We start from the raw sequence: 51798 nt of genomic DNA on the forward strand, positions 1-51798 counted from the left end.
AGCCGGCCCGCGAGCCCCTCGAATGCTTCAAGCCACCCGTCGGGGTCTACGCTGGGGCACACGGCCACCGGCTGATCTTCACGTGTCGTCACAAACCGCGAGGATCTCCGGTGGTCCTTTTCGTTCCTGGGCCAGGGTCCCTGCTCAGCCCCGCCGCCCAACCATGACGCACCAGACCTAAACGATCACAAAAGTCGGGCTGGAGTACTAGCCAACCGGCAGCTCTCAGGACCCCGGCGGCCAGGCCGACTCGTGAAATGTCTCGGTATGGATGCTCTCCGGGTGTAGGCGAAGGAACTTGAGGACGCTCCGCGCCTGGGTGTCGTAGCGCCCCAGCGCGCGGAGCTTGTCCACAGCGACGTCGGCCACATCGTGCGTGCGGTTCGGGCGCACCCGGAGGCGGTTCACATCGTCCGGCAGCAGGTACCCGGGCCGGGGATCGTCCAGGAAGACATCGGGGTCGGCGAACGTGAGTAGCATGCGCGGCATCCACCTGCTCATCGTCAGCGCCGTTCGGGTGATGTGGTGGGATGCCACATGGTCGGGATGCCCGTTCAGCCCGTTGGCCGGAAAAGTGGCCACCACCACCGGCCGTGTTCGCTCGACAAGAGCTCGTAGATCTTCCGCCGCCTCGTCCGAGCGGGATGCAAGACTGCCGTCAGGATACGAAAAAAGCAACGCATTCACAACACCGAGTAGAGACATCGCCGCAGTGAACTCCTGGCTGCGAACATCCGCAAGCTGCTCCTGCGAACAAATCCCCAGCGTGCGGCCCCTCTCTCCACGTGTCAGGGTAACGACGGAGACCGAGTCCCCTCGCCTGACGGCCTGCCGGATGGTTCCCCCGGCGGACAACGTTTCATCATCGGGGTGCGGTACGACAACAAGCATGTCGGTCATGGCGCTATATTTTCGCACGTGAGTTCGAAGCCGGCGGGACGTTCTCAGCTTCTGGACACGAGGATGCGGGGTCTGCGATGGTGCGCATGAGGTCCCTTGACTTCTTGGACGGCCGGCGGCGCATCGTCCGGGCGGACACCTGCCGCGGCTGTTACATGAACGAACACGAAGCGGACCTTCCCTCGGCGATTCGGCCCGTCTACGACGACGGCGAGCTGACAGTACGGCAGGACGCGGAATGGGCCGTTCCCGGTTTTATGATTCTTGGGGTCCGCGCGCATCTGGCGACCGTGGCCGACCTGCCCTTGCCGCTTGCTCTACGAGCGATCACGATTGTGCGGGCTGTGCGGGCGGTGATGCGGGAAGAACTCGGGCTCGCCGCCGTCCAGATGTATCAGGAGGATAAGCACGTCCGGCCCCACTTCCACATCTGGATGCTTCCGCTCTGGCCCGATGTGATGCGCGAGCACGGTATAAATCCACGCATCTACGAATCCAGTATCCCCAGCTACTTGAAGCTCTTCCGATTCGAGGCCGCCCAGGCGGAGATCATTCGATGCGCGGATGTGATCCGTACAGCTCTTCCCCGACGGCTTCAAGAAGATCTTTGAGGTCGCCCTCGCAAAGCCCTGACCCCCTCGCGTCCCAGGAGAACAAGGTTGCGTATAGCCCAGATCGCCCCGCTGTGGGAGTCGGTCCCGCCCGCGAAATACGGCGCAATCGAAGCTCTCGTCGCCGACCTGTCACGGCACCTCGTTGCCGCCGGCCATGAAGTCACCGTCTTCGCTTCCGGAGACTCCCTGGTGAGCGGCCGCCTCGCAGCAGGCCATCCCAGGTCGCTCAATGCGGACGACTCCGTCATCGAGCCGGAGGCCATCCGTCTTGGTCAGCTTGCCGACGTCTTGGAACAAGCGGCACAGTTCGATGTCTTACACTCTCATCTGCACTCGAACTCTGGCCTTGCTGCCGCCTTGGTACTCCATCCGCTCCGGAATCGGACCGTTCACACACTGCATTGCTATGCCAACGCCGACAACTCGCGGCTTCTCAACACACTCGCTGACAATTCCTACATTGCGATCAGCGATCACCAGCGGACGAGTCTCCCCCGGTTGAACTGGCGAGCTCGGATCTATCATGGCCTAGATGCCGGCTTCTTCCCGTTCCGGGCCGAACCGGACGAGCCTCCGTATGTAGCCTTCTTGGGCCGTCTGCGGCCCGAGAAGAGGCCAGATTTTGCGATAGCTGCGGCACGAGCCGCAGGAATCCCGATCAGGATCGCCGGCAGGGTGAAGCCCGCCGACCGGTCATTCTTTCAGACCAAGATCGCGCCGCACGTCGATGGCGAGACGGTCAGGTATCTCGGCGAGTTGGCCTTTTCCGATAAGGTCCGCTTTCTCGGGGGCGCATGCGCGACTCTCGTCACCAGCGGCCTGCCTGAGCCCTTCGGGCTGGTGACCGCCGAGTCACAGCTCTGCGGCACACCCGTCGTTGCCACTCGGTCGGGAGCAATCGATGAGGTTGTCGAACAGCGAGAAACCGGCTTGATTGCCGACGGTGACTCCGAATTTCCCGAGCATATACATGCGGCATTGAAGCTGGACCGAATGGCCTGCCGAAGTTTTTCGGCAGAGCGATTCTCTCTACCGCGAATGGCTGCCGAGTACCTCGCAGTTTACGAAGAGATCGTCAACGGGGGTTGACGGCCTGCTTGTCGCTGCATCCGACAGACCGTTCGTGGGATATCGAGGAGATCGCCCAATGCGACGAAGTGTCATCCTCACCGCTGGCAATAGCTGCTTTGTTGCCTGCCCTGGATGCTATAACCACTTCGCACGGACCTTGGTCACCACTCCGAAAGTGCACCGATTCGCGGAATTGCTGTATCAAGAACTTGGAGTCAAGAAGATCACCATAGGTGGTGGCGACCCACTCACTCGTCCAGACATAACAGATCTCGTTTCTGGCCTTCGCGAGATCGGGCTCACCCTCCACCTGGATACGGTCGGCACTGCTTTCCTTCGAGATGCCAAGATCCGGTTCATGGGTCAGGGAATAACCCGTCGGGTGGACGTCGAAGCTCTTGCACGCGATGTCGATCAGATCGGAATTCCGCTCGACGGATCCACGGATGATGTCATCAGGAAATTCAGGAGATTCGGGTCCGTTGCCGACCAGCTTGCGATCCTTACCCTGATGGATAGTGTTGACGCGACGGTATGCGTCAATACCGTCGTCCACCAGGGAAACGTTGACGACCTCGAATCGATCGCCGAACACCTCGTGCACCATCCGGCCGTTCGCCGGTGGCAGTTATTTCAATTTATGCCGAGCGGACCGCTTGGGAGCCGTAATGCCGCCAGCTTGAGCGTAAGCCTCGCAGATTTCGAGCGCGCTGTGTCGATGCTTGGTGGGGTCCTTCCCGAGATCGCCGTCTCGATAAAATCGAACAGTGACCGTAAGAACTCCTATCTGCTCATAGATGGAGGAGGCAAGATATGGAGTCCCCATCAGCAATCCACGCCATACTGGAGTATGGGCGACGAGAGCCCTGATCGTATTATTCATGGGTGCATCGAAGAAGCGGGTATTGTCGAACTTCTGCGGAAACTTGGTTGACGAGAAAGGTGGGAGTCGGCAGTCGCAGGCCGTGACACGGTGGCGCGCGGCAGTCGCGCTCGCCGAAAGCTCTCGCCATTGCGACACCGCACAGCCTAGTACTACAGGCCCAACTCGCCCGTGTAGCCATGTGGAAGGCGCTGGAGCCGCTGCTGACGGACCGGGCGGCCCGCACCACGATGGCGAAGCGAGCACGGGCGTTCGGCCGACCGGACGCGGCCGAACGCCTCGCGGACGTGGTCCTCGACGCCGCCGGTTGGCGTTAGGCGGCGGGGCTGGGAGGTCCTGAAGCGTCCGGCGCGGAGGCGCCGTGCCGGGTGTGGTTCCGTCAGGTAGGAGGACAGCGTGGCGGCGAGCGACTTCGTGCCTGATCAGTGCAGAGTGATCGGCTGTTCGGGTGGGCCCTCGGCCAGTACACCGGTGACGAGTTTGCTGAGGCCGCGGGGGTAGACCGTCTCCTGGGTGCTCCGCAGGTCTTCCTGCGTCCACCAGCGGAGGGATCGGATGTTGTCCGGCTGGGTGGCACGGTCCAGGTCGATGTCGGCAGGCGTGACACGTGCGAGGAAGTACTTCTCGATCTGGCGGACCTGGAGGCCACCGACAGGGTGGTCGTTGCTGCGTTCGGCGATCTGGGCGCCGAGGTCGACCTCCTCGACGCCGAGCTCCTCGCGTAGTTCCCGGATCACGGCGGTGGCGTAGTCCTCGCCTGGTTCGAGGCTGCCGCCCGGTGTGGCCCAGAAGCCGTTGTTCTCGTCGTAGTGGAGTAGCAGGACGCGCTGGTCTGCGTCGAGTACGACGGCTCGGGCTGCCTTCCGGAGAGGGGGAGTACTCATGGTGTCAGTCTGGCAGGCGGTTCAGGTCCGCTCGATGAGGTAGTCGCCGATGCACAGGGCGTCCAGGTCGCATGCCTGGAACGTGGCTAGGGCGTGCGCCGGGGTTTCGACGATGGGCTCTCGGTCGTTGAGGCTCGTGTTGAGCACGAGCGGGATTCCGGTCAGGTGTAGGACGTGCTGGATCAGGGCCGCGAATGTCGGGGCGGTGCCCGGGTCGACGGTCTGGACGCGGGCGGTCTGGTCGACGTGCACGACTCCTGCGATCTTGGCTGCGCGGTCCGGCTTGACGGGCGGGGCGAGCAGCATGAAGGGGCTGGGGACATCTAGGTCGAACCAGTCCTGTGCGTGGCTAGCGAGGACGGCGGGAGCGAAGGGCCGGAACGGTTCGCGGTGTTTGATGCGGTTGTTCAGGGCGTCGGAGCTGGTGGTCTTGCGGGGGTCGGCGAGGATGCTGCGGGCGCCGAGGGCGCGGGGGCCGAGTTCGCTGCCGCCCTGGAACCAGCCGATGATTTTGCCTGCGGCGATCATCTGGGCGGCGGTGCCGGCGATGTCGCTCTCGCGCCGCCACTGGTACGGGGCACGGCGGCGTTCAACCAGTCCGGACCGCGGGTCGCGGGTGAGGGCCTGCTCGATCTCGGCGTCGGTGTAGGTGCGGCCAAAGTAGTCGTGGGCGAGCGGTCTTCGCGGGACGGCGCCGGTCACCTGGTGCCAGGCGTAGAGAGCGCAGCCGAGGGCTTGGCCTCGGTCCGAGGATGCTGGGGGCGCGAAGTATCCGGTGACCGGGTCCAGTCGCCGGAGTTTGTCGGCGGCCACGCAGTTGAGGGCGACGCCGCCGGCGAAGCACAGGTTTCTCAGCCCGGTAGCGGCGATGGTCTGCTCGGCAAGAGCGCACAGGGCCTGTTCTGTCTGGGTCTGGACGTACGCTGCGGCGTCGGTGCCGCGTGGATGGTCGCCCCGGCTGTCGGGCGGCCCGAAGTCGGCGCCCGTCTCCTGCGCGAGTGCGGCGACGCCGGGAGCGTGGCTGCGGGTGAGGCGGCCGTGGACAATGGCGTCGGTGACGTCGAACAGCGGGGCGTGGTGGGCGTTCGGGTCTCCGTAGGAGGCGAGGGCCATCGTCTTGCCGGCCTCCTGCTCGTGCCACCCGAGCCAGTTCGTGAACGCCTCGTACGTGGCACCGATGCCGGCGGCTCGGGGCCGGGTGGGCGGGTTGCCGCCGAGTCGGTGGATGCCGTCGCGGGTGGCGGCGTAGAAGGTCTCGGTGTCGTGGTGGTTGCCGCCGCCGTCGACGACGAGGACGGTCGCCTCGTCGTGGGGGCTGAGGCAGTACGCCGTGTACGCGTGGCTGAGGTGGTGGTCGACGGGGACGATCCGCGCCGGGCTGACGCCGAGGTGAGCGAGGCCGGTCTCGGCGGCGGTGGGCGGGTGGTGACCGATGCCGCTGACCGCGATCAGGTCGACGTCCTGCAGCCGTACGTCGGCGGCGCGCAGGCAGTACAGGAGGGCGGCCTGCCAGCCGGGGCTGTAGCGGGTGCGGTTGAGGCGTTCCTCGCTGATCGCGACCATCGTGGTGTCGGTGATGAGGGCGGCGCCGCCGTCGTGGCCGAGGTTGATGCCGACCACAATCGGGGCGGCGGCGGTCATCAGGCGGCCCCGCGTGCAGGTTCGGCCAGCAGGTCCCACAGCTTGGTATGACCTGTCGCATCGCGGTGCAGGGCGCCGAGCTGGCACAGCTGAACCGTGCCGCCGCGGTGGTCGAGCGGCTCGGTGAAGGGATGACCGAAGCTCTCCAGGCCGCCGAGAGCGTGATAGACGGGCAGGAAACGTGGGTCCAGCGCCGGGCGGATATCCGGGGCGGTAGCGGTGGCGAGCGTCGCCGCGGTGTCTCCGAGCCCGGCGTCGGCAAGGAGTCCGCTGATCTTGGCGAGGACGGTGTTCGGGGTCGCTTCGTCGGTCTCGACGATGAGGGGCGGAGTGGGGCACAGAGCCGGCGCGATGTCGGTGTAGAAGGTGTGCAGTCGCTCCAGTAGACCTTGGTCAAACCACTGCTTCCAGCGGGGCCGCTCGGCCACGTTCCCGCGGCGCGTCAGGCTCTCGCGGGGGCTGACCAGCATGATCACGGTCAGGACCTGCTCGGGCAGGGCGGGGGCGATGTGGCGGGCGTAGAAGTCGCGGGCGGCGCGGTACGGCAGGCTGTCTTCCGCGCGGGTCGCCCAGCAGTAGGCCAGGGCGCCGAGGTGGTTGCGGTCGCAGACCAGCAGCCGGGTGGCGGGGTCGGCGGCGAGTCCGGCGCAGGCGCGGGCCTTGTCCAGCTCGTGCCGCAGGAACCACAGGCTGTGTCCCGCGTTGGATGGATGCACGGGCGATCGCAGGCCGGCGCTCAGCCGTGCGTTGGGCTCGGTGAACCACAGGCACTCGTCGCCCAAAACGGGCACCATCCGCGCGAGCAAGGAGGTCTTGCCGGCTCCAGGAGGCCCGTCGAGGACGAGGACAGGTGCATCGGTGGGCATGTCAATCCTTCCGCAGATGCGGTCCGGGACGGCAGAGGCCGGCCAACCCCAACGCGAGGTCTTCCACTCGCACCGCAAGGGCGGTGCTGGTCGGCAGATCGGCCGGATACTGTCCCGCCAGCCGGTCGCTGACGGCCTGCCACATGGCGGCGAACGGGTCGGGGAAGTCGCTCTGCTCGCCGGTGGCGGTGGTGACGCGGGTCGCGGTGGACGGCTCGTAAGGGCGGGCGAAGTCGACCGTGGCCGTGTCCGAGGCGCCGCCGAAGTGGATCTGCTCCAAGAAGCGGCCCGGCGCCGTTGCGCTGATGACCAGAGTGAACGGCTGGCCGGCAGGTCCGAATAGCAGCGCGTGGAGCGACTGGCCGTCGGCATCCAGGGTGCATGCGGCCGGGGTGACGCCGGGGACGGCCAGAGTCAGAGCGGTCAGTAGGTGGTAGCCCTGCCACAGCAGGATCTTCAGCGCAGTCACCTGGTGCGCGTCGGCGAGCTGCCTGGGAATCGTCTGCGGCGGGTCGTCCACAAAGGTGTAGGGGCTGAAGCCGGGCGGCAGCAGACGGCGTCGGGCGGCCTCGTCGAAACCGTCAGCCTTGATCAGCCAGCCGCCCGTGGGTTCGGGCACCGCAGCGAGAGCGGCATGTAGCGCTGGATCGTGGGCGCGCATTGCCCCCACCTCCAGCAGCAGCCCCGCCCCCTGCGCGCGGTCGGCCAGCTTCCGGGTTTCCGTGACATCCAGGCCGACTGGCTTCTCGGTGAACACGTGTAACTGTGCGTCGAGGGCCGCTTCGATCAGGTCCTGGTGGACGCCGGTGAGGACCACCAGCATGTCCACACCGTCCACCAGGTCCTCGATCTTCCCCGCGACGCGGGGTACCGCGAAGCGGGCAGCGGCTGCGCGGGCCCGCGCGGTGTCACGGTCGGCCAGTGCGGTCACGTCGAAGTCGGGGCTGGAGGTGAGCACGGGCAGGTGGAGGCCGAACGCGGCAGCGCCGCATCCGGCCACGGCCAGCCGCCATGGCCTGGTCCGCAGACTCATCGGCCTGCCTCCTGGGGTATCCAGCAGCCGGTGGCCGCCTGATGGGAACGGGCGGCGATTTCGCCCTCGGGCAGAGCCCGTAGGACCGGGTTGAACAACTCCACCGACGCGGGACCGTGGTAGCCGACCTGATGCAAGGCATTGGCGAAGGCGGACCAGTTCAGGGCACCGTCGCCCGGGAAGAGCCGCAGCCTGTCCGTCCACCCATGCGCGGCGCCGACGTGCGGCACGTCAGCGATCTGCACGTGCGCGACCCCGCCCGTGCCGAGTGCCGTGATGTGTCCTGGGTCGGCTCCCGCGACCGCCCAGTGGAAGGAGTCGACGAGCACGGCGGCATTCCTACTTCCGCTGTCGTGCAGCAGTTCGGCGACGGCGGGCAGGGTGGCGGCCACCGGATGCGGTCCATTCAGCTCGGATGGCAGTCCCTCTCTGACGCTCACGGCCTCCACCGCGAGGCACACGCCGTACTCGGCGGCGGTGTCCGCGAGGTGGGCGATCCTCGTCCGTGCGAGGGCCAGGGCCTCACTCTGGCCGAGTGAGGAGTACGGATTTAACACGGACGTCGCGACTGGGCAGCCCAGCGCGGCGAACGTCTTCAGCCGGGCGGGAAGGCTCATCAGGTGCTCGTCGTACGCCGCCGTGTCGACCAGCAGCGGCGCGGGCAGCACAGGCCCAGCGGGCAGGATGCCGCTGGCAGCCGCCACGGTCAGGCCGTGCTCGGACAGCAGATCACGCACCCGGCCAGCACCCATGGCCTGGGCCTGCTGGATGGACAACTCGACCGCCGTGAATCCGCCTGCCGCCGCCAAGGTGAGGAAATCGGGCAGGTCGACACCGGAGAGGGCGGCGGGGTTCAGACACGGCCGAAACGGGGCGGCGGCCCCAACGCCGCGGCTCATGCCGTGGCCAACTTCCCAGCCAACAGCCGCTCCCGCAGGCCCTCCAGGTCCCCCATCACGCTCGTGAGGACCCGGCGGGCGTCGGAGACGAACACTGGCTTCGGCCCGGACGTCTGGACGATGGCCTGCCAGGGGTCGGCGAGGTCGCGGCCCGACTGCGAGACGAGAGCGACCGCGCACTCCAACCCGGTCTCCTCGTACATCCGGCGGGCGGCCTCCGTGGCGGCCAGGTTGTAGAGCTTGCCCACGTGGTAGACCGGGTTCTTGCCCGAGACGCCTTCGGCCGACCAGGGGCGGAACATCGAGATCAGCCCGTTGGAACGGTTACCTCGTCCGACCACACCCTCGTCGCCGGACTCAACCGACGACCCGGTGGCCGTGAGGTAGAGCTCAGGCCGCTGGTCCTGGTCACGCGTGTTCAGGAAGACCTCGACGTCCGCGCCCGGCGCGATCCGCGCGGCCGTCTGCGCGATCAGCTGACGGGCCAGGGCCCGGCGTTCGACATAGGTTTCCAGGTTCGGGGTGTGGCGGGCGATCTGCGGCACACACGCCGTCAGGCGGACGCTGGCACCGGTGCGCACGACCATCAACTTGATGTCCGTGCCGAAGTAGGGGTGCTCGGCGCGGAACAGTTCGCTGCTCAGGTGCGTCTCGATGCCGCTGGCCAGCTGTTCCCCGATGCCCAGTGGGAAGTACCCCACGCCGGCCGAGGTGTCGTTGGAGAACAGCCTGTGCCGCTCGGCGAGGTCGTCCAGGCTCCGCGGGGCGAACCAGCGCTGCCGGGACGCTTCCCGATCGGCGTTCGCGCCGTCGGTCACCGCTCCGGGGCTCGACGCCTGAGTCAGCCGGGGCCTCACCTGCACCCACCGCTTGGTGTCCAGCAGGGGCAGCGCGGCGCCCAGGAAGTCGTGGGCCGCCGTGGTGACAATGTCCTCGACGGGGATGGAATCCGCGCCCAGCGCCGCGGTGATCCGTCCATTGACCAGTACCTGGATCGGGGCGGTCATCTCACCATGCCCGAACGTCACATCGGCGCTGCCGCCGAGCAGGGCGAGCTTGTCGGTGTTGTGGTGCAGTATCGCACCGAAGTGGTCCAGGCAGTACGCACTGTAGGCGCGGGAGATCGCCTCTGCCATGCCGTCAGCGAGGGTGTCGGGGTGGCCGGAACCCTTCCGCTCGATCACCTCGACAGCGTTCTCGCTGGCGGCGGGGTACAGCCCCGCGGTCGTGATGACGTCCATCAGCAGGTCTCCAAGGTCTTATGGACGGGCATGGCGGCGAGCGTGATCGCACGGCGACCGAGCAGCCGCAGACGTCCGCGTTCCAGGTGATAAGCCCCGATGCGGGCCAGGTCGCGGGCCGACTCCACAGCACGCGAGCCGTCCAAAAATCCCCATCCGGCGGCCAGTCCGTTCACGGCCTGGTGCACGGCCTCTCGTCCGGCCTGGATCGCGGCGGGCTCGACACGAACGCTGAGGTGCATCCGTGCGACGCACACCCCATGGCCGGCGCCTTGGCGGACGAAGTAGCGCAGCGTCGTTTCCGGCCGAGAGACGGGATGAGAGACGACGGCGGACGGCTCGATCAGGGTGTCGTGACCGGCCTGGCGGGCACGGTCGACGAACTCCAGGTCCTCGCAGTCTCCGAGCCACCGACCCCGTCGCCCCAGGTCGGTGCGGAACAGGCCGACGTCGAGCGCGGTCTGACGCTCGAACAGCAGATTGCAACCGGTGACCCAGTACGGCCACACAGCCGGCTCCCGATGATCGGGCCAGTCCACCGCACCGTGACACTCTCGTAGGGCCTTCGTCAGCGCGGTCGCCGCGCCGCCGGGATACTCCACGACGGTGCGGCCACCGACGGCGAACACCTTCTCCTCCTCGATCGCGGTCAGGAGGATTCGCAGCCACTCCGGCTCGGGTGTGATGTCCGGATCGGTGATGGCGACATAGCGGCCCCGGGCTGCGCAGATCCCGCGGTTGCGTCCCGCGCTCAGCCCCGGCGTCGGCTCGTACAGCACCCGCACCGCGAACGGCCAGTCGCTCTTCCTCACCGCGTCGGCAACCGGGCGGATCGGTCCGGGCAGATCGTTGTCCACGATCACCGCCTCGAACCGGTCAGCGGGCAGGCTCTGGTGGGCGAGGGCATCAAGCAGGTTCCGCAGCCGCGAGGTGTTCCCACGGGCACTCACCACGACCGAGACCAGCGGCGCGTCCAGCTCTCCCATCGGCGCTCCCTCCTACACACGGCGTGTACGGCTGCCTCCATGGCACTGCCGACCACCCTGATTGAGGAAGGCGAAACCTGTTGCTGCGCTGTTGCCGAGCCTGAACCGAACCGCTCCCCGACGGCGGGGTGAGTGACTACCGTGCGAATCACCAAAGGTGGCGTTGCGTGAGAGGGGCTGAGATGTCCGCCCAATCGCTCTTACAACACCCGCTGACCGCGCTGCGCTCCGCGCTGGACCTGACCGCCGTGAAGTACCTGGACCGGCTCGACGACGCACACCACGCGCTCGGCTACGGCCGGATGGCCAAACGTCGGGAGAAGGTCTCCCGCTGGGAGACTGGCGTCAACGATCCCGACGAACCCACCCGCTACGCGATGGCCCGCCTCCACGGCATCCCACCGGCGGCCGTCACGGAACTCGGCTGGCCCGACTTTCTCCTGCTCGCCTTCCCCGACGACCGCCCGGTGCTCGACACCCCCTGGACCCCCGCGGGTACGGTGGCATCGGTAGCGGCCACCGCTCGGGGAGGCTCCATGGACCGACGGGCATTCCTGATCTCCAGTGGTGCCGCGCTGACTGGCATCGCGATCAGTTGGAGCGACGCGGTCGGGGCCCCGCTGATTCCCCTCAACGCCACCGGCCGCCGTCTCGACCCAGACGTGATGACCCGGCTCGAAAACCGGCTGGACGACCTTCGACACCTCGACGACGTCCTCAGCGGCAGAGAACTGCTCCCAGCGGCCACCGCGGAATACCGCCTCCTCGAACGCATCGCTTGCAACGCGACCTACGACAGCGCCGTCAGCCGCCGTCTGTTCTCCGCCCTCGCCGAAGCCTCCCGGATATGCGGCTGGCTGCACTTCGACGCCGACCAGCACGCGCAGGCCCAACGCTTCTACATCACCTCCCTCCGCGCATCCGCCTCCGTGGGTGACACCGAAGTCGGCGCCAACACCATGAACTTCATGGCCATCCAGACCTACTCCATAGGCAACCCGCAGGACGCCGTGAACCTCGTACGGACCGCCCAGGACCGCGTCACAGGTTCGACCACCCCCCGCGTCCGCGCGCTGCTTCACGCCCGCGCCGGCCGGGCGCTGTCCAAAACCGGAGACCTCAAGGGCTGCGCTCACGAGTTCAACGCCGCTCGTGACGCCTACGCCCAAGGCGTCCGCGACGACGACCCGCCCTGGGCCTACTCCATCACCGAAGGCGAGATCGAGATGCTGGCCGGCTCCTCGGCCCTCGATCTCGGCGACCCCCGCCGTGCCCTGCACAGTTTCACCGCCGCACAGCAGGCCGAGCCCGGTGCCACCATGCACCTACGCGACAACCTGCTTTACCTCACCCGATCCGCCCGGGCCCACCTCGAACTCGGTGACCTCGACGCCGCCTGCGCCGCCGCGACCGATGCCTTCCACCAGAACAGCAGCGTCAACTCCTCGCGCCCCTCCGACGCACTCGACGACATCCGCGACCGGCTCACCCCGCACCGGGATGTACCCGCCGTCCGCGACTTCCTCAGCACCAGCGCATAGAGGGTCCGTCTGATGGTGGTAGAGGCACGCCCGTGCCGGCGCCGTCCGGCGACACGAGAAACCTGCTGGCGCGTGGAACCGATCTTCTCGGCGAGTTGCGTGACGTTCGTTCCTGCGCGAACGATGAGGTGTTTGAGGAGCGTGCTGAGTTCCAGGAGCGCGCCCGTGGGTTCAGGTGGCATGGCCGGTCGTGCTCCTTTCGGCGGGATGGGCTCTCGGTCCGTGCGGGATGCGGGTGATCGTGTAGATGTCGTCGCCGCGGAACTGGTTGCCGGTGGCGTGGAAGCCGAGTTTGGTCGCGACCCGGATCGATGCCGCGTTGTCAGGGTGGATCAGGGAGACGACACGGTCTGCTCCGACGTGGTCGAATGCATAGGTTAGAACGGCGTGGCCGGCTTCGGTGGCGAGGCCCTGGTTCCAGCGGTCGCGGCGGATCGTCCAGGCGGCTTCGATGCCGGGCCATCCGGGCTCCTCGTACAGGCCGGCGCGGCCGACGAACTTCCCGCTGGTCCGGTCTTCGAGGGCCCACATGCCGAAGCCGCGCAGATGCCAGTGTCCGGTGAGGGCGGCTTCCATGTCCCACACGGCGGTTTCGGTGCGGGGGCTGCCGGTGTAGCGGGACATCTCCGGGTCGGCGGCGATCGCGGTGTAGGGGGCGACGTCGCGGGCCTGCCAGCAGCGCAGGATCAGCCGCCGGGTAATCACGGTGGGGATGGTGATGGTGGTGGGCTCACCGAAGCGCAGCGCGGTCATACGACCGCCGCAGCGCCCGGAGGGGCCGGACGTGGTGGAGGCGTTCCCGCACGTCCGCGATCATGGGTAGGGCCGTGTAGGGGCTGAGCATTGATCTGGCGGAACTCAGACCGGTGTGCGCCGGTGGGCAGGTCGGGCGTGGAGAGCGGGGCGATGGCCTCGGTGCCCCAGCGGTAGGTTCGGCCATGGCGGTACAGCTGTACCAGGTGTAGGTCTTCCACCTGGATTTCGATCGGCGGTAGATCACGTAGAGCGGTGATCTGGCGGATGATCGGCATGGTGGGAACGTCGCGGTTGCAGTAGGCGATGCCGATGTGCGGGCGAAATCGCCGTGGGGAGTCGGGTAGCCCGCATGCGGCTGCTGCCTGGTCGAGGATGCCGCGGAGTTCGATCAGCTGTTCCCAGGGGGTGACGGTGAAGCGGATCGCGCCACGCGACCCGGCCAGCGGGCCGACCCGCAGCGGGAATGACGGCAGGTGTCGGCATTGGTCGGACACCTGCCGGTTGATCGCGGCGACGGTGGCGGTGTCGATCTCGTCGGTGAACGCGAGCCGGCGCAGGGTCAGGTGAAGCCCGTCGGCGGGTACGGGATCGAGGTAGTCGGCCGTGCGTAGCTGCTCCTGGCAGGTCGCGGCGAGGTCGCATAGGGCGGGGCTGTCAAAGGTCAGGAACCAGTGGAAGCTACGCCGGCCCGGGGTCCAGCCGGGCCGGTCCCAGTGATCGGTCATCCTGTCCTGGGCCCGGAAGCGTTCCCAGTCGTCGCGGACCGGATCGCTCACCGTAGCGGCCGGCGGCTGAGGGTCTGGGTGATCTCGGCGAGGTCGGCGACGGCGGGTAGGGAACGCCAGGGTGTGGTGCGGCGGGCGAGTTCCCGGCCGCGTTGGCGGATCGATTCGATGGGCTGAGTGCCAGCGCGGGTGAGCGCCTCGATGCCGAGTGCCGCGCCGTGCTCGGGGTCGGCGTCGTCGCCGGTCGCCAGGGCGGTGGCGACGTCGAGGGAGATGAGGACGTCGCTCCAGGGGGAGCGGTCGACGCCTGCCATGGCGGTGGCGGTCTGGGCGTAGCTCTGCACGAGAGCCGTGTGCCCGACGGCGAGGTGAGCGGTTGCCGCGTTCGCCGCGATCCGCGCCAGGCTGTAGACGCCGAAGGATGTGCACGGTGTCATGCCCGCGGGAAGCTCGGCGTTCCCGGCGAGTTGGAAGGCGCGGCCCACAGCCTCCCGTACTCCGTCGCGGTCGCCGAGATGGCCCAGCGCGCGGGCTTCGCCGTTGACGGCCAAGCGGATGGCCTGCGGCCCGCCCGCGGCGTAGGTCTGCCCCTCACGTGCCAGGTCCCGCGCTCGTCGGTAGTCGCCGGCGTAGTAGGCGCACAGGCTTTCCGTACCCCGCACCCAGGCTGCCAGGTTGTCGTCCTCGGCTACCCGCGCGAGGGTAAACGCCTCCGCGCAATACGCTCGCGCGAGCCGGAAATCGCCGAGGTTCACCGCCATGTATCCGGCCAGCCCTGACAGCCGGCAGGCGACACGGAGGAGGCGTTGGCGGGCTCGGGCCGGCTGCCATCCCTCGATGAGGGTCTGCACTTCGTTCCGCTGCCGCACGATCAGGGGCATCAGCGCGGCCGGGCCGCGAGCTTCGTAGGAGGCGACACAGTCCTCGACGACGTCGTCTAGGTAGTCCAGGAACGACGAAGGGACCGTCGGCGTCGCGAAATACCGCAGCCGTACACCCACCTCCACCAGTTCCGTCTGCCGGTCATACCCACGGTCATGCGGCGCACTCCCGGACGATCCACCACCCGCAGCTGCTCCCGCGGTGCCTATCGCTTCAACCATCGCTCCTCGTTGCGGTGCAGGGTTAGTCGATGCTGGCAGCTCCTGACGTTCAGGAGCTGGCTGGATCGCGCCCTCCGGCGAGAAGAGCGTCCTGATCCACGCGCCGTCTCCCGCTGTTACCCCCGCGGCGGCGGGACGTCCATCACGGGAAAGGTTCACCTCGACTGCCGTCACGGCACGCCCCAGGGCCGAGTCTGGTGGTGATGCCAGCGGCGCCTGCGGGTTGACGGCTGGCTGGGGCGCGTCGTCCGCGGGGAGGATCGCGCCGATGTTACGGGCTCTGCGCTCCCGGTCTGCCCGTTCCCGCAGAGCGAGGACTCTACCGTCGGCGTCCAACGCGGGATCAAGCTTCTCCGCGAGATCGATCGAGGGGACTTCCCGGCCGTTGACAGCGCGAGACACCTGCTGACGGGGCGAACCGATCGTCTCGGCGAGTCTGGTGATGTTCGTATTGGCCTCGACGATGAGCTGCTTGAGGAGCGTGCTGAGTTCCAGAAGCGCCCCCGTGGGCTCAGGTGCCGGCTCCGGTGGCATGGCCCGTCGTCCTCCCCTCCGGGGCGCACCCGGCTCGGTGCGCACTCAGTGCGGAACGAGTGCGGCGCCGGTGCGGTGCGAGTGCGATCCCGGTGCGGTGTCAGTGCGCACCCGGTGCGCGTGCGCGCGGAAATTTCATTCTGTGGCGATCTCGTGTCCCAGTGTGTCATGGCTCTACCAGCGCGTATGCGCACGCATCGAATCCCGGGAGGAGCGTCAGTGCTACCGGACCCGCCTACCCCGACCCCGACCGGCGAGGGAGAGTCCGCGGCCGGTTGCGAGGAGCTGCCGTCTCTGCCGATCCGGGTGCCCGGGGAAGCCCTCACACGGCGTCGGCAACGACACGGGCGGGGCGACGTCGCTGGAGCCCCGACTGTCGCGGACACCCTGGTCCCCTGGCTGCTCTCCACGGGGCGGGAACGGTCGGAGAGCTAGGCACCACCGAGCCGCCGGCTCACTGCCGGAGGCGCCATGCCCCTCCCCGCCTGCGGTGCCGACCGGCAATTCCCCAACCGCGGGCGGGGAGGTTCCACCGTCCGACTCCCTTCCCACCAACATGATCGGAACCTGTCTATGCCTCCCTACTACGAGTCCGCTCCGCACCGGGGTGGGCTGCTGGACCTGGCGCCGCGGAGCACGGCGCCAACCGATCTGATCGGCCGGCTGTTCGACGAGGCCGATCAGATCGGCCTGACCGACGAGCAGATCCGGATGCTGCTGCGGGTGCAGCGTGACTACCGGGCGGGCCTGCACGGGCTGGATGTGGAGTTGGCGTTGGCCGCCCACGAGGTGCGGCTGACCCCGGAGGCGCTGGCCGGTCGTGCGCCCCCTGACCGAAGGGCTCCTCCGCCACCCAGGACCCACGCCCGGTGTCGAAAGACGATCGACCCTAGTTTGTTGGTGCGGGAATCTCCATACTGACGCAGCGAAACCCGGTGTCGTCGTCCAGCATGCCGGTCGATGCGTCGTTGAAACGTGAGGGCTCTGCTCGGCGAAAAGGACTGGTGAAGGCACTGCCCTTCAGCCCACGGCGTCCGGGCTCGGTTTCGGTGGAGAGCCATTCCCAGGTGTTGCCGCACATGTCGTATGCCCCGTAGGGGCTCACACCACTGTGGTAGCGGTCCACCGGGGTCGTGGAGCCGATGCCGGACTCTCGGAAATTCCCTTTCGCTGTTGTCTCCGAATTTCCCCACGGATATCTCGTGCCGTACGGGCCGCGGGCGCACTTCTCCCACTGGCGATCCGTGGGAAGTGTTTTTCCGGCCCAGTCGGCGTAGGCCGCCGCGTCGTGCCAGGTGACCCAGACCACCGGGTGGCGGGCGAGATCCGGCGGGCATTCACCCGCGGGCCAGTGTCTGGGGGGTCGGTATCCCGAGGAGGCGATGAAGCGCGCGTAGTCAGAGTTCGTCACTGGATGCGCATCCATCCAATATGAGGGAATCCACAGCTTCTCGCCGGCAGCCCCCGACATGAACTCGCCCTCGCCGACGTGGATCATGAGCTTGCCGTCCACGGGGTGGCGTGTCTGGCTGGTGTCGGCCTCGTCAACAGGAGCGATGTCATGAGTGCTGGGGGTGCTGGTGGTGACCGATCCGATGAGAGAGACGAATCGGTCTCGCACCTCGGGAGGGGAGCGCCGCAGGACCGTATCCAAAGCCTCCTGGTTCACCGGGCGAGGGGTAATGGCCTCGCGACCCGCCTCCCACTTGGAGACCGTGCGTTCGGCGACCCCCAGATGATGCGCGAACGCGGTAATGCTCATGCGCCTGGCTTCGCGAAGTGCCCGGATCTCGCGTCCAGTCCAACGGATGATGGTGGTCATGGTGGCTTGGGCTACCCCAGCGAATCCAGTTGCACCGCCGCGTATGCGGCGCGTAGCACCTCGTAGATCGGGTGATCCACCTGAAACTCGACTTTGTCGATCGCGCGGATCGGCCGGATCCCGATCGAGGTATTGGTTGCAAACGCGGCCTGAAATGCATCGAGTGCGTCGACGTACACCGGTACAGTCTTGTGGGGCTGACGTTGCTGGAGGAGGGTCATAGTGACTCCCGGAAGTACCTCGCCATCCGGCCAGACGACACTCTGTCCGTCGTACAGGCCAATATTCCAGGTCGGCCCTTCGAGAACCTGTTCCTTACTGACCAGCAGTGCATCGTCGTAGCCGGCGAGTTGAGCAGCCCGGCGCTCACGCAGCGGGCCGAACAGCCCCACGTGCTTGACAGCGGGTAGATCGCGGCGGTACTGCCGGCTTCCCAGACGCAGCGGTGGAAGTGCCGCAGCCGCGGCGGGACGGAACGTGATCCCGATACGCGGCGTCAAGGCCGCACCGGGATGCCCCAGGTCGAGGCTGGGATCGAAAACGGTGACCCGAACGACGAACGCTCCCGACCGGCCCCGAACAGCATCGGCAACCAGTCTCCGCACCCGGTCTGGATCCAGGTCCGCGGCGAAGAGCGCGCGGCAGTCCCGGACGAGCCGCTCCAGGTGCAGAGACAGGCCGCGTACCCGCCCGTCCTCGACGCGCATGGAGGTGAAGTGGCCGTAGTTGGTGAGGCCCAGCGCCTGGACAACGTCGGGCGGGGCAGGCTGACCGTCAAGCTCCATGACCTTGGAGTCTGCCAGCACGTGTGACCGGACGTTGACACTCCCGGCATCAACCGGGCGCGAAGTGCAGTGAAAGGGCAGGGGAAGGTCAGTACTCGGCCCTGTACCACCTGGCAGTCCTACGTCACGATTGTGCCGCCGCCGTCACCCAACGTGAGTTTGGTGGCGCCGTCGGCCTCCCCGTCTGCCCGTCCCGCCGCCGCGTGGTGCTGGGCGGACGGGCTCCCAGGACATTCCCAACATGATCGGAACCTCATGCCGCCGTACTACGAGGTCGCCCCACATCGGGGCGGCCTGTTCGATCCGACGCCGCGCTGCACGGCGCCGGAGGATCTCCTTGGCCAGCTCCTCGACAACGCGGACGAGGTCGACCTGTCGGATCGGCAGATCCGGCAGTTGCTGGCGGTGCAGGCCCGTTACCGGCGGGTCCAGCACGGGCTGGCCGTGAAGCTCATGGTGTCGGCCGAGCAGGTCCGGTTGACGCCGGAGTCGCTGACACCGACCGCGCTGGAACACCGCCGGCAGGTGCACGAGGCGCGCGGCGCCTTGTTCGCGCAGCACGGGATCAACGGGGACATTGCGCTCGCCGCCGTGTTCAGGATCCTCACCGCCGAGCAGATCGACACGCTCATGACCGTGGTCACCGCCGAGGTGAAGGCGATGCTGCGCCAGGTGGCGCCCGTGCTCGTGACAGCGGTCGCCCCGCTCTACACCCTGGTCGCCACCACCAGAGCGGGGCTGCGTGAGGTCGACCCCGGCGAACCACGGGAGATGCGGGTCGAGGACGACGATCGGCTGGAGCTATGGCTGGTGAACGAGGCCCCGTCGGACAGAGAACCTTCGCCGACACGATCCGTGCCGGTGCTACAGGGCCAGCCATGACGGAGCAGGGATGGGCGTCGCCTGCTGCCGCGCAGGTGTCGCCGGTGGATCTGCATCTGGACCGGCCGCACGCCGCGCGGATGTACGACCTCCTCCTGGGCGGCAAGGACAACTTCCCGGCGGATCGGGTGGCGGTGGAGGCGGCGGTGGCGGCGTTTCCGCATCTGCCGGTCGCGGCCCGGCAGAACCGGGCGTTCCTGCACCGGGCGGCGCGGCTGGTCGCACAGTTTGGGGTGCGGCAGTTCTTCGACGCTGGCACGGGTATCCCGACGTCGCCGAACCTGCACGAGGTCGTCCAGGACGCGATCCCGACCGCCCGCGTCGTCTATCTGGACAACGACCCGATCGTGCTGGCCCATGCCCGCGCGCTGCTCACGAGCAGCCCGCAGGGCCGCACCGCCTACCTGGACGCTGACCTACGCGACGTCGACCGGATCCTGACCGCGCCGGAGCTGACCGACACGTTGGATCTCGCCCAGCCGGTCGCCCTCTCGCTGATCGCGATCCTGCACTTCGTGGGAGACGACGACGACCCGCAGGGCATCGTGCGACGGCTGGTCGAGCGGCTGCCCTCAGGCAGCCACCTCACGATCAGCCATGCGGCGAGCGACCTGAACCCCGACGTGGAACGGGCGGCCGAGGTGTACCGGCAGCGCGGCGTCGCCATCCACCCCCGCTCACACGCCCAGATCATGAGATTCTTCGACGGGTTGCAACTGGTCGAACCCGGGCTGGTGCCCGTGCACCGCTGGCACCCGGACGATCCCGGTCTCGCAGCCGTGCCCGACGCGCAGGTCAGCGCCTACGGCGCGGTCGCCGTCAAGCGGTGAGCGGGCGGGTGCCTCGGCTGCTGATGCTGCTGCCGGCGGGAGGCGTGCCGCTGCTGTCGGGCGTCCTCGCCTCGACAGGGCGGGCCGCGCAGGTCGTGGCGGTCGTTCCGTCGCTCGGCGACGCCGAGACAGACGGTGGCGGGGCAGGCCGGGTGGTAGGTGACCTGAAGGCGGGGTTGCCCGTGGCCGACGGCGCGATGGACATGGTCGCCGGCTACGGCATCCACCCCGCGGATCCCGTGCTGCTGGTGCACGAGGCACGTCGGGTGCTCGCCCCACACGGGCAGATCGTGTTCAACGTCGAGCTGGGGCACCTGCGTCATCACGGCTGTGACCTGCCCAGTCTCACCAGCGAGGAGGTGGGGCAGGTGGCACGGGCGCTCAGCGACGCGGTGGACGTGGAGACCCGTCACGGCTGGGAGGCCATGCACGCCGTGATGGACACCGGCCGGGCGGGCCTGCACTCCGAGGGCGTCGACGTGATTCACCTGACGGCGCACCTCGACCATCCCGCCGTCGACGCGTATCTGCACACGGCGACACCCGTGGCGCCGGCTCCGTTCGCCGCCGTGCGGTCCTCCCTCGACGAGCGTGCGGCGCGCCGCTACCGGGCCGCCTGCCACCGGGCCGTGGATCTGCACGGCGCGTTGACGTTACGTACGCCGATGGTGTGCATGCGGGCCCGGCGGCTGCCATGAACAGGGACGGTGGGTCGGTGGGGCAGCGTCGCGCGGGCTACAGGATCGAGCTGCGCGTGGCGGTGGGCGGGGCCGTGGAGCGCACGCTGGAGCTGGCCCGCGCCGTCGTCGCGGCGGCCCGCCGCCGACCGGCCGCAGCCGTCTGGGACGACCTCCACGACATCGAGGACGGGGGGTTGTTGTGGGTGTCCACGGCGGAGCAGGTCCAACCCGGTACGCGTATGCGGATCGAGAGCCACGACGGGACCGGCGCGACCGCGACCGTGATGGGGACGTTCCTGCGTGTGCGCGTGGACCCGAATACCGGTACCGGGGGCCCGGAAAAGTGATTGATCTTCATACGCATACGACGGCGTCGGACGGCAGCCTGATGCCGCAGGAGCTGGTGGCCCACGCCGCCGCGGCCGGGCTGCGGGTCCTTGCCATCACCGACCATGACACGACCGGCGGGATCGAGCCGGCGGCGGCGGCGCTGCCGGCGGGGATGACGTTGGTGCCCGGGGTGGAGATCTCCTGCCGTGCGCAGGTCGCAGGACGCGGGCGGGAGGTGCATCTGCTCGCCTACCTGTTCATCCGGGAGGACCGGGCGCTCGCGGACCTGCTCGGCCGTGTCCGGGACAGCCGGGAGCTGCGGGCACGACGTACCGTCGGCCTGCTGCGGGCCGAGGGCCATCCGATCGAGTGGCCGCAGGTAGCCGCGGTCGCGGGGGGCGCGTCGGTCGGCGGTCGGCATATCGCGGCGGCGATGGTCGCCGCGGGCATCGTGAGCTCGGTCGACGTCGCGTTCGGCCCGGACTGGCTCGGCGGCCCGTTCCACGCCCCGATGTGGCGGCCCGAGGTCACCGAGGCCCTGACCGTGGTCCGTGGCGCCGGGGGCGTCGGCGTGCTCGCGCACCCGTGCGCGCCGGACGGCGCCCCGCTGTCCGTGCAGTTCCTGGCGGACCTGGCCGCGCGGGGGCTTGTCGGCATCGAGGTCGACCATCCCGACCACGACGAGGACGCCCGGCGGCGGCTGCGCTACCTCGCCGATGAGCTGACCCTGCTGCCGATCGGGTCGAGCGGCTTCCACGGGCCCGATACCTCGCGGCTCGGGTCCGACACGACGACACCGCAGGTGTACACGCGGCTCCTCGCCCACGCCAGCGGCAGCACACCGATCCGCGGATGAAGCCGTCGTGGACGACGGCGAGCGGTGGGAGGAGATGGACCCGGAAGTACGCAGGGAGGTCGACGAAGCCGGCCAGACGGGCTGGGGGCTGGTGTGCGTCGCTGCTGGCCTGGGCGCCGTCCTCCTCCTGTCCATGATCGTGTTCCGGTAGGAGACGGGCCGCTCTGTCCGTCGCCCCTACGGGCAGAGCGGCCTCACGCCAGAGAAAGGGGGCGTGATGGCGGACATCGACACGCAGGATCGGGGGCGGCTCGTGGGCCTGGCCGGGGCGGCGCCGCTGACGTTCGCGGCGGCGCATTGCGATCTGGACCGGCGGGTGCTGACTGGTTTCTGGCGGCGCAGTCTACGGGCCGGTGATCTCTACGAGCGGTACCGCGCGGCGCTCGCGACGACCCACGGCGAGGGCCGCGTGCGGGAACGAGAGGAGGGACCGGGATGACGCTCACCGGTGCGGGAGTCGTGGTGGCGGTGTGTGTGGGGATGGGGCTGGTCTTCGCGTGGTACGCGGACCTGATCCGCCAGGCCATGCGGCAGGGCTACCACCGGGAGATCAGGATCGCCGTGATCGCGGGAACGAGAAACACCCTGACCAGAGGGATGATCGCTGTGGGCATCTGGACGCTGGTGCACCGATGAAAGTCCACGCTATCGATATCGGCGCGTCGACGATCAAACAGGCGATTGTCGACACCGGCCCGCCGTGCACGATCAGCATCCCGTTGCCGGTGCTGCGGCTGCCCCCGAAGCCGACGTTCCACGCGCTGCTGGAACGCCTCTTCCCGGCGCTGACCGGCACCGTCGACGTCGACCGGGTCGCGATCGCGACCACCGGCGCCGTCGACACCGACGGCACCGTGATCCGCGCCGAGGCGATCCAGGGATACACCCGCGTGCACTGGCCCAGCCTGCTCACCGGCGTCCACCCCGACCTACGCGGACGGGTCCACGTCGTCAACGACGGCGCCGCCGCGACCTGGGCGGAATACCAGCGACGCGGGCACACCGGAACCCACATCCACTTCACGCTCGGCTCCGGAATCGGCGGCGGCATCGCCCTAGGAGGACAGCTCGCGCAGGGCGCACCCCCCGGCCCGGCCGGCCTTGGCCACATCCTCGTCGACCCGGTCAGCACGGTGCGCTGCTCCTGCACCCGCACCGGCTGCGTAGAAACCCTCGCCGGAGCGCGGGCCGTCCGCCGCGGCTACCAGCCCCCGCAGCCCGCCGCGCCCCGGCGCACCCCCCCAACCGCGCGGACAAGGGTCCCGACCGTGGCCGAACTCGTCCACAAAACCCAACACGGCGACCCCGCAGCCCTCCGCACGTTCGAAGCCGCCGGCTACTGGCTGGGGGTCTCCGCCGCGACCGTCCTGAACATTCTGGCCCCCGACGCGATCACCATCGGTGGAGGGCTCGCGCAGGCCGCCCTCAGCGCCGCCGGTCCGGACAGCGGCTACCTCGGCGCCGCCCAGCGCACCCTACGGCAGCGCGCGGTCCCCCGCCTGGCCGACCGGGCCGTTCTCACCCCCGCCGCCTACGGACCGGACGGACCGCTCATCGGCGCCGCCCTCCTCGCCGCCTCGGACCGTGAGCTGTGATCGACGAACAACAGGCACGAGAGATCGCCGCCACACTGCTCGGCCGGCCCGCCGACGACCCGCAGCAACCCTGGAAACTCCAGGAGTTCCCCCAAGGCTGGCTGATCAACGAGACGGCTCACCTGCGTGAAGAACACGCGGGCGTCGCGGGACGGGTCATCGAACGGGATACCGGGCGGGTGATGGTCTTTCCGTCGCGGGTCCCGCCCTCCCGGATCCTGACCGACTACAACGCCACCGTCGACCGGGGATATCCGGAGGACATCGGTGATTGACACGAATAGAGCCCGGGAGATCGCGGTCGTGCTCCTCGGACGGCCGAGCAGCGATCCGACTCGACCCTGGAGCCTCATAGAGTTCCGTGAGGGATGGATCATCAACGAGAACGGTCACCTCGGCGACGCCTTCGTCGGCAGCCTCGGGCGGGTGATCGAAAAAGAATCCGGGCGCGTGGTGAGTTTCCCGTCCCGCATACCCACCGACCGGATCATAGGCGAGTACGACGCCGTCGTCGGAACAGCGAAGGTCGTCGCACCACCTCAACGCTGATCGACGCGGCGAAGGAGACCTCATGTCACACGCGGGCGGTTCCCGCGGCGGCGATGCGCACCGATGGCTGATCATCCTGGTGGCTGGTACGGCGGTCACCCTGCTCGCGTTGCTGCCGCCATGGTCACCGGTGTCGCCGTGGCGTGCGCCGGCGCGGCTGGGCTCGTGCACGATCGTCTCCGTCTACGCTCCGGACGGGCATGACGCCTACGAGCAGGACCTTCGCCGCCGTATCAGACGCGCCTATCCCGCTACCACCGTGCGCACCGTCGCCACCGACGATGAGGCGCAGACCCTACGCCACCTGGCGTCGAGCGCCACGCCGTGCACCGCGGCGATCAGCCAGATGAGCACTCTCGGGCAGGCTCGCGACGGCGTCGGCATGTTTGCCCGTGTCCCGGTCAACGATCTGCGCATCCTGGTACCTGTCTTGCGGGACGGCACTGGTATCCCTGACTGGCTGCTCATCAACAGGAAAGCTGATCCCCACCTGATCGCCTACCTCGAAGAATAGGCGGGCACTGTTGACCGACGGGGGTGGGGTGACGCCTGGAAGGATCCAAGGCGTGGGCAGACCGAAGCCGTCGCCGACAAGGAAATGCCCGATCCGCCGCCTCACCTTGGGTGGCCGGTGACCCTGAAAGGGAGGACCACATGTTGACGGTGATCTCGCAGAATCTCGCCGGGGGAGGTCTGGCCAGCGGGGATGGTGATCCGCAGGACCGCTGGCCCGCGCTGGCGGAACGCATCGGCACTCACCGGCCGGATCTCCTGCTGCTGCAGGAGGCGACGGACTGGGATCGGTATGGGCATCGCCAGCTGGGCCGGGCGATGAACGATCTGGACCTGGACGCCTGCCCGCTGCCTCCGTCGTCCACGGGGATCCGCCCGGCGCTGCTCTACCGGAACGCGACCGTCGGCCGGTGGCGGCGCTGGAACACCGACTGGGCCCAGGGCACCCTGCACGGGTTCGGCGTCGGGGTGTTCGATGTCGCCGAGCTGCCCCGGCCACTGGCGGTCGTCCCTTTTCACCTCGATCCGCACAGCCCCGAGAAGGCGCTGGCCGAAGCGAAGCTGATCGCGACACGCGGCTACAAATACGGCCCATTCGCCATCGTCGGCGGTGACGTGAACTATCCGCCGATCGCCGGGCCGGAGCCCGACTACACGGCGATGCGGCCCTACAACCTCGCGGCCCGCACCATGGCGGGGCCGGACGGGCACCCCGTCCCTGACCGGCGGGTGGCCGCGATCCTCGCACGCAGCGGCTATGTGGACGCGGCCTGGGCGCTCTACCAGCGCACCGGGCAGGAGGAACTCCTGGCCCGCACCGGCCGCGACGACCGGATCGACCAGATCTGGGTCTCCGCTCCGCTGGCCCCGGCCCTGACCGGCTACCGGGTCCTCGACACCCCGGCCGGGGCGAGTGACCACCACGGCGTGCTCGCCGAGCTCGACCTCAGCAAGGCCGACACGACCAACCTGTGGAAGTACCGCTGACCGGCGCCCCCGCCGCGGTCATGTCTCCGCCGTGGGCTCGGCCGTCTCGCCGGTCACGGTCGCACGCGCCGTGGACCGCCCGATAGCGATCTGCACGGCTCGTACGACAGCCGGACGCATCCGGCCCTCACCCTCGCGCACCACCTGGCATGCCACAAGGACGTCGTACCGTGGATCGCGCTGGAGATCACCGTCGTGGTAATAGGCATCCACGGCCCGAGATAGATCATCGACTGTCAAGGCGCCGGCCGCCACGAACTCCTCGAAGATTCCTGCGTGTTCCCGCAGCACGTCCGGCGGGGTGCCTTCGGCGATCTCGTTGGCCTCGTCGTCGACGAGTCCGTGGTCCCAATCGCCGTCGTGCGTCAGCACCGGCTCGTCCCTACGAGCGACGTGCGCTGCCTGTCCGTGTCGTGATGCGTCCCCGCTGTCGGCCCTCGGACGTTGTGCCCGAACCGGTGGCCCGGCCTTCTGCACCGCCCGCATTATTCCCTGAACGGTCACCGGGCGGAGGCAGGACTCTCCGTCTACCAGTACGGCGTTTTGCACCAACTTCCCGTAGATGGGAAGCTGGCGGAGATCCTTCTTCTCGAGGTGCGCTGCCACCGCGTCGTAGAGCTCGACGCCCGTGATGGCACCCTCGTCAATCTGCAAGATCAGATGGTCAACGAGGCCCTGAAGCGGAAAATCGTCCGAGGAATCGGGCATGGCAGCACACTACCGTTCATTCGTTCTAGCGTTCCCGTGACCTGCTTGCCCACCGCACGCCCAGGACACCGAGCTGTGAGCCATCCGGAAAGCCACCAGGAGCACCATCTCGGTGACTACCACCCCGACCGACCGGCGCACCACCGTGGTACCGGTGTCCGCGGCGATCTGCTCGGCGGTTCCCTGTCGGGGCGCCGTGACCTCTCGTCGCGGTGTCAGTCCCGCCCGGCCGCCGGCCTGGAATCCGGCCGGCGGGTTCCCGGCCGCCGACAGAGTGAACGGCGACGACGCACGGTGGCCTGCTCTGGGCGTCGCGCTGGTCGGCGACCTCTGAGCGGGGCGTCGGGGCCGAGGTGAGGGCCGAAAAATTTTCTGCCTGTTGCGGCAGATGACACGGAGAACGTGACGAGGGAGCGGTCTCGCCTTGAGACTCTCCGTGCACGATCTGCTGGCGCGGAGGCGAGCCTGACTGTCCCGTGAGGACGATGGCGGCACCCCGCGTTCGGCTGCGGCGCCGCAACGACGGAGTCGCGGCGGGGGCGAGCGGCGGCGACGTGACCGAGATCGGCGATTGTTTCTGTGCGTAATCTCTTCGCGGCGAATCGCGCATTGTAGGGAATGGATTTCTCGCCGGCTGTGAGATGTTTGTCTCTCTTGCCGTGGCCGTGGGTGGTGGGGTTACAACACTGCGGTCGGTACAGGTCACGGACGGGCAGCGTGCCAGGTGAATCGATCAGCAGAGCGAATGCGGCGAGTAGTGGTCATCGTCGTGGCCGGTGTCGCCCTTGCCGGGTGCGGCGGCGGTGCGCGTGATGTGCGGCAGGCGCCGTCGCCGTCTGCGGGCGGGACCTCGGTGGCGGTCTCACCTGCGGCGACGCCGACAGTGGCGCCGGTGGGGGTGGGGGCGCTCGCCGCGTATCGGGGTATGTGGGAGGACTGGGTCGCGATCGGGCTGACGTCTGACTATCAGAATCCGCGTTTGACGCGGCATGTCAGCGGCCGCGCGCTGTCCACGATTTACCGTGCCGTCTACGCCGATTGGCACAGGGGTCTGGTGTCTCGCGGTACGCCGACATTCTCGCCTCACGTGACCGCGTTCACGCCGGAAGGCGATCCGACTCGGGTCACAGTCGAGGATTGCGCGGACGCCAGCACATGGCTGCATTACGACAAGGTGTCCGGGAAGCTCGAGGACGATATTCCCGGTGGCCGGCATCGCGTGCAGGCTCTCGCGCTGAAGACGGCGGGGGCCTGGAAGATTGATCAGCTACTCATCCAGCCGGTCGGAACATGCTGAGAATCGGGGGCGCCGCCCTCGGCGTGATCATCCTTACCTGCCTGACGCTCGAGAGCAGCGCCGCCTACGCCAGCGATGCGTTTGGTGTGGCGGTGTGCTCGGCCCATCAGGAGGGTTGTGATCTGTGGGCGGGAACGTCGGGCCTTCCCGCCCAGCCTTCCGTGTCCGCGGGTGCCCGGCCGTCGATGTCGAGGCCGACGCCGGTGGCCTGTCCGACGGTGGGTACGGGTGCGTTGCCGTGTTGGGAGACGGCGGCGGGCTGGGCGGGGGCTGATGGCTGCCGCTATGAGGCGGCGACGGATTTCGTGCCGTCCGCGGCGGTGGCGGCCGAGGAGGTGACGCCCGGTGTGCGGGGGTCCTGGTATTCGAGGTCGTGTGGTCCGGCGGATTTCGATGTGGTGTGGCTGCCGGACACGGCGGGGGCGGCGCCGTCCCCGGCGGCGGTGGCGCGGCTGGCGGTGCAGAGGTTGCGGTTGCCGACGCCGGAGGTGGCGATGTCGCCGGGGCTGGGGGTGCCGCAGCTGGTGGGGGTGCCGGTGTGGCTGTGGCTGGGTGGGGTGTGGGGGGCGGTGTCGGCGACGGCGGCGGTGCCGGGGGTGTCGGTGACGGCGACCGCGAGGCCGCAGACCGTGACCTGGGATTTCGGGGTGGGCGGCACCGTGTCGTGCGCCGGGCCGGGGAGTCCGTTTCGGCCGGGTGTGGATGATCCGGCGGCGGCGTCGCCGACCTGCGGGGTGGTGTTCACCCGGTCCTCGGCCGGAGTCGCGGGGGGCCGGTTCCCGGTGCGGGTGACGGTGGCCTGGCAGGTGGGCTGGGCGGGGGCCGGCGCGCAGGGGGCGGCGGGCGGGCTGGTGTCGACCGCGACGTCGAGCGTGGCGGTCACGGAAGTGCAGGCGTTGGCGGTGCCCGCGGGCGGTGGGCGATGACCACGACGCCGGTCCGCCGCGCCGAGGAGAGGTTTCGGTTGGAGGGGCGGGGACGGTCGTGGCGGGGTGGGCGCCGCCCGCTGGTGGGGGTGCTGCTGGTGGTGGTGTGTGTGGCGGTGTTCGTGGTGGTGGGGGGCCGCCGGGACGGCCGGCGGGACGTGCTGCTGGTGACACGGCCGGTGCCGGCGGGCCAGCTGCTGGTCGCGGGGGATGTGCGGGCGGTGTCGGTGACGGTGGATCCGGCGGTGCGGGTGGTGAGGGCGGGCGAGGTGGGGCAGGTGGTGGGTCGGCCGGCGGCGGTGGCGCTGTCGGCGGGGATGTTGCTGTCGCCGGGGTCGCTGGGCCGGCGGCTGGTCCCGGAGGGATCACGGCTGGTCGGAGCGAGCCTGAAGCCGGGCACGTTCCCGCCGGGCCTGGCCGCGGGGGATCCGGTGACCGTGCTGGTGACCTCCCAGGCGCCGGCGGCAGACGGGGTGGGGACGGTGGAGGCGGGGCGGCCGGCGTCGTCGGCGGATGGGCTGGTGACCGCGGTGGAGACGGCTCCGGCCGGGTCGGGCGGTCTGGTGGTGTCGGTGCAGGTCGCGGCCCAGGACGCTGACGTGGTGGCGCGGGCGGCGGCGGGCGGGCAGGTCGCGCTGGTGCTGCGGGGCGTGCGGTGAGCGGCTTGGTGGCCCTCGGGTCGGTGAAGGGTTCGCCCGGGGTGACGACGGTGACGGTGGGGTTGGCGGCGGGTTGGCCGATGCGGCCAGGTGGGATGCCGGTGGTCGCCGTGGAAGCAGATCCCGCCGGTGGGAGCATCGCCGGCTGGTATGAGCTGCCGGCCGTGTCCGGCGGTCTGGTGACCTGGGCGGCGCAGGCCCGGTCGGGCCGGACGGGCCTGGCAGGGCATGTGCGGCAGCTTCCCGGCGGGGTTGACGTGGTCGCAGCCCCGGTGGACGCGACGGCGGCGCGCGGCGCGGTCGAGGTCCTCGCCGCCGCGGGGGCGGTGTCCTCGGTGGCGTCGAGCGTGACCGTGCTCGCCGACGTCGGCCGCCTCGACGTCGGCTCGGCGGCGGGCCCGCTGGTGGGCGGGGCGGATCTGCTGGTGGTGGTGGCGCGTCCGGAGCCGGTGGAGCTGGCCCGCGTCGCCGCGCGGGAAGCGCAGCTGACCGCGGCGGGGCGGCGGGAGTGTGTGCTGCTGCTGGTCGGGGAGCCGGCGTGGCCGGTGGACCGGGTCGCGGACTCGGTGGGTCTGCCCGTCCTCGGGGTGATGCCCGACGATCCCCGTGGCGCCGCGCTGATCGCCGGGCGGCCCGGCGGGCGGCGCGCAGGCGGGCACGGGCCGCTGGCCCGCGCCTGCCGTCAGGTCGCCCGGGATCTTGCCGATCTCCTCGCTGTCCGCCCAACGCCGCTGCCTCCGCCTCCCCTGGTCCAGGGTCAGGAAGTCCGCCCAGCCGCGGCCATGCCGGCGGGTCGCCCTTCGGGGCAGCCGGTGGCGGGCAGAGCCGCGTCGGTGCTGGTCCCCGCCGCCTCGCCGCGTACGGGCCAGGGGAACGAGGGGCACGGCTGGGTGCCCTCGACCACGGTCCGCCGACCGAAAGGCGGGCGGCGGTGACCATGCCAGGACGACACCCGGGGCACCCCGGCCTGGCGGGGGTGCTGCGGGATCGGGTGGCTGCCGAACTCGCGGCGCCGCGACGCGCCCACGTCGACTGGCCGGAGGCGGACCAGCGGGCGTATGCCGCGAGCCTGGTCGCGGACCTGCTGCGGTTGCACGCTGAGCAGTCCCTGGCCGCCGGCCGAGTCCTGTTGACCGCAGCAGAGGAGGAGCAGGTCGCTCGCGGGGTGCTCGACGGTCTGTTCGCGTTGGGTGGGTTGCAGCCGCTGTTGGATGACCCGCAGGTGGAGAACATCAACTGCAATGGCGCCGATGTGGTGTGGGTGCGTTACGCCGACGGCCGGCGGCGGCGGATGCCTCCGGTCGCCGCGTCCGACGAGGACCTGATCGAGCTCGTGCGTACCGTCGCCGCACGGTCCGGGGTGGAGGAACGGCGTTTCGATCGGGCGTCGCCCCGGTTGAACATGCAGTTGCCGGACGGGTCGCGGTTGTTCGCGGCGATGGCGGTGACCGCCCGGCCGGTGATTTCCATTCGTCGGCATCGCTACCCACGGGTCTCGCTTGATCATCTGGTGGAGATGGGCACGATCACCGCCGAGCTCCGCAGGCTGCTGCGTGGTCTGGTCCTGGCCCGCCGCAACATTCTCGTGGCCGGGGAGACCGGGGTGGGCAAGACGACGCTGATCCGGGCGTTGGCCGCCGACGTTCCCGCCGACGAGCGGATCATCACGATTGAGGACTCCCTCGAACTTGGTTTGGACCGCGACGGGCTGCACCAGGATGTCGTCGCGATGCAGGCCCGCGAGGCGAACGTGGAGGGCGAAGGCGCGATCGGCTTGGCCGAGCTGGTGCGGTGGGCGCTGCGGATGAGCCCGGACCGGGTGATCGTCGGCGAGGTGCGTGGCGGTGAGGTCGTGCCGATGCTGATGGCGATGTCGCAGGGCACCGACGGGAGCCTCGCCACGATCCACGCCTCCTCCTCCGCCGGGGTGTTCGCGAAGATCGCCGCCTATGCGGCGCAGGCGGAGGGCCTGGCGATGGAGGCGACGACGCTGCTGACCGCCGCCGCGGTGCATGTCGTCGTGCACATGACCGTCGCGCAGGGCCGCCGGGTCGTGTCCAGCGTGCGAGAGGTGACTGGCGCGGATGGGCTGCTGGTCACGTCGAACGAGGTGTGGCGGCCGGGTGCGGATGGGGTGGCGGTGCCGGCGGTGCCGTTGCGGGCGGAGACCGCCGCCGCCGTGGACACGGCGTTGGCCGGCTACTACACCGCCCCGGCGGCGGGGGCGGGCGGATGGTGAGCGTGGCGTCGGGTCCGGTGATGCTCGCGGCGGGCTGCGGGCTGGGCGTGGCCGCCGGACTGTGGCTGGTGGTCTCGGCGGGTACGCCCGTGTGGACGCGGCTGCGCGCCCGGAAACAGTCGGGCCTGTCGGCGCAGGCACGCACCGTGCGGCTGGTCGGCGCGGTCGGCGCCGGGCTGGCCGTGGGAGTGCTGACCGGCTGGCCGGTCGCCGCAGCCCTGGCCGCCCTCGCCGTGCTGGCCGCGCCGAGCCTGCTCGCGGAAAGCCGCGCGGGCACGGCGGAGACAGCGCGGGTGGAGGCGCTGGCCGGCTGGGCGGACATGCTCCGCGACACGTTGGCGGCCGGCGCCGGGTTGGAGCAGACGATCCGGGCAACCGCCCCGATCGCCCCCGACCCGATCCGCGTCGACGTGCTCGCTCTCGCCGCCGCGGTGCAGGACGGTGCGCGGCTCGTCGACGCGCTCGCCGGCTTCGCCGACCGGGTGGATGACCCGGCGGCCGATCTGATCGTGGCCGCGTTGCGGTTCGCGGCGGCCGGGCAGGGCCGTCACCTCGCCGACCTGCTCGACCGTCTCGCCACCGCCGCCCGCGGGCAGGCCGCGCTGCGGCTACGCGCGGCGGCGACCCGGGCCCGGATCCGCACCTCGACCCGCGTCATCGTCGTCACCACCCTGGCGATGGCCCTCGGGCTGACCCTGTTCAGCCCCGCGTTCGTCGCCCCCTACAGCACCCTCACCGGGCAGCTGGTCCTCGCCGCCGTCGGCGCCCTGTGGGCCGCGGCGTTTGTCTGGCTTTCCCGGATGGGCCGCATCAGCCGCGAACCCCGCATCCTCACCAGCGCCACCCCCGGAGCCGGCGGATGATCGTCACGGTGGTCTGCGGCGCCGGGGCCGGCGTCGGGCTGTGGCTGGCCTGGACCGGGCTGCGTCCCACCCGCCCCGACCTGGCCGACCTCCTCGCCGCCCTCACCCCCCACCCCGCCGCACCCAAACCGGCCGCGGTGCGGGCCGGGCAGTCTGGCGGGTGGGCGGCCCGGGCCGGACGGCCCCTCGCCGCACGTCTCCACCCGCCCCGGCTGCTGCCCCGCGCGATCCGCCGCGACCTCGACGTTCTCGACCGCGACCCGGCCAGCCATCTCGCCGAGAAGATCACCTCCGGTCTGGTCGGTCTCGCGCTCCCGCCGCTGCTCACCGGGCTGCTCGCCCTGGTCGGGATCGGCCTGCCGCTCGCCCTGCCCGCCGTCGCCGCGTTTGCGGTCGCCGCCGGTCTGTTCCTCGGTCCCGACATCGCGGTGCGCGCGGACGCCGCCCGCCGCCGCCGCGCGCTGCGCCACGCCTTCTCCGCCTTCCTCGACCTGACCGTGATCGCGATGGCCGGCGGCGCCGGCCTCGAACAGGCGATCACCGACGCCGCCGCGACCGGCACCGGCGAGGAGTTCGCCGCCCTGCGCGCCGCCGTCGACCATGCCGCTCTGACCCGCACCCCGATCTGGGAACCCCTCGCCGCCCTCGGCGAGCGCTACACCATTCCCGACATCGTGCAGACCGCTGGTGCGATGCACCTCGCCGGTGGTGAAGGCGCCCGGATCCGCGCCAGCCTCGCCGCGAAGGCCGACACGATCCGCCTGCACGACCTCGCCGACGCCGACGCGGACGCCGCCGCGGCCACCGAACGCATGAGCCTGCCCGTCGTCCTGCTCACCGCCGGCTTCCTCATCATGATCGCGTTCCCGGCGGTCTCGCGTGTCCTGAGCGGCCTGTGAACCTCCAGATCCCACCCTCGAAAGGCCCTGCCGATGCCGCACCCGCGCCGAGGACTCGGTCGCCTATCCACCCTCAGCACAACCATGATCACCCTGCTGGTCTGCCTGCCCGCCGCAACCGGGGCGTGGCTGCGCCGGCTCGAGGAACGCGGCCGGGTAGACGAACGCGACGCTGGCTACTCGACCGAGTTCATGGTCATTACGGCGTTGCTGGTCGCTGCGGCGATCGCGATCGTGGCGGTCATCGCGAAGAAGCTGATGGACAAGGCCAACGGCCTGGACCTGTGACCCGCCGCCTCTCCACCCCGCCGACGGCCGACCGCACCCCGGCACGAGCAACTGATCGGCCGGGACGCCGATCCCGCCGCGCCGCTCCTGACGAGGGTGGCGCGTCGACGGAACTCGTGGTCGCCACCCCCCTCATCCTGATCATGCTGCTGGTCGTGGTCCAGCTTGCCGTATGGGGGTGGGCGCAGCAGGTCGCCGCCGCAGCAGCCCGGCGCGGTGTCGACGCCGCCCGCCTGGCCGACGCCGACACTCAGGACGGGCCCACCGCCGCCCGGCTGATCACCAGCCAGATCGGTGGCAGTGTCCTCACCAATCCGCAGATCACCCTCACGCAGACCAGCGCGCCCCTGCTCACCGTCACGGTCACCGGGACCGCGATGCGCTACCTGCCCGGCGTCGCCTTCCACGTCACCGCGCGCGCCTCCGCCACCCGAGAGATCTACACGCCATGACCGGCCCCGCAGCCGACGAGCAGACTCCGCCGCAGAAAGGAGACGCGGGGTCAGCGGCGGTCGAGCTCACCCTGCTCGCTCCCCTGGTCGTGCTGCTCCTGCTCCTCATCGCCGCCGCGGCGCGCGGCACGGACGCCCGCGGGCAGGTCGACGCCGCCGCCGAGGCCGCGGCCCGCGCGGCCAGCGCCGCCCGTTCCCCCGCCGAGGCCACCACCGCCGCCCGCAGCGCCGCCGAAGCCGGAGTCGCCGTCGGCTCCCCAGCCTGCCGCACGATGCGGGTAGCCGTGGACACCAGCGCCTTCACCCGCGGCGGCTTGGCCCGCGCCACCGTCTCCTGCCGCGTAGATTTCGCCGATCTCGCCGGTCTGCGTCTACCCGCCGGGCGCACCCTGACCTCCACCGCGAGTTCGCCGCTTGACGTCTTCCGAGCAGTCGCATGAGCCCGCCCCGACGGCATCCGGCACCCGCCGCACCCTCGGACGGCGGGTACGTCACCGCGTTCTTCGCAGTCCTCGTCGTCGCCCTTATCGGCCTCGCCGGTCTCGTCCTTGACGGCGGTGGGGCACTGAACGTGAAAACACGGGCGATCAGCACCGCCGCCGAAGCCGCCCGCGCCGGCGCCCAAGCCCTCGACCTCGCCGTCTACCGCGCCGAGGGCACCCGCCAGCTCGTCCCCGAGCAGGCCCGCAGCCGCGCGCTCGCCTACCTCGCCGGGACCGACGCCCAGGGCACCGCGTCCGCGACCCTCACCACGGTCACGGTGACGGTAACCGCGACCTACCAGCCGCAGCTGCTCACCCTCGTCGGTGTCGGCCCGCTCCACCTCACCGGCACCGCCGCCGCCAGCCCCCGCAGCGGACCGACCCCATGACCCCCAACCCCACGAGCACGGCCCCGGTCGGCGTGGGCCGCCGGCTCGCCGCCATGCTGCGTGCCCTCGCCGCCCTCGCCGTTCTGCTGACCTGTCTGGTCATCGCGCCGCTGGTCATGTGGCGGCTGATCGGCTGGCCCCTGCCCCATCACGTTCCCAGCCGCGCCGACCTCTCCGCCGCGCTCACCAGACCGCTGGACCAGCGGCTGATCACCGGTGTTCTCGGCTGCCTGTTCTGGTACCTCTACCTCCTCCTCGCCCTGTCCACCCTCACCGAGACAATCACCCGGGCTACCGGTCGACGCCGGCCGCGGCTGCCCACCGCCGGCCTGCCCCAGGCACTGACCACCGCGCTGGTCGGCACGATCCTCACCGGTCTCGTCCTCGCCGCCAGCCGCAGCAAACCCGCCCCCACCGGCCCCGCCGCCGCGCTGGCCGCCTGGCGCACCCCAACCGTCACCATCACCGCACCCGCCCACCCGGCATCCACGCCGCTCACCGCACCCGACTCCGCTGCGCAGGAGGAGCCCGGTCGCAGCGTGCCGGTCCAGGTCCACGACAGCCTGTGGAGCCTCGCCGCTGTCCACTTGGGTGACCCTCTGCGCTACCGGGAACTGTTCGACCTCAACCACGGCCGGCCACAACCCGACGGCGACCGGCTCACCCGCCCCGACCTCATCCGCCCCGGCTGGACCCTGCTCCTCCCCGCCGACGCCCCACCGGCCGCACCCACCACCAGCGGCGCACCGCCGACCCCACCCGCCGACCCGCCGCCGGGCGCCCACCCCACCAGCCCACCCGCACCCGTGCCCGCCGCGCCATCCCCGCCGATGATCCCCTGGGTGCCTACGCTGCCCGACGGTCCAGCCTCCACGGCACCCGCACCCGCACCCGCCGCGCCCACCACCGCCAGCCCGACCCCGGCCACGCGGCCCGCGCACCCGGCCGCCCCTCGCGACCCGATCCGACTGCCCTCGGGACCGGTCCTGCCCGCAAGCCTGCTCGCCGCCGTCGCGATCGCGGTCACCGTCGCCCGCCTCCTGCGCCACCGCACCCGCCCCACCGGAGGGCGCCGCGACCAGCCGGCCGACCCACCCCTCCCACTGATCATCCGGGAGATCCTCCGCAGCGGGCACACCCTCAATGACCCCGACCGCGACCTCGAAGGCAGCGCGCCCTTCCACGCCGACCCGCTCTGCGAGGACGACCCTCAGCTCGGCGACGAGGAGCCTGCGCTGGCCGGCGACGAGCCGCCCATACCTCTGGGGCCGCCGCCCTACCCCGACCTGGACATGCCCGCCGCCCCGGGCGCACCGCCTGTCCCCGTGCTGGTGGGACCGCTGCCCGGCGGTGACGGCGCCACCGCCACACCGCCCATCCCACGGCCGCCCCGCGCCGGCCTACGCGGCCCCGCCGCGCCGACCCGGCTGCCCACCGCGCTGCGCACCGGCGGCGGTCTCAGCCTGCCCGACCCCGATGCCGCCCGCGCCCTGATCCTCACCGTCCTCGCCGCCCACCACACCCCCATCGGCGACGACCCCCACCAGCTGATCCTCGACCGCGACGCCGCCGACGCCCTGCACCTGCCCGAACAGCTCCTCGCCCGCCTGCCCCACGTCACCCTCACCCCCAGCGGCCTCGACGCGGTCGCCAGCGCCGAAGCGCACCTGTTCACCCGTCAGCGTCTCGCCGACGACTACGACGCCGCGACCATCGACGAGCTGCGCGCCACCGCCCCCGACGAACCCCTGCCCGTCGTCCTTCTCGTCGCCACCGCCGACGCGGACCTGCTGCCACGCCTGCACGCACTCGCCGCCCACGGCGCGGCCCTCGACATCCTCACCACCACCCTCGGCCCCTGGCCCGACCATCCCCGCTGGCCCGACCCCCAGGCCGCCCACACCGATCCCGCGTGGGCACTGCCGGCCGACGCCGCCACCGACCTGCTCGACCTCCTCACCCAGGCCACCCCCACCGACCCCCCACCCGCCGACACTCTCCCGTCGACCACACCGAGCCCCGAGACCGTCACCGAACGCCCCGTCGGGCAGCGCACCGCCGAACCGATCACCCCCGTGGATAGTGCCGCCCCCAGGGACCCCGCCGGCAAGACCGGTGAGAAGACAAACCGTGCGGGCGCCGCCGAACAGGCGTCGACTGCACCAGACGGCACGGCACCGCCGCCCTCCCCGCTCCCGGCCGAGACCACGACGCTCCCCCCTGCCGACATCCCCGAGCAGGACCCCGACGGCACCCCGCCGGCCCCGACCGACCCTGACGCTCCCGGCGGCGAGGACACCCCGCCTCAGCCCGGCCCCACCGAGGTCCGGCTGATTCTGCTGGACCGGCCGCACCTGCACCACGGCGGGCGCAGCGTCTACCAGGGCCGGCTCAGCCTGGAGATCGCCGGCTACCTTGCCCTACACCGCACCGGCGCGACCACCACCACCCTCATCAGCGCCCTGCTCCCCGACGCCGACCCCGACCGGGCACGCGACCAGATCTACCAGGCCATCCGCCGCCTGCGCGAAGCATTTCGCCGCGCCGGAGCCGGCCAGGTCCTGCTCTCCGACCGCGGCGGCTACCAGCTCGCCAGCACCCTCAGCTGCGACCTGTGGGACATCGAAAAGGCCCTCACCGCCGCCGACCGCGCCACCGACGACGACAGCCGCGTCGCGGCGCTGCGCACCGCCACCGGCCTCTACACCGGACGGCTCCTCGACGGCTGCGAATGGGCCACCGCCCACGCCACCCACCTCGAACACCGCCTCATCGACGCCGCCGCCGACCTCGCCGACCTCCTCGCCGACACCCACCCCACCGACGCCGCCGCCATCCTCGACCACGCCCTCACCCACCACCCCTACACCGAATCCCTCTACACCCACCTCATGCGCCTACACGCCGCCGCCGGCCACCCCGCCGACACCCACCGCGTCTACCGACGCCTACTCACCCGCCTCGCCGACCTCGGCGCCACCCCCAGCCCGGCCACCGACACCCTCCTCGCCCGCCTCACCCGACCACCCCACTGACCAGCGCATGAGCCGCATCCCGGCAAGCATCCCGCAGGTGCCCACCGGCGCCGCTTCCACACGACCGGCCGAGTGTGGCTCCCGCTGGTGAAGCCAAGACAGGGTAGAAGATCGGCGCGCTGCTCCTGCAAGGCGCCAGCCGCGCCGTCCCGGATCAGGACGCGCAGCCGAGGGCCTGCTGGTGGGCGCGCAGGCCGCGTCGGGGCGCCTGCCCGGCACAGACGTCGAGAACACGCGCGACGGGCCAGCTGACCCCCACGCCCTGCCGGGTCAGGTAGACGGCCAGGAAACGCGGGTCGGCGTTGCTGGTGAGCAGCGAGCCCACCAAGCGCCGCAACAACGGCATCGACTCGCGCGGACCGCGCAGCGACGAGACGTCACTCGTCGTCCAGAACACGAGGGCCGTGTCGTGCAGCAGCACATCGAAGCCCGTCCCCACCGGACCGCCGCGGGCGTGCCGTGCGCCCGCGCGCGCAGCCGCGTGAACGGGCCGGCGCCGGCCACCCCGGCCAGGCTGATCACATCATCCAGACCGACGGGCACGATCAGGTCCAGCAACCCGGCCGCGGACCCCCGGGCTATGCTCGGCACGACCGGCGGCGAGCCGGTGCGGTGGGCGCGGTCGAACATGCCCAGCCACCACGCCACCGCGCTGGCGCGTCGTTCCTGGTCGGCGTCGGCGAGCGGAAGCGGTGTCGTGGCCGTGTGGGGACGGGCCTCCCACATGAGGTGGGTGGGCGAGCACATGCTGGAACTCGCCGCTGCGCAGCACCGGCCCCCGCCCGGCGTCGGCCGCTGCACCAGCGCCATGCCGTGGGCCGGGCCGAGCCCGACGTCCACGATCAGCGCCATGCGCAGCCGGTAGTTGATCGCCGCCTCCACATCGACCGCGTAGGAGGCATCATCGGCGCCGGGCCCAGGCCGGGAGGTCGTGTCGTCACCGCGCCGCGCAGGGCGCGCGAGCGGCATGTGCATCACGCCCAAATCAGACAGCCACGCGGCCAGATAGCGGTGCAGCACGCCGACCGGGTCCACGGCGTCGTCGGTCGGCCTCCGCACTCCCGACACGTCCTCCACGAGGCGAACGTTAGTTCGATGACGAGTCGATGAGGGAGGGGCGTGGGCCGCGACGCCGATCCGTTCAGGTTCGGCTACAGATGGTCCGTGTGACCTGCTGATCTGAGCCTTCGTCGGGCGCCGGCGATGATGAGGACGCTTGCGAGCAGGAGTGCCGCGAGCAGGATCGCTTCGGCGGCCAGGCGGTCTCCTAGGGACCAGCTGTCGTGGGCCGTGACGATGAGGTTGGTCGTGACGGCGAGAGCCGTCATCACGACGACCGACGCGACCCCTGCGGGGACGACCACGTGCATCAGCTCGCGGAGTTGCTGTTGGATGATCGTCTGGATGTCGGCCTGCTCGGGGGTAGCCGCCTCGGTGTAGGCGCGCTGCTGGCGGGCGGCCCGTTCGGTGGGCGCACGCAGCGAGTCGATGGAGGTCCGTTCGAGGAGGTATCGCTCTTGGAGGTGGGTGTGACTCACGCGGGTGCCGGTGGCGGGCAGCAGCCGCAGGGCTGTGTCGATGGCGGCGCGTGCGTCGCCGAGGTCCCCGCATCGGCGCCGGCCGCACGCGAGCCGGTACCAGAAAAGATGGTCGTCCGGGAACTGCGCGACGGCCGTCTCGGCGTAGGCGCGCAGCCGGCTGGCCTGATCGGGGAATGGCTTGGCGGCGTCGAGCGCGTGCACGCAGATGTCGGCGACGGCACGAGTGCGGGGCGTGGTGTCCCAGGCCGTGTCGAGGAGGGCAAGGCCGTGCTCGGCGTCGTTGCGTTTGTGGTTGCCGAGCGCGGCGAACGCGCTCAGGGCGGTGAACAGCGGCTCCTCGCGATAACGTCCGGAGGCCACGGCGAGCAGGGATGATTCGAGGAACTCCTCGAGTTCGGCGAACCAAAAGTTGGCCCGCAGTTTTCCTGCGTGGTACAGCGTGGCGAAAAAGCAGACTTCGGCCGACCCCCGGTACGTTTCGATGATCCTTCCACTGGCGTGGACGAGATCCTCGCGGGAATCGACCGTGTCCCGCGTAATGAACGCGTAGCCGAGCGCCCATGTCTCGATGATGCTCGGGCGGATCTCCGAGTCGGCATGGTCGACGAGCCATCGGGCGGCACGGGCGGCGACCTCGACGCTCGGCTCGCGCAGTAGCCGGCGGCGCCAGTACCGGTCGGCGCACAGGAGCGCTCGGTCGGTGGTGAAGTCGGCCGTCGGGATCCGGAGCGGAGGTTCGAGGCCCGCGGTGACGAGCTCTGCGGCGATCTCCTCGCACGTCTGGTGCACCATGGCGGGGCCCGAAGCGGCTGCTCGGGCGAGCCGGGCTCCGATCGACTCCACGAATCCCCCCGATGGCTTTTGTCCGTCTCGGTCGACAGGTTAGCGGCTGCACCGCGGATCGTCGGACAATCGCCGGATTAGCGGTCTCGGTCTGCCCCGCCTCCACAACACGGCTCCGTCGTCGGTGCCGGCGGCCGGGACCCAGGTGGTGAGGTGACCCGCCGCCAACGCGCCCGGAGACAGGGTCCCCCGGAGCGACCGCCGGCAGGCAGGCCGCGGGCCCGGCGAAGGGGCATGCCGGGCCCGTCCTTGCGGGGGTCATCGTCGCGTTCTGCGGGACCGGCGGGGGTGGCAGCCGCCGGCCCCGCGCCCGGCCGGCTTACCGTGTCCTGTCCGGCACATGCGCCTGTGTCGCACGCCCTGCTGGTACTGGCCCCTTCGGACGAGGCGCTGTGTGTCGGTGCTGACCACCACCGGTTCCGCGCTGGGGGTGTTGCCTGCCGGACGCGCCCGGGCGGGTGGCACTCGGCGTCGGGCGCTGGTCGGCCCTGTCGCGTGCCCTGCACGTCAGATGCCATAGGAGGGCGGCGACGGCGCAGCCGATCGTCGCGTAGCAGCTGACCATCATGACGGTGAGAACCGCGATTGCCAGCATGATCCTGCTCCTCCTGCTCCGTCGGACGTGCAGCCCTCGCCCGCGCCGTGTCGTCCGGTTCGCTGGCCGTAGGGCGGGGGATGGTCGGGCGGCGCGTGGCCGCCGGGACGGCGGCTGGGGTGCGGCCACGGCCGGTCGGAGCCGGCCGCGCGGGCGACGTCGGCCGGGCTGATGTGCCGCCGGTAGCGGTGGGCTGGGCGGCTGGTGCGCACCGGCCGAGGAGTGAACAGGCATCGTGGGTGTCTCCAGGGGAGTAGTGCCGGCCGGGGCTGTGGTGGCCCGGCCGGCGGTCGGGGGTGTCACGGTGTGGCGCGGAAGTTCGCCAGCGCCTGGGCGAGGCTGGCGGCGTGCGGGGCCGGTAGGCGCAGGCTCAGGGTGATGTCGCCGTCGGCGAGGCTGATCGAGCCGGTGAGATGGCTCGACGGCCCGTACAGGTGAACCTTCCGGCCGGTGAGCGTGCCGCGCAGCTGGCGGGCGAGGACGGCCAGGGCACGGGCCGCTTCCGTGTCTGCGCGTCTGGCGATCTCCAGGTTGGTCTTGGCGATGGCGAGCGCGGCCCGGTAGTCGGGCAGGAGCCGGCGGCTGATCTCACCGGCGATCCGCTCGGGGCTTTTCTGCTGGCTGACGGTGATGTGGTGGCGGCCGGTGCGAGGCCAGTGCGGCCCGAGGCCGGCTGCGGCGGCGCCAGCGATCCTGAGCCGGTCGCGGTTGCCTGGGTCGTGGCGGACCACGAGGAAGTGCAGGCCGGGGGCGTGCAGGGATGCCTCGTCCTCGGGCAGGGATCTCGCGGCCCACGGGGGGCCCAACTCGCGGGCGATGGCCGTCGTCAGGTCGTGCAGGTCGTTCGCCATGGGTGTGGTCCTTCGCGGCGTGGCATCGCGGCAGGGGGCGCGCCACCGGGACGTGCGCCCCCTGCTGCTGGCGGTGGTGGACGGTGGTTGCGGTGTGTCCGGCAGGCCGGGTGGGGTGCGCGGCTAGACGTCGCGCGCGGCGCCGGCCCACCGATGGAAAGCGGCCTCGGCGGCGTGGTAGCGGTCGCGGTGAGCCTGGAGGTCGCCGGCCCGCCCGGTCGGGGAGAGCAGCGCGAGAGCGAGCGCGTGGTCGACGAGGGCCCGCCAGCGGCCGATGGCCTGCGTGGCGAGGTCGCCACGCCAGCCGCTGTGGCAGCGGCATCCCGCCAGGGGGATCGCGTACTGCACGGCGAGGGCGTGGGCGTGCAGCAGGTAGACGTCGGCCGGAGCCGTCAGGATGACCCTCGGCCACGGGGGTAGGGCGTCGCACCAGCCGACGTCACCGAGCAGGCCAGTCAGCCAGGTCAGGCTGCGGGCGACCGCGTCGAGCAGCGCGGCGTTGAGGGCGGCGGCGCTGGGAGGCACGGGCATCGTGCTCACCTGCGCTCGGTCGTCTGGTAGAGGGCCGGCCGCTCACCGGGGTTGACCTGGGCCAGCCGTCCGGCGGTGATCAGGGCGGGCATGGCGGCGGCGACGGCGCCGCTGGACCTGTTCAGCTCGCGGGCGATCGCCCCCGCGCTCAGCTGCGCCTCGGGGTTGTCGCGCAGCAGATCGCCGATGAGCGTGCCGAGCTGCCCCGGTCGCAGCCGCACCGAGCCGCTGGCGTTACGCACCGCAGCGTCGGTGGCCGCACGCGCCGCACGGGGACGGCGACGCGGCGCCGACGGCGCGGCCCCCGCCCGCGCCGGGCACGCCGCGAGCGGGCACGTCAACGCCGCGCACACCGGGCCGGCCGCCGGGGCCTCGCCTGCCGCCGCCTCCGTCTGACTGTCCGCCGCTGCCTGGGTGGGGACGCTGTGCTGGTCGCTGACGGGGGCGGCGGTCTCGTCGGGGGGAGTGAGGCCGGGCCGGGGCACGTCGGCGGGTTCGTCGTCGGCCGGGCTGTCCGCGTTCGGAGTCGGGGTCGGCTCGGCGACGGGCTGCGCGGGGATGTCCGCGTCGGGATCCGGGGTCGGCATGTCACCGGGCGGACCGTCGTCCCCGGTTGCGCCCGCCACGCCCGGGTCCGGGTCCACGGCGTCCGGCGCTGCGGGGGTCTCGATGCTGTCGGCGGGCTCCGCGTCGTCGACGCCGCCCTCCTCTCGCAGGCCGTCCGGGTCCTCGCCGGCCCAGGAAGGGTCCTCGTCGTTGGCGATGTCCGGATCCGGGGTGGGGAGGTCGGGATCAGGGGACGCCTGGTCGTCGGGCTGGCCGTCGACGTCCACACCACCTGGCGTCGGACCGTTGGCGTCGGGTGCCGGAGCGGAGACGTCGGAGTGCGGGGCAGGGGCGCTGGGGTCGGACGGCGCCGCCTCGTCGGTCTGGCTGTCCACGCCGCTCGGCACCCTGTCCGGGACGTTGGCGGCGGTGGGGATGGTGTCGTCGGGGTCGCGGTCGGTGGGGCCGTCCGGGCCGGTGGTGGTGGGAAGCGCCCACAGGGTGGGCCGGCGGCCGGCCCGACCTGCGGCCGGCTCGGGACCGAGGTTACGAACCTTCCCGTCGCTGTCGAGCGAGGTAAGAATCGCCCGCACCTGCCGCTCCGTGATTCCGGTGCGGGCGCTGATGGCGGGGGCGGTGAGCGGGCCGTCGACGAGCGCGGTCAACACCCGCGTCGCGTCCTGCGTGTTCATTTCCGCGTTGGGTGACATGCCGTATTCCTCCATGGGCTGCATTTCCGGGGTGCATTCCAGGGATAACTCGTGATCGACACAGCCAGCCAGTGATCCGGCCAGTGACATACATCACTGGGCCTGTTTTCATGACTGTTTTCGGATTGGGTTGCTACACCGTTTTCGATCAAGTTACGGTCTGGGTGTTGTTCCCCGCCGGCCCGATATTCCGGCCGGTCACCTGCGGCGCGGGACACCCCGCCCGCACCCCTTCCCCTTTTCTTTTCTCTGCGTGGAGTTTTCGATGGATGATCTGATCACGATGCTGCGGATACCAGCGCGCGCCGGTGCGCCGTTGGCGGCCTCACAGCAGAGGCCGGGTGACCTGCGGTTCGTGCGGGCTGCTGTCGGCGGTCCGGCCGAGTCGGCGGAGCTCGCTCTGCCCGCCGCGACGATGTGCGTGAACATGGACGGCGCGCAGGTCGGGTTGCCGGTGAACCGGCGAGCGACGCTGCTTCTGCGGGCATCCACACCGTCCCGGCGCCGCGAGCAGGTGTTCGGCGACGTGGTTGTTTTGGGGCCGCCCCGCCTCGGGGTCGACACGTCGCTGCCCACCCAGCTGTCCTGGGTTCTTCTGAACGACCACGCCGGCTATCAGGTGACGCTCCAACGTCCCGATGCGCAGACGGGTGTTCGCGATACCGGCCACGTCTGGGTAAGCGTGTGGGACGCCTATCGAGGCGGCCTGGCGATCGCCCGGGCGATGCCGTCCGCAGCGGTTTTCGCGGTCACCACCTGACATTCCCCCTCGGATTTTCTGCTGAAAGGAGAAATGCCGTGGATGAGGAACGGGCGGCGCGGGTGGGCCTGGTCACGGCCGGCCCGTCGACGGAGGAGATCCGCAGGGCGGTGGCCCGAGAGGGACCGGAAGCGGTGTGGGCGCGGGAACGCGCCGCCGCATCCGAGCTGGATCTTGCGGGGATGCTGGACCTGTATGCCCGGGGTGGCTGGCGGGTGTTGATCCCCGGCGACCGGGAGTGGCCGCGCAGCCTTGCCGCCGCCGGGTCGGCGGCTCCGCTGGCGCTGTGGGTGCACGGGCAGGGTGATCTTGCCGAAGCGGCGGAACGCGCGGTGGCGGTGACCGGCGGCCGGATGCCCTCGCGCGCGGGACGGCGCACCGTGCGCACGCTGGCCGGCGAGATGGCGCAGGCTGGTTGGACGGTCCTCACCCTGCTGATGCCGGGGGTGTCGCTGGCGGCGTTGGACGCCGCCTGGTGGGCGCAGGGCCCGGCACCGGTCGCTGTCGGGACGCATTCGGTGGAGGAAGCCCGGCTGGAGTACTGGCCGGGCCTGCGGGTCTCAGCGGTACCCCCAGGGCCGCCGGGCGGTCGGCAGGCGAGGCTCGCCCACTCGCACCTCCTCGTGGCGATGACCGCCGGGACGGTGCTGGTGGAACCCGCCCACGAGCCGACGGCGCTGGCGATGGCCGCCCGCGCCCGTCGGTTGGATCGGCCGCTGATGGCCGTCCCCGGGCCGAGCAGCAGCTCGCGCCACAGGCTCGCCAGCAGGCTGCTACGCGACGGCCACGCCCACCCCGTCACCCGTGCGCACGACGTCACCCGCCGACTCCCCGCGCCACCCGTGAGTGGGCCGGCCGGACATCTGGCCTAGCTCCCCCCGGCGGTGTCACCCCGGGGCCCCAGGGCCCGGGACGCGGAGCCGTCCGTGTCCTTCCCCTTCTTGTTGTGCTGTGAGGAGTTGTCATGATCGATGAGGAGCGGCGTGCCCGGATCGGGCTGGCCTGTGCCGCGAGCCTGCGCCCTCTGCCCACCCCGACCGGTGAGGCGACCTCACCGGCCCAGCGCTGGGCGCAGCTGGCGGTGTCGCGTCCGGCGATCGACCCGGCTCGGGTGCAGGCCGAGGCGGCGGCGACGGGCTGGCGGATCCTTGTGCCGGGCGACGCCGAGTGGCCGCAGATGCCCCCCGGCACGCCGGAGGGTGGCCAGGCGCCATGGGCGCTGTGGGTTCGCGGCGGCGGGGACCTGGGTCGGGCGACGCGACGGTCGGTCGCGGTGCTCGGCGCCCGCGCGGCCACCTCCTACGGCGAGCAGGTCGCCGCGGCGCTCGCCAGGGATCTCGCTGACCTGGGCTGGACGGTCATCACCTCCTGCGGGTTGGGCTGTGACAGCCGCGCCTTCACCGCTGCCATGTCCGGTGAGACCCCACCGGTCGCCGTCTACGCCGCCGGACCGGACCTGCGCGGCTTCTACCACCGCGAGCCCGCCCCGTGCGGGCTGCTGGTCTCCGACGCCCCACCGGACAGCCCCGGCAGCCGGCACCGGAGCCTCGCCCGCCAGGATCTGCTGTGCCATCTGTCCAGCGGCGTCGTCCTCGTCGAATCCGTCCTCCACAGCATCAGCTACACGACCGCCTACTTCGCCCGGGTCCGAGATCGTCTGCTCATGGCCGTACCCGGTCCGATCATCAGCAGTGCCAGCGCCGGCCCTCACCGTCTGATCGCCAGCCGGCGGGCGACGCTCGTCGATAGCGCCGAGGGCATCTCTGCCTGCCTCACGGCCACGACCGCCCCCACCGACCCGACCGCGGAGCAGCCACGGTGAAGGTCGGACTCGCCCGCACCCCGGCCCTCCAGGAGGCGCTGCGCGACGCGGGAATCCGCCCGTGGATCCCCGGGATGCAGCTCGGCCCTGGGGACATCCTCATCATCGACCCGACCCTCGACCCCACCGCGCTGCGCTACCTGCGTGGCCTGCTGCTGCCCGACATCGAGGTTCTTCTCGTCACCACGGCCCGGGCCCGGCCATCGGCGGCGGGCTGGCCGTGGCGGCGGCTGCTCCTGCCCCGCGACCGCGACGACCTCGCCCGGTTGCGCACCGTCCTGCCTGCCACCACCGTCCTGTCGATCGCCGGACGTCCCCGGCCGGTCCGCCTGCGCCTCGAGGTCCGCGACCAGACCCCGGACCGCCACTGCACCGCCCGCGCGGTGCCGCCCGGGGACACCGTGGTGCGTCTGCGGGCCGCGTTCGACCACACCGGACTGCCCTGGCCGCACGCCGCCGCGGTGACGGTCCGCGCGGAACCCGACCTCCACCCCCTCGACGGCTCGGCGTCCCTGGCCGTCGCCGCCGCCCTGCTCGCCGCCACCGGCGCCGTCCCGCCGGCCGCGCTGCGCCGCCACGTCCTCGTCGGCGACGTCGCACCCGACGGGCACCTGCGAGCGCTGCCGCACCTGGCCTCCCTGTGGGAAGCCACCAGCACCGCCGGCTACCGGCACCTCGTCGCCCCCGCCACCCGCGCCACCACACCGGCCGGCACCGTCCACCGGATTGCCACCCTGGCCGACCTCGTTCCCCTCCTGCGCGCCTGACCCTCACCCCCACAGGACCCCTGATGCCCCGGGGCACGACCCCGGGGCATCAGGGCCTTCCTCGTGCGCAGGCACACCAGCACGAGGTGAACACACCCCTCGATGCACCGCACACGGAAAGATCACTTTGTGCTGGATAGACCACGATCCAGCCGCTTTGCCGATCTCCACGCGGATTACCTGCCGTTTGGGGCTGTTTAAAGCTGACTGCGTCGCCTACTCTGTGCCGTGTTGGAAGGACGGCAAGGAGTGAGACGGATGCGCCGCTGGTGGTGGGGAGTGCTGCTCGGCGCCGGTCTGGTCGTGCTGCTGACCGTGGCCGCCCCGTGGCGGGCACACCCCAGCGGGCTCGTGAGGATGGTGGCCGCGACCGGCTGGGGACTGTGGCTGACCGTCACCACGATCACCGGGTGGGTTCTGCTCCGCGAACGAGGTCTCGCCTGGACCGGCCTGCCCCTGCTGCCGGGTTGGCGTGGCCGGCCGGGTGCCGTGCGAGATCTGGCCGTGTTCGCCCTGCCGATATCACCCCCTCGCCCACCTGCCCCCACCTCCGCTTCGGTGGCTGCTCCTGCTGCGGTCGGGGCGGCGCGTCGCACCGCTGCCCCGACCGCACGGACGACCAAGGCCCAGCAGGCTGCCCCGGCGGCGGCCTTCGTGCCGGCGACGCCGAGTCTGGGGACCTATCCGGCGCGCCATCCCGCTCTGACCGGTCCGCAGCCGGTACCCGCAGCGGCCGTGAACGACGAGGACGGTTTCGTGCCCGAGTCCCTCGCCGCCCTGCTGCACCAGCCGCGCCGAACCGAGGCGCCCGATGCCCGTCCTGCGGCGGGTTGGTCGTGGGGGCGCAGGGTGACACGGATGCGGTGCATGTGCGGGTCCATGGCGTTCTCCTTGCTGCGGCGCACGGTGGGGTGCGGCCACGGGGAGGGGCCGCACCCGGGGCGGGTCAGGGGGCGGTGAGGGTGCGGATCGCGGCGCGGGCGATGGGTCGGCGATGGTCGCGGGGCTACCGGGTGGGCGGTGTGGCCTCGACGGGCGTGACGCGGGCGCTGACCCACTGGGTGGGTCGGGATCTTCTGGTCGCGTCTGCTACCACGCGGGTGGCGTCGTAGGCGCTGAGCAGGTTCGGGTAGGCGTCGCCGAGGACGATCCCTCCCGCGGCGTGATGGTGTCGGATGTGGACCTGGTAGCGGGGGGCGTCGAGGAGCCGGGCGTAGGAGGCGGGCACGTCGAGGAGATCGACGTCGTCGCCGCGAGCAAGCCCGGTGATGATCACGTTGCCGTGGATCTGCAGGTCGGGGTGGAAACGGCGGGGATGGAAGGCGGCGAGCGCGGTGGCGCGGTCGTTGCGGGGGGTGCCGGCGGGCAGGGGCGGGTCGGCCATCCACAGCACCGCGCCATCGCGGTCGAGGTCGACCGGTTCCAGACCACCGCCGGTGAGGGCCTTAAGGGTGGTGTCGTTCGAGGGATCCACCGCGACGAGGCGGTGCGGACGCGCCGGGTCGGCGGGGATCACCAGAACCGTGATCGTCGACGACGGGGGGTTTCCGATCGGGGTGGCGGGGGCGCTGTCGCGGTCTGAGGTCATGACGGCTCTCCGAATGCGGGAAGGGTGCCCGGCCCGCCCGGGCCGGCCGGCCCGGGCGGGCGGGCGACAGGGTGGTTTACGGGTGTGCGAGGAGGTCGTCGACTTCGGGCGGCCAGGGGAAGACGAGGAACAGCGGGATTGCGCTGGTGACCGGGACCGGGTCGCTGACTCGCTGGTCGCGTCGCCAGGAGTCGATGCACACCGGGCAGACGGTCCCGAGGTGCGGGCCCATGTAGTCGTCGTCCGCGGGCCATCCGGGCGGCGCCGTCTCGGGGCAGCCGGCGGGAAAGTAGGGCGTGACCTGCGCGGCGGGCGTCATCCCGTAGCGCACCAGGTCCCCGTGGTGACGGGGGGTGGTCAGCACGCGGTGGTGCGGCCACGGTTCGCCGGCCGGAGCCTTCGCGAGGGAGGCGTCCGGCGGACGGGCGGGGTCGTCGGCGTTCCGATCCACACTCATGATCGTTTCTCCTTGGGGGTGGGGCGTGCCCGGGCGGGTCGGCGGGGTCCGATCAGCCCGGGTGCGCGGGCGCGGGTGAGAAGTCCTCTGGGCGGCCCCGCGATTGCGGTGGGCCGGGCAGGCCGGCCGTGGGGGGCTCGGCCTGCCCGAGGAGTTCAGGCGTGGGGGTTGGGGGTGAAGGCGAGGCGGTCGTCGGGCATGAGGGCGGCGAGGATCTGTCCGGCTCGCAGGGCGTCGATGAGGGCGACGTCGAGGGCGAGGTCGGGCTGGTGGCCGCCGGCATGGTCACCGATGGTGATCATGTGGATGGCGTCGTCGGCGGTGAGGAGGCGGGCGCCCGGCGGCAGCGCCGGCAGAGTCGGGGCGGGGTGCGTGGGGTGGCCGGTGGTGTGGAGGGCGTCGAGGACGGCGGTGGTGTCGATGCGCGGGCCGATACGGAGGTGGACCCGGGCGGGGCTGTCGGGGTGGGCGAGGTGGAGATCGAGTCCGAGGGGGTGCAGGGTCGCCCGGGACCCACGGGCCGGGTGGTCCGCGACGAGGACCCGGGGGTTGTCGAGGCCGGGTAGCGGTAGCCAGGCCAGGCGGGTGAAGCCGGCGCCGCGCAGGATCGCGAGGAGGGGGTGCTTGGCACGTCCGGTGGGGGTGGGCACGTCGACCGCGTAGATCATCGGCGTGTCGGCGGTGACGCGGTGGGGGTCGCTGATGGTGGCGTGGCGCTGGTGGTCGGGTAGGCAGGTCGGGCAGACGGAGGCGGTGTGGGGGCCGGGGTAGTGGCCGTCGCGGTCCGGCCAGTGCGGTGCGCTGGTGGGGCAGCCGTCGGGCAGCCAGGGCAGCGCGAAGGCGCGGGCGGTGTAGGGGTCGGGGGTGGGGGTGTGGGGGCGCAGGGTGACGCGGTGGGTGGGCGGGTGCACGGGTTCTCCTTCGCGGTGCGGGCCGGGCGGGGGCGGCGGGCCGGGTGGGTGTCGGCCCGCCGCCGGGGTGGTCAGGTGGTGGTGAGGGCGCGGATGGCGGCGCGGGCGATGTGGTCGGCGGTGTCGGCGGGGTTGGTGAGGGTGAGGGTGGCGTCGGCGTGCAGGGGGGTGGCCTGGCGGTTGGCCGGGGTGATCCACAGGACGGCGCAGCCGTGGGCGCGGAGCCGGTCGAGGCGGCGTTGCCCGTCGGCGCGCTGGGTGTCTTTGAACATGCCGTCGCTGACGATCACGAGGAGGCGGGCGGCGCCGGGGCGGGTGAGCTGGCAGGCGCCGTCGAGGGCGTCGAGGGCGCCCCGGAACTCCTCATATCCGTCGGCGGATTTGAAGGTGGTGACCTGCTGGGGGGGTTGCCCGGGGAGGGTGAGGGGGCGGACGGCGTCACCGAAGATGACGGTGGCGGCGGTGGCGTCGGGGACGTGGCGGGCGGCGGTGGCGAGGATCCAGGCGGTGGAGGCGACGGGGTCGGCGAAGGCGCGCATGGTGCCGGAGACGTCGGTGGCGATCGCGATGCGCAGCGGGGGTGTGGGGGTGGTGCGCCGCACGGTGCGGGTGAACGGCCGGGCGGTGGGGAGCGCTCCGGCGGCGCGTTGCGCGTCAGCGGCGAGCGCACCGTGCATGTGGAGCCGGCCGGGAGGGAAGGCGCTGGTGAGGGTGGTGGCGGCGCGTTCGCGGTAGCCGGCGGCGCGCAACGCGCGGGCGAGGCGGCGAGCGGCGGCCTGCTCGGTCGGGGTGGGTGGGCGCTGTCCGGCGAACTCGGTGGTGGTCGCGCCGGATGTGCGGGTGCCGTTGGGGTCGGAGAAGACGTCCTTCGCGGCGCGGGTGGCGTTCGCGCGGGCGGCGTCCTCGGCGGCGCGGGCGGCGGTTTTCGCGGCCTGGGTGAGGCTGGTGGAGGTGGCGGCGGTGATGCCTGCGAAGGCGTCGGCGATGGCGTCGCCCAGCGGGGACGGTGGGCCGGGGCGGCCGGGGTCTGAGGGTGCGGTGGGGCGGTGGGCGGGGCGGGGCGTGGGCGGCGGGGGTGTGGTGGTGTCGATGCCGACGATGGCGCACCACCGCCGCGCAAGGGTGATCATGCGGCGGATGTCCTGGTCGCCGGTGCGCTGCGCGGCTCGCCAGACGATGCTCAGGTTTTTGAGTCGGTCGGCGCCGAGGACGACCCAGACGGTGGCGGAGACTCGGGCGGTTTCGGTGACGGTGAGGACTCCCGCGTCGACGCGGGCGAGGAGGAGTCCGGCGGTCTGCGCGGCGTCGGGGATGGACATGGTTACCGGGGGTGCGGTGGGCACAGTGGTGACCGCTGGTGGGGCGCTGGCGGGGGTTCCTGCGGGGGGTGTGGGGTGGGTGGGGGTGAGCTGGGCGGTGACGATGCTGGTGACGCAGGCGCGCAGCCAGTCGCGGTCCTGCGGGCGGCGTCGCAGGTGGGCGGCTTCGATGCGGGACTCCTCGAGGAGCATCGCGGCGTCGAGGACGGCGGGATGGACGGCGGGGGCGGAGGTGGTCCACTGGGTGTGGCGGGCGTGGGCGGCTTCGTGGATGACGGCTCCCCACAGGGCCGGGTAGCGGTAGCGATCAGCGTCCTGGGCGGGGGTGACGGTGGCGGGGTCGAGGGATCCAAGCAGCGTCCCGTCGATCTCGATCGCGGCCTGGTGCGGCAGGAAGCAGGCGGGGGCGCCGTGCCCGGCACCGGGGGTGCAGGCCACTACGAGGTCCTTGCGGCCGGTCAGGGTCGGGAGTTCGGTGGTGAACCGGGCGGACAGGCCGAGCCAGGCGCCGGTCGGGAAGGTCCGGGCGACGCGGGGGTCGGTGATCGTGTGCTGGGACATGGCTCTCCTTCGGACATGCGCAGGGAGGGGTGGGGGCGGGGCCGCCCCGGGGGCCCCCGCCCGGCCCCCCCACACCGGGGGCGGGTGTAATTGGCGGCGAGGGGGACGGGGGGTTTACCCCCCCCGGAAACCAGGGGGGCGACCGGGGTGAACAAGGCGCGGGGCTGCCCCCCGCCGACACCCACCAGGTGGGAGGAAACGGAAAAGGAAAAAAACAGCGCGGGGGGAGTATGGGTGGGGAGGAGGTGGGCGT

At 71.2% G+C, this 51798-nt stretch carries 61 protein-coding genes; 37 read left to right on the forward strand and 24 right to left on the reverse strand.

Features of this window, described 5'->3' with window-relative positions:
- Positions 1-225 precede the first annotated feature (225 nt).
- On the reverse strand, positions 226-900 hold the full coding sequence (locus tag AC6EXY_RS24830; RefSeq protein WP_499818238.1) for a PIG-L deacetylase family protein: 675 nt from the start codon (positions 898-900) through the stop codon (positions 226-228).
- Positions 901-1055: 155 nt separating this feature from the next.
- Here AC6EXY_RS24830 and AC6EXY_RS24835 point away from each other — a divergent pair, with 155 nt between their 5' ends.
- The 4 genes from AC6EXY_RS24835 to AC6EXY_RS24850 all read left to right on the forward strand — a co-directional run bounded on the left by AC6EXY_RS24835 (position 1056) and on the right by AC6EXY_RS24850 (position 3785).
- The gene (locus tag AC6EXY_RS24835; RefSeq protein ID WP_499818239.1) at positions 1056-1511 is read left to right on the forward strand and encodes a hypothetical protein; all 456 of its coding nucleotides are present in this window, start codon (positions 1056-1058) and stop codon (positions 1509-1511) included.
- Positions 1512-1559: 48 nt separating this feature from the next.
- The gene (locus AC6EXY_RS24840) at positions 1560-2603 is read left to right on the forward strand and encodes a glycosyltransferase family 4 protein (RefSeq protein WP_499818240.1); all 1044 of its coding nucleotides are present in this window, start codon (positions 1560-1562) and stop codon (positions 2601-2603) included.
- A 58-nt stretch (positions 2604-2661) separates the two neighbouring features.
- Positions 2662-3519, forward strand: coding sequence for a radical SAM protein (locus tag AC6EXY_RS24845; RefSeq protein WP_499818241.1), 858 nt, complete (start codon positions 2662-2664; stop codon positions 3517-3519).
- 128 nt (positions 3520-3647) lie between these two features.
- Positions 3648-3785 carry a hypothetical protein gene (locus tag AC6EXY_RS24850; protein ID WP_499818242.1) on the forward strand — a complete coding sequence of 46 codons (138 nt, stop codon included), beginning with the start codon at positions 3648-3650 and terminating at the stop codon, positions 3783-3785.
- A 105-nt stretch (positions 3786-3890) separates the two neighbouring features.
- Here the strand turns inward: AC6EXY_RS24850 and AC6EXY_RS24855 are convergent, their stop codons facing one another.
- From AC6EXY_RS24855 to AC6EXY_RS24885, 7 genes are read right to left on the reverse strand one after another with little or no spacing between them, the layout of a single operon-like run.
- Positions 3891-4352: an NUDIX hydrolase gene (locus AC6EXY_RS24855; RefSeq protein ID WP_101831418.1), complete on the reverse strand. Its 462-nt coding sequence runs from the start codon at positions 4350-4352 to the stop codon at positions 3891-3893.
- A gap of 21 nt (positions 4353-4373) precedes the next feature.
- Positions 4374-5993: a carbamoyltransferase family protein gene (locus tag AC6EXY_RS24860; RefSeq protein ID WP_101831419.1), complete on the reverse strand. Its 1620-nt coding sequence runs from the start codon at positions 5991-5993 to the stop codon at positions 4374-4376.
- Positions 5993-6859: a DEAD/DEAH box helicase family protein gene (locus tag AC6EXY_RS24865; protein WP_101831420.1), complete on the reverse strand. Its 867-nt coding sequence runs from the start codon at positions 6857-6859 to the stop codon at positions 5993-5995. Before AC6EXY_RS24865 ends, AC6EXY_RS24860 begins: the two co-directional genes overlap by 1 nt.
- 1 nt (position 6860) lies before the next feature.
- Positions 6861-7859 (reverse strand): Gfo/Idh/MocA family oxidoreductase, encoded by a 999-nt coding sequence (locus AC6EXY_RS24870; protein WP_165818330.1) that lies wholly within the window; start codon positions 7857-7859, stop codon positions 6861-6863.
- 29 nt (positions 7860-7888) lie between these two features.
- Positions 7889-8791, reverse strand: coding sequence for a sugar phosphate isomerase/epimerase family protein (locus tag AC6EXY_RS24875; protein WP_499818243.1), 903 nt, complete (start codon positions 8789-8791; stop codon positions 7889-7891).
- Positions 8788-10032, reverse strand: a complete 1245-nt coding sequence (locus tag AC6EXY_RS24880; RefSeq protein ID WP_165818331.1) for a methionine adenosyltransferase — start codon at positions 10030-10032, stop codon at positions 8788-8790. The genes AC6EXY_RS24875 and AC6EXY_RS24880 overlap by 4 nt, the downstream gene beginning before the upstream one ends.
- Complete coding sequence (locus AC6EXY_RS24885) at positions 10032-11018, reverse strand: glycosyltransferase family 2 protein (protein WP_499818244.1); 987 nt, start codon at positions 11016-11018, stop codon at positions 10032-10034. The genes AC6EXY_RS24880 and AC6EXY_RS24885 overlap by 1 nt, the downstream gene beginning before the upstream one ends.
- Positions 11019-11200: 182 nt before the next feature.
- On the opposite strand from AC6EXY_RS24885, the gene AC6EXY_RS24890 reads away from it, so the two are divergent.
- Entirely contained in the window at positions 11201-12559 is a 1359-nt protein-coding gene (locus AC6EXY_RS24890; RefSeq protein WP_101831425.1) for an NsdA family TPR-like regulatory protein, read from the forward strand.
- A gap of 171 nt (positions 12560-12730) precedes the next feature.
- On the opposite strand, the gene AC6EXY_RS24895 is transcribed toward AC6EXY_RS24890, so the two are convergent.
- From AC6EXY_RS24895 to AC6EXY_RS24905, 3 genes are read right to left on the reverse strand one after another with little or no spacing between them, the layout of a single operon-like run.
- Positions 12731-13312, reverse strand: a complete 582-nt coding sequence (locus tag AC6EXY_RS24895; RefSeq protein WP_499818245.1) for a GNAT family N-acetyltransferase — start codon at positions 13310-13312, stop codon at positions 12731-12733.
- Positions 13309-14091: a 2'-5' RNA ligase family protein gene (locus AC6EXY_RS24900; RefSeq protein ID WP_499818246.1), complete on the reverse strand. Its 783-nt coding sequence runs from the start codon at positions 14089-14091 to the stop codon at positions 13309-13311. The genes AC6EXY_RS24895 and AC6EXY_RS24900 overlap by 4 nt, the downstream gene beginning before the upstream one ends.
- The gene (locus AC6EXY_RS24905; RefSeq protein WP_499818291.1) at positions 14088-15677 is read right to left on the reverse strand and encodes a helix-turn-helix domain-containing protein; all 1590 of its coding nucleotides are present in this window, start codon (positions 15675-15677) and stop codon (positions 14088-14090) included. The genes AC6EXY_RS24900 and AC6EXY_RS24905 overlap by 4 nt, the downstream gene beginning before the upstream one ends.
- 573 nt (positions 15678-16250) lie before the next feature.
- On the opposite strand from AC6EXY_RS24905, the gene AC6EXY_RS24910 reads away from it, so the two are divergent.
- Positions 16251-16598 (forward strand): hypothetical protein, encoded by a 348-nt coding sequence (locus AC6EXY_RS24910; RefSeq protein WP_499818247.1) that lies wholly within the window; start codon positions 16251-16253, stop codon positions 16596-16598.
- Here AC6EXY_RS24910 and AC6EXY_RS24915 read toward each other — a convergent pair.
- Both AC6EXY_RS24915 and AC6EXY_RS24920 read right to left on the reverse strand, forming a co-directional pair.
- Positions 16567-17499 (reverse strand): SUMF1/EgtB/PvdO family nonheme iron enzyme, encoded by a 933-nt coding sequence (locus tag AC6EXY_RS24915; protein WP_499818248.1) that lies wholly within the window; start codon positions 17497-17499, stop codon positions 16567-16569. The two genes, AC6EXY_RS24910 and AC6EXY_RS24915, sit on opposite strands and share 32 nt — an antisense overlap.
- 11 nt (positions 17500-17510) lie before the next feature.
- Positions 17511-18305 (reverse strand): aminotransferase class IV, encoded by a 795-nt coding sequence (locus AC6EXY_RS24920; RefSeq protein ID WP_499818249.1) that lies wholly within the window; start codon positions 18303-18305, stop codon positions 17511-17513.
- Positions 18306-18539: 234 nt separating this feature from the next.
- On the opposite strand from AC6EXY_RS24920, the gene AC6EXY_RS24925 reads away from it, so the two are divergent.
- The 13 genes from AC6EXY_RS24925 to AC6EXY_RS24985 all read left to right on the forward strand — a co-directional run bounded on the left by AC6EXY_RS24925 (position 18540) and on the right by AC6EXY_RS24985 (position 25506).
- On the forward strand, positions 18540-19166 hold the full coding sequence (locus AC6EXY_RS24925) for a hypothetical protein (RefSeq protein WP_499818250.1): 627 nt from the start codon (positions 18540-18542) through the stop codon (positions 19164-19166).
- Positions 19163-19996, forward strand: coding sequence for an SAM-dependent methyltransferase (locus tag AC6EXY_RS24930; protein WP_499818251.1), 834 nt, complete (start codon positions 19163-19165; stop codon positions 19994-19996). Before AC6EXY_RS24925 ends, AC6EXY_RS24930 begins: the two co-directional genes overlap by 4 nt.
- A gap of 8 nt (positions 19997-20004) precedes the next feature.
- Complete coding sequence (locus AC6EXY_RS24935) at positions 20005-20694, forward strand: hypothetical protein (protein WP_499818252.1); 690 nt, start codon at positions 20005-20007, stop codon at positions 20692-20694.
- Positions 20695-20711: 17 nt separating this feature from the next.
- Positions 20712-21023, forward strand: a complete 312-nt coding sequence (locus AC6EXY_RS24940; protein ID WP_499818253.1) for a hypothetical protein — start codon at positions 20712-20714, stop codon at positions 21021-21023.
- Positions 21020-21862 (forward strand): PHP domain-containing protein, encoded by an 843-nt coding sequence (locus AC6EXY_RS24945; RefSeq protein ID WP_499818254.1) that lies wholly within the window; start codon positions 21020-21022, stop codon positions 21860-21862. The genes AC6EXY_RS24940 and AC6EXY_RS24945 overlap by 4 nt, the downstream gene beginning before the upstream one ends.
- A gap of 7 nt (positions 21863-21869) precedes the next feature.
- Positions 21870-22013 carry a hypothetical protein gene (locus AC6EXY_RS24950; RefSeq protein ID WP_499818255.1) on the forward strand — a complete coding sequence of 48 codons (144 nt, stop codon included), beginning with the start codon at positions 21870-21872 and terminating at the stop codon, positions 22011-22013.
- Between the two features lie 66 nt (positions 22014-22079).
- Positions 22080-22301: a hypothetical protein gene (locus AC6EXY_RS24955; protein ID WP_499818256.1), complete on the forward strand. Its 222-nt coding sequence runs from the start codon at positions 22080-22082 to the stop codon at positions 22299-22301.
- Positions 22298-22498: a hypothetical protein gene (locus AC6EXY_RS24960; protein WP_499818257.1), complete on the forward strand. Its 201-nt coding sequence runs from the start codon at positions 22298-22300 to the stop codon at positions 22496-22498. The genes AC6EXY_RS24955 and AC6EXY_RS24960 overlap by 4 nt, the downstream gene beginning before the upstream one ends.
- Positions 22495-23457: an ROK family protein gene (locus AC6EXY_RS24965; RefSeq protein WP_499818258.1), complete on the forward strand. Its 963-nt coding sequence runs from the start codon at positions 22495-22497 to the stop codon at positions 23455-23457. Before AC6EXY_RS24960 ends, AC6EXY_RS24965 begins: the two co-directional genes overlap by 4 nt.
- Positions 23454-23732, forward strand: a complete 279-nt coding sequence (locus tag AC6EXY_RS24970; protein WP_499818259.1) for an SUKH-4 family immunity protein — start codon at positions 23454-23456, stop codon at positions 23730-23732. The genes AC6EXY_RS24965 and AC6EXY_RS24970 overlap by 4 nt, the downstream gene beginning before the upstream one ends.
- Positions 23725-24006 (forward strand): SUKH-4 family immunity protein, encoded by a 282-nt coding sequence (locus AC6EXY_RS24975; protein WP_499818260.1) that lies wholly within the window; start codon positions 23725-23727, stop codon positions 24004-24006. The genes AC6EXY_RS24970 and AC6EXY_RS24975 overlap by 8 nt, the downstream gene beginning before the upstream one ends.
- 22 nt (positions 24007-24028) lie before the next feature.
- Positions 24029-24520: a hypothetical protein gene (locus AC6EXY_RS24980; RefSeq protein WP_499818261.1), complete on the forward strand. Its 492-nt coding sequence runs from the start codon at positions 24029-24031 to the stop codon at positions 24518-24520.
- A gap of 140 nt (positions 24521-24660) precedes the next feature.
- Complete coding sequence (locus AC6EXY_RS24985) at positions 24661-25506, forward strand: endonuclease/exonuclease/phosphatase family protein (RefSeq protein WP_499818262.1); 846 nt, start codon at positions 24661-24663, stop codon at positions 25504-25506.
- An 18-nt stretch (positions 25507-25524) separates the two neighbouring features.
- Here the strand turns inward: AC6EXY_RS24985 and AC6EXY_RS24990 are convergent, their stop codons facing one another.
- Positions 25525-26214 carry a hypothetical protein gene (locus tag AC6EXY_RS24990; RefSeq protein ID WP_499818263.1) on the reverse strand — a complete coding sequence of 230 codons (690 nt, stop codon included), beginning with the start codon at positions 26212-26214 and terminating at the stop codon, positions 25525-25527.
- Between the two features lie 112 nt (positions 26215-26326).
- On the opposite strand from AC6EXY_RS24990, the gene AC6EXY_RS24995 reads away from it, so the two are divergent.
- The gene (locus AC6EXY_RS24995; RefSeq protein ID WP_499818264.1) at positions 26327-26548 is read left to right on the forward strand and encodes a hypothetical protein; all 222 of its coding nucleotides are present in this window, start codon (positions 26327-26329) and stop codon (positions 26546-26548) included.
- 423 nt (positions 26549-26971) lie between these two features.
- A complete protein-coding gene (locus AC6EXY_RS25000; protein WP_499818265.1) occupies positions 26972-27511 on the forward strand; it encodes a hypothetical protein in 540 nt (179 codons plus the stop codon).
- Positions 27512-27794: 283 nt separating this feature from the next.
- On the opposite strand, the gene AC6EXY_RS25005 is transcribed toward AC6EXY_RS25000, so the two are convergent.
- Positions 27795-28394: a hypothetical protein gene (locus AC6EXY_RS25005; RefSeq protein ID WP_499818266.1), complete on the reverse strand. Its 600-nt coding sequence runs from the start codon at positions 28392-28394 to the stop codon at positions 27795-27797.
- A 39-nt stretch (positions 28395-28433) separates the two neighbouring features.
- On the opposite strand from AC6EXY_RS25005, the gene AC6EXY_RS25010 reads away from it, so the two are divergent.
- The 10 genes from AC6EXY_RS25010 (at position 28434) to AC6EXY_RS25055 (ending at position 37743) form a co-directional block, all read left to right on the forward strand.
- Positions 28434-29096, forward strand: a complete 663-nt coding sequence (locus tag AC6EXY_RS25010) for an SAF domain-containing protein (protein ID WP_499818267.1) — start codon at positions 28434-28436, stop codon at positions 29094-29096.
- A complete protein-coding gene (locus AC6EXY_RS25015; protein ID WP_499818268.1) occupies positions 29093-30031 on the forward strand; it encodes a hypothetical protein in 939 nt (312 codons plus the stop codon). Before AC6EXY_RS25010 ends, AC6EXY_RS25015 begins: the two co-directional genes overlap by 4 nt.
- Before the next feature lie 2 nt (positions 30032-30033).
- Positions 30034-31335, forward strand: coding sequence for a TadA family conjugal transfer-associated ATPase (locus tag AC6EXY_RS25020; RefSeq protein ID WP_499818292.1), 1302 nt, complete (start codon positions 30034-30036; stop codon positions 31333-31335).
- Positions 31329-32198 carry a type II secretion system F family protein gene (locus tag AC6EXY_RS25025; protein WP_499818269.1) on the forward strand — a complete coding sequence of 290 codons (870 nt, stop codon included), beginning with the start codon at positions 31329-31331 and terminating at the stop codon, positions 32196-32198. The genes AC6EXY_RS25020 and AC6EXY_RS25025 overlap by 7 nt, the downstream gene beginning before the upstream one ends.
- Complete coding sequence (locus AC6EXY_RS25030; RefSeq protein WP_499818270.1) at positions 32195-33097, forward strand: type II secretion system F family protein; 903 nt, start codon at positions 32195-32197, stop codon at positions 33095-33097. Before AC6EXY_RS25025 ends, AC6EXY_RS25030 begins: the two co-directional genes overlap by 4 nt.
- Positions 33098-33181: 84 nt before the next feature.
- A complete protein-coding gene (locus AC6EXY_RS25035; RefSeq protein ID WP_499818271.1) occupies positions 33182-33385 on the forward strand; it encodes a hypothetical protein in 204 nt (67 codons plus the stop codon).
- Positions 33382-33837 carry a TadE/TadG family type IV pilus assembly protein gene (locus tag AC6EXY_RS25040; protein ID WP_499818272.1) on the forward strand — a complete coding sequence of 152 codons (456 nt, stop codon included), beginning with the start codon at positions 33382-33384 and terminating at the stop codon, positions 33835-33837. Before AC6EXY_RS25035 ends, AC6EXY_RS25040 begins: the two co-directional genes overlap by 4 nt.
- Positions 33834-34277: a TadE/TadG family type IV pilus assembly protein gene (locus AC6EXY_RS25045; RefSeq protein ID WP_499818273.1), complete on the forward strand. Its 444-nt coding sequence runs from the start codon at positions 33834-33836 to the stop codon at positions 34275-34277. Before AC6EXY_RS25040 ends, AC6EXY_RS25045 begins: the two co-directional genes overlap by 4 nt.
- A complete protein-coding gene (locus AC6EXY_RS25050; RefSeq protein ID WP_499818274.1) occupies positions 34274-34708 on the forward strand; it encodes a pilus assembly protein TadG-related protein in 435 nt (144 codons plus the stop codon). The genes AC6EXY_RS25045 and AC6EXY_RS25050 overlap by 4 nt, the downstream gene beginning before the upstream one ends.
- Complete coding sequence (locus AC6EXY_RS25055) at positions 34705-37743, forward strand: BTAD domain-containing putative transcriptional regulator (protein ID WP_499818275.1); 3039 nt, start codon at positions 34705-34707, stop codon at positions 37741-37743. The genes AC6EXY_RS25050 and AC6EXY_RS25055 overlap by 4 nt, the downstream gene beginning before the upstream one ends.
- 154 nt (positions 37744-37897) lie before the next feature.
- On the opposite strand, the gene AC6EXY_RS25060 is transcribed toward AC6EXY_RS25055, so the two are convergent.
- Positions 37898-38182, reverse strand: a complete 285-nt coding sequence (locus AC6EXY_RS25060) for a hypothetical protein (RefSeq protein WP_499818276.1) — start codon at positions 38180-38182, stop codon at positions 37898-37900.
- A gap of 141 nt (positions 38183-38323) precedes the next feature.
- Between AC6EXY_RS25060 and AC6EXY_RS25065 the strand changes: the two genes are divergently transcribed.
- Positions 38324-38608, forward strand: a complete 285-nt coding sequence (locus tag AC6EXY_RS25065) for a hypothetical protein (RefSeq protein WP_499818277.1) — start codon at positions 38324-38326, stop codon at positions 38606-38608.
- A 286-nt stretch (positions 38609-38894) separates the two neighbouring features.
- Here the strand turns inward: AC6EXY_RS25065 and AC6EXY_RS25070 are convergent, their stop codons facing one another.
- The 4 genes from AC6EXY_RS25070 to AC6EXY_RS25085 all read right to left on the reverse strand — a co-directional run bounded on the left by AC6EXY_RS25070 (position 38895) and on the right by AC6EXY_RS25085 (position 43360).
- Positions 38895-40076: a hypothetical protein gene (locus tag AC6EXY_RS25070; protein ID WP_499818278.1), complete on the reverse strand. Its 1182-nt coding sequence runs from the start codon at positions 40074-40076 to the stop codon at positions 38895-38897.
- Positions 40077-41021: 945 nt separating this feature from the next.
- Complete coding sequence (locus AC6EXY_RS25075) at positions 41022-41573, reverse strand: hypothetical protein (protein WP_499818279.1); 552 nt, start codon at positions 41571-41573, stop codon at positions 41022-41024.
- Positions 41574-41696: 123 nt separating this feature from the next.
- Positions 41697-42104 carry a hypothetical protein gene (locus AC6EXY_RS25080; RefSeq protein WP_499818280.1) on the reverse strand — a complete coding sequence of 136 codons (408 nt, stop codon included), beginning with the start codon at positions 42102-42104 and terminating at the stop codon, positions 41697-41699.
- Between the two features lie 5 nt (positions 42105-42109).
- Positions 42110-43360 (reverse strand): DprA-like winged helix domain-containing protein, encoded by a 1251-nt coding sequence (locus tag AC6EXY_RS25085; RefSeq protein ID WP_499818281.1) that lies wholly within the window; start codon positions 43358-43360, stop codon positions 42110-42112.
- A gap of 265 nt (positions 43361-43625) precedes the next feature.
- Here AC6EXY_RS25085 and AC6EXY_RS25090 point away from each other — a divergent pair, with 265 nt between their 5' ends.
- The 5 genes from AC6EXY_RS25090 (at position 43626) to AC6EXY_RS25110 (ending at position 47669) form a co-directional block, all read left to right on the forward strand.
- Entirely contained in the window at positions 43626-44120 is a 495-nt protein-coding gene (locus AC6EXY_RS25090; protein ID WP_499818282.1) for a DUF3846 domain-containing protein, read from the forward strand.
- A gap of 38 nt (positions 44121-44158) precedes the next feature.
- Positions 44159-44992, forward strand: coding sequence for a DNA-processing protein DprA (locus AC6EXY_RS25095; RefSeq protein WP_499818283.1), 834 nt, complete (start codon positions 44159-44161; stop codon positions 44990-44992).
- Positions 44993-45084: 92 nt separating this feature from the next.
- Complete coding sequence (locus tag AC6EXY_RS25100; RefSeq protein ID WP_499818284.1) at positions 45085-45942, forward strand: DNA-processing protein DprA; 858 nt, start codon at positions 45085-45087, stop codon at positions 45940-45942.
- A complete protein-coding gene (locus tag AC6EXY_RS25105; RefSeq protein WP_499818285.1) occupies positions 45939-46709 on the forward strand; it encodes a hypothetical protein in 771 nt (256 codons plus the stop codon). Before AC6EXY_RS25100 ends, AC6EXY_RS25105 begins: the two co-directional genes overlap by 4 nt.
- 258 nt (positions 46710-46967) lie before the next feature.
- Positions 46968-47669 (forward strand): hypothetical protein, encoded by a 702-nt coding sequence (locus AC6EXY_RS25110; RefSeq protein WP_499818286.1) that lies wholly within the window; start codon positions 46968-46970, stop codon positions 47667-47669.
- Positions 47670-47715: 46 nt separating this feature from the next.
- Here the strand turns inward: AC6EXY_RS25110 and AC6EXY_RS25115 are convergent, their stop codons facing one another.
- From AC6EXY_RS25115 to AC6EXY_RS25130, 4 genes are all read right to left on the reverse strand, one after another.
- Positions 47716-48297: a DUF3846 domain-containing protein gene (locus AC6EXY_RS25115; RefSeq protein ID WP_499818287.1), complete on the reverse strand. Its 582-nt coding sequence runs from the start codon at positions 48295-48297 to the stop codon at positions 47716-47718.
- A 76-nt stretch (positions 48298-48373) separates the two neighbouring features.
- Positions 48374-48754, reverse strand: a complete 381-nt coding sequence (locus AC6EXY_RS25120) for a hypothetical protein (protein ID WP_499818288.1) — start codon at positions 48752-48754, stop codon at positions 48374-48376.
- Between the two features lie 155 nt (positions 48755-48909).
- Positions 48910-49665 (reverse strand): hypothetical protein, encoded by a 756-nt coding sequence (locus tag AC6EXY_RS25125; RefSeq protein ID WP_499818289.1) that lies wholly within the window; start codon positions 49663-49665, stop codon positions 48910-48912.
- A gap of 71 nt (positions 49666-49736) precedes the next feature.
- Positions 49737-51545 carry a VWA containing CoxE family protein gene (locus AC6EXY_RS25130; protein ID WP_499842416.1) on the reverse strand — a complete coding sequence of 603 codons (1809 nt, stop codon included), beginning with the start codon at positions 51543-51545 and terminating at the stop codon, positions 49737-49739.
- Positions 51546-51798: the final 253 nt, after the last annotated feature.

The sequence above is a fragment of the Frankia sp. RB5 genome (genome assembly GCF_059816245.1).

Bases quoted from the DNA above. Each gene is read 5' to 3' on its own strand.
- AC6EXY_RS24830 (WP_499818238.1), bottom strand. From the start codon at position 900: ATGACCGACATGCTTGTTGTCGTACCGCACCCCGATGATGAAACGTTG.
- AC6EXY_RS24835 (WP_499818239.1), top strand. From the start codon at position 1,056: ATGAACGAACACGAAGCGGACCTTCCCTCGGCGATTCGGCCCGTCTAC.
- AC6EXY_RS24845 (WP_499818241.1), top strand. From the start codon at position 2,662: ATGCGACGAAGTGTCATCCTCACCGCTGGCAATAGCTGCTTTGTTGCC.
- AC6EXY_RS24850 (WP_499818242.1), top strand. From the start codon at position 3,648: ATGTGGAAGGCGCTGGAGCCGCTGCTGACGGACCGGGCGGCCCGCACC.
- AC6EXY_RS24855 (WP_101831418.1), bottom strand. From the start codon at position 4,352: ATGAGTACTCCCCCTCTCCGGAAGGCAGCCCGAGCCGTCGTACTCGAC.
- AC6EXY_RS24860 (WP_101831419.1), bottom strand. From the start codon at position 5,993: ATGACCGCCGCCGCCCCGATTGTGGTCGGCATCAACCTCGGCCACGAC.
- AC6EXY_RS24865 (WP_101831420.1), bottom strand. From the start codon at position 6,859: ATGCCCACCGATGCACCTGTCCTCGTCCTCGACGGGCCTCCTGGAGCC.
- AC6EXY_RS24875 (WP_499818243.1), bottom strand. From the start codon at position 8,791: ATGAGCCGCGGCGTTGGGGCCGCCGCCCCGTTTCGGCCGTGTCTGAAC.
- AC6EXY_RS24880 (WP_165818331.1), bottom strand. From the start codon at position 10,032: ATGGACGTCATCACGACCGCGGGGCTGTACCCCGCCGCCAGCGAGAAC.
- AC6EXY_RS24885 (WP_499818244.1), bottom strand. From the start codon at position 11,018: ATGGGAGAGCTGGACGCGCCGCTGGTCTCGGTCGTGGTGAGTGCCCGT.
- AC6EXY_RS24890 (WP_101831425.1), top strand. From the start codon at position 11,201: ATGTCCGCCCAATCGCTCTTACAACACCCGCTGACCGCGCTGCGCTCC.
- AC6EXY_RS24895 (WP_499818245.1), bottom strand. From the start codon at position 13,312: ATGACCGCGCTGCGCTTCGGTGAGCCCACCACCATCACCATCCCCACC.
- AC6EXY_RS24905 (WP_499818291.1), bottom strand. From the start codon at position 15,677: ATGCCACCGGAGCCGGCACCTGAGCCCACGGGGGCGCTTCTGGAACTC.
- AC6EXY_RS24910 (WP_499818247.1), top strand. From the start codon at position 16,251: ATGCCTCCCTACTACGAGTCCGCTCCGCACCGGGGTGGGCTGCTGGAC.
- AC6EXY_RS24915 (WP_499818248.1), bottom strand. From the start codon at position 17,499: ATGACCACCATCATCCGTTGGACTGGACGCGAGATCCGGGCACTTCGC.
- AC6EXY_RS24925 (WP_499818250.1), top strand. From the start codon at position 18,540: ATGCCGCCGTACTACGAGGTCGCCCCACATCGGGGCGGCCTGTTCGAT.
- AC6EXY_RS24930 (WP_499818251.1), top strand. From the start codon at position 19,163: ATGACGGAGCAGGGATGGGCGTCGCCTGCTGCCGCGCAGGTGTCGCCG.
- AC6EXY_RS24955 (WP_499818256.1), top strand. From the start codon at position 22,080: ATGGCGGACATCGACACGCAGGATCGGGGGCGGCTCGTGGGCCTGGCC.
- AC6EXY_RS24960 (WP_499818257.1), top strand. From the start codon at position 22,298: ATGACGCTCACCGGTGCGGGAGTCGTGGTGGCGGTGTGTGTGGGGATG.
- AC6EXY_RS24965 (WP_499818258.1), top strand. From the start codon at position 22,495: ATGAAAGTCCACGCTATCGATATCGGCGCGTCGACGATCAAACAGGCG.
- AC6EXY_RS24980 (WP_499818261.1), top strand. From the start codon at position 24,029: ATGTCACACGCGGGCGGTTCCCGCGGCGGCGATGCGCACCGATGGCTG.
- AC6EXY_RS24985 (WP_499818262.1), top strand. From the start codon at position 24,661: ATGTTGACGGTGATCTCGCAGAATCTCGCCGGGGGAGGTCTGGCCAGC.
- AC6EXY_RS24990 (WP_499818263.1), bottom strand. From the start codon at position 26,214: ATGCCCGATTCCTCGGACGATTTTCCGCTTCAGGGCCTCGTTGACCAT.
- AC6EXY_RS25010 (WP_499818267.1), top strand. From the start codon at position 28,434: ATGACCACGACGCCGGTCCGCCGCGCCGAGGAGAGGTTTCGGTTGGAG.
- AC6EXY_RS25020 (WP_499818292.1), top strand. From the start codon at position 30,034: ATGCCAGGACGACACCCGGGGCACCCCGGCCTGGCGGGGGTGCTGCGG.
- AC6EXY_RS25025 (WP_499818269.1), top strand. From the start codon at position 31,329: ATGGTGAGCGTGGCGTCGGGTCCGGTGATGCTCGCGGCGGGCTGCGGG.
- AC6EXY_RS25030 (WP_499818270.1), top strand. From the start codon at position 32,195: ATGATCGTCACGGTGGTCTGCGGCGCCGGGGCCGGCGTCGGGCTGTGG.
- AC6EXY_RS25035 (WP_499818271.1), top strand. From the start codon at position 33,182: ATGATCACCCTGCTGGTCTGCCTGCCCGCCGCAACCGGGGCGTGGCTG.
- AC6EXY_RS25045 (WP_499818273.1), top strand. From the start codon at position 33,834: ATGACCGGCCCCGCAGCCGACGAGCAGACTCCGCCGCAGAAAGGAGAC.
- AC6EXY_RS25050 (WP_499818274.1), top strand. From the start codon at position 34,274: ATGAGCCCGCCCCGACGGCATCCGGCACCCGCCGCACCCTCGGACGGC.
- AC6EXY_RS25055 (WP_499818275.1), top strand. From the start codon at position 34,705: ATGACCCCCAACCCCACGAGCACGGCCCCGGTCGGCGTGGGCCGCCGG.
- AC6EXY_RS25065 (WP_499818277.1), top strand. From the start codon at position 38,324: ATGCTCGGCACGACCGGCGGCGAGCCGGTGCGGTGGGCGCGGTCGAAC.
- AC6EXY_RS25070 (WP_499818278.1), bottom strand. From the start codon at position 40,076: ATGGTGCACCAGACGTGCGAGGAGATCGCCGCAGAGCTCGTCACCGCG.
- AC6EXY_RS25075 (WP_499818279.1), bottom strand. From the start codon at position 41,573: ATGGCGAACGACCTGCACGACCTGACGACGGCCATCGCCCGCGAGTTG.
- AC6EXY_RS25080 (WP_499818280.1), bottom strand. From the start codon at position 42,104: ATGCCCGTGCCTCCCAGCGCCGCCGCCCTCAACGCCGCGCTGCTCGAC.
- AC6EXY_RS25085 (WP_499818281.1), bottom strand. From the start codon at position 43,360: ATGTCACCCAACGCGGAAATGAACACGCAGGACGCGACGCGGGTGTTG.
- AC6EXY_RS25090 (WP_499818282.1), top strand. From the start codon at position 43,626: ATGGATGATCTGATCACGATGCTGCGGATACCAGCGCGCGCCGGTGCG.
- AC6EXY_RS25100 (WP_499818284.1), top strand. From the start codon at position 45,085: ATGATCGATGAGGAGCGGCGTGCCCGGATCGGGCTGGCCTGTGCCGCG.
- AC6EXY_RS25110 (WP_499818286.1), top strand. From the start codon at position 46,968: ATGCGCCGCTGGTGGTGGGGAGTGCTGCTCGGCGCCGGTCTGGTCGTG.
- AC6EXY_RS25115 (WP_499818287.1), bottom strand. From the start codon at position 48,297: ATGACCTCAGACCGCGACAGCGCCCCCGCCACCCCGATCGGAAACCCC.
- AC6EXY_RS25120 (WP_499818288.1), bottom strand. From the start codon at position 48,754: ATGAGTGTGGATCGGAACGCCGACGACCCCGCCCGTCCGCCGGACGCC.
- AC6EXY_RS25130 (WP_499842416.1), bottom strand. From the start codon at position 51,545: ATGTCCCAGCACACGATCACCGACCCCCGCGTCGCCCGGACCTTCCCG.